This window comes from Bacillus arachidis, from assembly GCF_030285945.1.
In the GTDB taxonomy this organism is placed as follows: Bacteria; Bacillota; Bacilli; order Bacillales; family Bacillaceae_G; genus Bacillus_A; species Bacillus_A arachidis.
Map to the genome: position 1 here is coordinate 1,270,413 of NZ_CP127376.1, position 57,671 is coordinate 1,328,083.

At 35.4% G+C, this 57,671-nt stretch carries 58 protein-coding genes, 1 tRNA gene and 6 pseudogenes (2 of these 65 cut by a window edge); 44 read left to right on the forward strand and 21 right to left on the reverse strand.

The window, feature by feature from the left end:
- The 8 genes from QRY57_RS07895 to scfB form a co-directional block, all read left to right on the forward strand.
- A protein-coding gene (locus QRY57_RS07895; RefSeq protein WP_026591469.1) for an anthranilate synthase component II crosses the window boundary here: on the forward strand, positions 1–460 show its 3' portion. It extends 128 nt beyond the left edge of the window; only the last 460 of its 588 coding nucleotides appear in the window; its start codon lies beyond the left edge, outside the window; the stop codon is at positions 458–460.
- A complete protein-coding gene (trpD, locus tag QRY57_RS07900; protein ID WP_286017131.1) occupies positions 457–1,482 on the forward strand; it encodes an anthranilate phosphoribosyltransferase in 1,026 nt (341 codons plus the stop codon). Before QRY57_RS07895 ends, trpD begins: the two co-directional genes overlap by 4 nt.
- Positions 1,483–2,244, forward strand: a complete 762-nt coding sequence (gene trpC, locus QRY57_RS07905; RefSeq protein WP_286017132.1) for an indole-3-glycerol phosphate synthase TrpC — start codon at positions 1,483–1,485, stop codon at positions 2,242–2,244.
- Positions 2,241–2,849: a phosphoribosylanthranilate isomerase gene (locus tag QRY57_RS07910; protein ID WP_286017133.1), complete on the forward strand. Its 609-nt coding sequence runs from the start codon at positions 2,241–2,243 to the stop codon at positions 2,847–2,849. Before trpC ends, QRY57_RS07910 begins: the two co-directional genes overlap by 4 nt.
- Positions 2,850–2,851: 2 nt before the next feature.
- The gene (gene trpB, locus QRY57_RS07915; RefSeq protein ID WP_286017134.1) at positions 2,852–4,045 is read left to right on the forward strand and encodes a tryptophan synthase subunit beta; all 1,194 of its coding nucleotides are present in this window, start codon (positions 2,852–2,854) and stop codon (positions 4,043–4,045) included.
- Positions 4,046–4,048: 3 nt separating this feature from the next.
- On the forward strand, positions 4,049–4,810 hold the full coding sequence (gene trpA / locus QRY57_RS07920; protein ID WP_286017822.1) for a tryptophan synthase subunit alpha: 762 nt from the start codon (positions 4,049–4,051) through the stop codon (positions 4,808–4,810).
- 311 nt (positions 4,811–5,121) lie between these two features.
- Positions 5,122–5,271 carry a six-cysteine ranthipeptide SCIFF gene (gene scfA / locus QRY57_RS07925; RefSeq protein WP_079999468.1) on the forward strand — a complete coding sequence of 50 codons (150 nt, stop codon included), beginning with the start codon at positions 5,122–5,124 and terminating at the stop codon, positions 5,269–5,271.
- Between the two features lie 127 nt (positions 5,272–5,398).
- On the forward strand, positions 5,399–6,805 hold the full coding sequence (gene scfB / locus QRY57_RS07930; protein WP_286017135.1) for a thioether cross-link-forming SCIFF peptide maturase: 1,407 nt from the start codon (positions 5,399–5,401) through the stop codon (positions 6,803–6,805).
- A gap of 142 nt (positions 6,806–6,947) precedes the next feature.
- Here the strand turns inward: scfB and QRY57_RS07935 are convergent, their stop codons facing one another.
- Complete coding sequence (locus QRY57_RS07935) at positions 6,948–7,307, reverse strand: hypothetical protein (protein WP_286017136.1); 360 nt, start codon at positions 7,305–7,307, stop codon at positions 6,948–6,950.
- Positions 7,308–7,546: 239 nt separating this feature from the next.
- Between QRY57_RS07935 and QRY57_RS07940 the strand changes: the two genes are divergently transcribed.
- Both QRY57_RS07940 and QRY57_RS07945 read left to right on the forward strand, forming a co-directional pair.
- A complete protein-coding gene (locus QRY57_RS07940; RefSeq protein ID WP_286017137.1) occupies positions 7,547–9,043 on the forward strand; it encodes an L-lactate permease in 1,497 nt (498 codons plus the stop codon).
- A gap of 100 nt (positions 9,044–9,143) precedes the next feature.
- Positions 9,144–9,827, forward strand: coding sequence for a DUF2278 family protein (locus QRY57_RS07945; RefSeq protein ID WP_286017138.1), 684 nt, complete (start codon positions 9,144–9,146; stop codon positions 9,825–9,827).
- Between the two features lie 14 nt (positions 9,828–9,841).
- Here the strand turns inward: QRY57_RS07945 and QRY57_RS07950 are convergent, their stop codons facing one another.
- Positions 9,842–10,675, reverse strand: coding sequence for a hypothetical protein (locus QRY57_RS07950; RefSeq protein WP_286017139.1), 834 nt, complete (start codon positions 10,673–10,675; stop codon positions 9,842–9,844).
- A 276-nt stretch (positions 10,676–10,951) separates the two neighbouring features.
- Between QRY57_RS07950 and QRY57_RS07955 the strand changes: the two genes are divergently transcribed.
- Complete coding sequence (locus QRY57_RS07955; protein ID WP_286017140.1) at positions 10,952–12,211, forward strand: TcaA 3rd/4th domain-containing protein; 1,260 nt, start codon at positions 10,952–10,954, stop codon at positions 12,209–12,211.
- A gap of 179 nt (positions 12,212–12,390) precedes the next feature.
- Here the strand turns inward: QRY57_RS07955 and QRY57_RS07960 are convergent, their stop codons facing one another.
- A complete protein-coding gene (locus QRY57_RS07960; protein WP_286017823.1) occupies positions 12,391–12,822 on the reverse strand; it encodes a hypothetical protein in 432 nt (143 codons plus the stop codon).
- A gap of 359 nt (positions 12,823–13,181) precedes the next feature.
- Here QRY57_RS07960 and QRY57_RS07965 point away from each other — a divergent pair, with 359 nt between their 5' ends.
- Together QRY57_RS07965 and QRY57_RS07970 are read left to right on the forward strand one after the other, a co-directional pair.
- Entirely contained in the window at positions 13,182–14,516 is a 1,335-nt protein-coding gene (locus QRY57_RS07965; RefSeq protein ID WP_286017141.1) for an FAD-dependent oxidoreductase, read from the forward strand.
- A 183-nt stretch (positions 14,517–14,699) separates the two neighbouring features.
- On the forward strand, positions 14,700–15,110 hold the full coding sequence (locus QRY57_RS07970; protein ID WP_090693127.1) for a DUF3908 family protein: 411 nt from the start codon (positions 14,700–14,702) through the stop codon (positions 15,108–15,110).
- A gap of 33 nt (positions 15,111–15,143) precedes the next feature.
- Here the strand turns inward: QRY57_RS07970 and QRY57_RS07975 are convergent, their stop codons facing one another.
- The 6 genes from QRY57_RS07975 to QRY57_RS08000 all read right to left on the reverse strand — a co-directional run bounded on the left by QRY57_RS07975 (position 15,144) and on the right by QRY57_RS08000 (position 25,838).
- A complete protein-coding gene (locus QRY57_RS07975) occupies positions 15,144–15,737 on the reverse strand; it encodes a class I SAM-dependent methyltransferase (protein WP_286017142.1) in 594 nt (197 codons plus the stop codon).
- A gap of 116 nt (positions 15,738–15,853) precedes the next feature.
- Positions 15,854–17,419, reverse strand: a complete 1,566-nt coding sequence (locus QRY57_RS07980; RefSeq protein WP_286017143.1) for a SagB family peptide dehydrogenase — start codon at positions 17,417–17,419, stop codon at positions 15,854–15,856.
- Positions 17,420–17,532: 113 nt separating this feature from the next.
- Complete coding sequence (locus QRY57_RS07985; protein ID WP_026591451.1) at positions 17,533–19,482, reverse strand: TOMM precursor leader peptide-binding protein; 1,950 nt, start codon at positions 19,480–19,482, stop codon at positions 17,533–17,535.
- Complete coding sequence (locus QRY57_RS07990; RefSeq protein ID WP_286017144.1) at positions 19,482–21,401, reverse strand: putative thiazole-containing bacteriocin maturation protein; 1,920 nt, start codon at positions 21,399–21,401, stop codon at positions 19,482–19,484. The genes QRY57_RS07985 and QRY57_RS07990 overlap by 1 nt, the downstream gene beginning before the upstream one ends.
- A 155-nt stretch (positions 21,402–21,556) precedes the next feature.
- A complete protein-coding gene (odhB, locus tag QRY57_RS07995; protein WP_286017145.1) occupies positions 21,557–22,816 on the reverse strand; it encodes a 2-oxoglutarate dehydrogenase complex dihydrolipoyllysine-residue succinyltransferase in 1,260 nt (419 codons plus the stop codon).
- 154 nt (positions 22,817–22,970) lie between these two features.
- Entirely contained in the window at positions 22,971–25,838 is a 2,868-nt protein-coding gene (locus tag QRY57_RS08000; RefSeq protein WP_286017146.1) for a 2-oxoglutarate dehydrogenase E1 component, read from the reverse strand.
- Positions 25,839–26,966: 1,128 nt separating this feature from the next.
- Between QRY57_RS08000 and QRY57_RS08005 the strand changes: the two genes are divergently transcribed.
- The 4 genes and pseudogenes from QRY57_RS08005 to QRY57_RS08020 all read left to right on the forward strand — a co-directional run.
- Complete coding sequence (locus QRY57_RS08005) at positions 26,967–27,170, forward strand: helix-turn-helix transcriptional regulator (protein ID WP_026591447.1); 204 nt, start codon at positions 26,967–26,969, stop codon at positions 27,168–27,170.
- Positions 27,171–27,193: 23 nt separating this feature from the next.
- Positions 27,194–27,571 carry a hypothetical protein gene (locus QRY57_RS08010; RefSeq protein ID WP_026591446.1) on the forward strand — a complete coding sequence of 126 codons (378 nt, stop codon included), beginning with the start codon at positions 27,194–27,196 and terminating at the stop codon, positions 27,569–27,571.
- Positions 27,572–27,600: 29 nt separating this feature from the next.
- Complete coding sequence (locus tag QRY57_RS08015; protein ID WP_286017147.1) at positions 27,601–27,783, forward strand: DUF3976 domain-containing protein; 183 nt, start codon at positions 27,601–27,603, stop codon at positions 27,781–27,783.
- A 540-nt stretch (positions 27,784–28,323) separates the two neighbouring features.
- Positions 28,324–28,885: pseudogene (locus tag QRY57_RS08020) on the forward strand (glycoside hydrolase family 25 protein); the annotation flags it as partial.
- Positions 28,886–29,415: 530 nt separating this feature from the next.
- Here QRY57_RS08020 and QRY57_RS08025 read toward each other — a convergent pair.
- Complete coding sequence (locus QRY57_RS08025) at positions 29,416–29,856, reverse strand: hypothetical protein (protein ID WP_208017875.1); 441 nt, start codon at positions 29,854–29,856, stop codon at positions 29,416–29,418.
- A 341-nt stretch (positions 29,857–30,197) separates the two neighbouring features.
- Here QRY57_RS08025 and QRY57_RS08030 point away from each other — a divergent pair.
- The 8 genes and pseudogenes from QRY57_RS08030 (at position 30,198) to QRY57_RS08065 (ending at position 33,309) form a co-directional block, all read left to right on the forward strand.
- Positions 30,198–31,081, forward strand: a pseudogene (locus QRY57_RS08030) (WXG100 family type VII secretion target).
- Between the two features lie 2 nt (positions 31,082–31,083).
- Positions 31,084–31,278, forward strand: coding sequence for a hypothetical protein (locus tag QRY57_RS08035; protein WP_286017148.1), 195 nt, complete (start codon positions 31,084–31,086; stop codon positions 31,276–31,278).
- Between the two features lie 188 nt (positions 31,279–31,466).
- The gene (locus QRY57_RS08040; RefSeq protein ID WP_078184777.1) at positions 31,467–31,715 is read left to right on the forward strand and encodes a DUF4176 domain-containing protein; all 249 of its coding nucleotides are present in this window, start codon (positions 31,467–31,469) and stop codon (positions 31,713–31,715) included.
- Between the two features lie 50 nt (positions 31,716–31,765).
- Positions 31,766–31,954, forward strand: a complete 189-nt coding sequence (locus tag QRY57_RS08045) for a hypothetical protein (protein ID WP_286017149.1) — start codon at positions 31,766–31,768, stop codon at positions 31,952–31,954.
- 332 nt (positions 31,955–32,286) lie between these two features.
- Positions 32,287–32,478: a hypothetical protein gene (locus tag QRY57_RS08050; RefSeq protein ID WP_286017150.1), complete on the forward strand. Its 192-nt coding sequence runs from the start codon at positions 32,287–32,289 to the stop codon at positions 32,476–32,478.
- Positions 32,479–32,726 (forward strand): annotated as a pseudogene (locus tag QRY57_RS08055) (DUF4176 domain-containing protein). It abuts the gene before it with no gap.
- A 113-nt stretch (positions 32,727–32,839) separates the two neighbouring features.
- The gene (locus tag QRY57_RS08060) at positions 32,840–33,040 is read left to right on the forward strand and encodes a hypothetical protein (RefSeq protein ID WP_286017151.1); all 201 of its coding nucleotides are present in this window, start codon (positions 32,840–32,842) and stop codon (positions 33,038–33,040) included.
- A 77-nt stretch (positions 33,041–33,117) separates the two neighbouring features.
- Complete coding sequence (locus QRY57_RS08065) at positions 33,118–33,309, forward strand: hypothetical protein (protein WP_286017152.1); 192 nt, start codon at positions 33,118–33,120, stop codon at positions 33,307–33,309.
- A gap of 685 nt (positions 33,310–33,994) precedes the next feature.
- On the opposite strand, the gene QRY57_RS08070 is transcribed toward QRY57_RS08065, so the two are convergent.
- Together QRY57_RS08070 and QRY57_RS08075 are read right to left on the reverse strand one after the other, a co-directional pair.
- Complete coding sequence (locus QRY57_RS08070; RefSeq protein ID WP_286017153.1) at positions 33,995–34,255, reverse strand: hypothetical protein; 261 nt, start codon at positions 34,253–34,255, stop codon at positions 33,995–33,997.
- A 262-nt stretch (positions 34,256–34,517) separates the two neighbouring features.
- Positions 34,518–34,775, reverse strand: coding sequence for a hypothetical protein (locus tag QRY57_RS08075; protein ID WP_286017154.1), 258 nt, complete (start codon positions 34,773–34,775; stop codon positions 34,518–34,520).
- A gap of 535 nt (positions 34,776–35,310) precedes the next feature.
- On the opposite strand from QRY57_RS08075, the gene QRY57_RS08080 reads away from it, so the two are divergent.
- Both QRY57_RS08080 and QRY57_RS08085 read left to right on the forward strand, forming a co-directional pair.
- Positions 35,311–35,811, forward strand: coding sequence for a hypothetical protein (locus QRY57_RS08080; RefSeq protein WP_208017878.1), 501 nt, complete (start codon positions 35,311–35,313; stop codon positions 35,809–35,811).
- A 429-nt stretch (positions 35,812–36,240) separates the two neighbouring features.
- Positions 36,241–36,591 carry a hypothetical protein gene (locus QRY57_RS08085; RefSeq protein ID WP_286017155.1) on the forward strand — a complete coding sequence of 117 codons (351 nt, stop codon included), beginning with the start codon at positions 36,241–36,243 and terminating at the stop codon, positions 36,589–36,591.
- Positions 36,592–36,694: 103 nt separating this feature from the next.
- Here the strand turns inward: QRY57_RS08085 and QRY57_RS08090 are convergent, their stop codons facing one another.
- Positions 36,695–37,063, reverse strand: a complete 369-nt coding sequence (locus tag QRY57_RS08090) for a hypothetical protein (protein WP_286017156.1) — start codon at positions 37,061–37,063, stop codon at positions 36,695–36,697.
- A 190-nt stretch (positions 37,064–37,253) separates the two neighbouring features.
- Between QRY57_RS08090 and QRY57_RS08100 the strand changes: the two are divergent.
- Positions 37,254–37,421 (forward strand): annotated as a pseudogene (locus QRY57_RS08100) (pre-toxin TG domain-containing protein); the annotation flags it as partial.
- A gap of 489 nt (positions 37,422–37,910) precedes the next feature.
- Entirely contained in the window at positions 37,911–38,294 is a 384-nt protein-coding gene (locus tag QRY57_RS08105) for a hypothetical protein (protein WP_286017157.1), read from the forward strand.
- A 90-nt stretch (positions 38,295–38,384) separates the two neighbouring features.
- Here the strand turns inward: QRY57_RS08105 and QRY57_RS08110 are convergent, their stop codons facing one another.
- Both QRY57_RS08110 and QRY57_RS08115 read right to left on the reverse strand, forming a co-directional pair.
- The gene (locus QRY57_RS08110) at positions 38,385–38,606 is read right to left on the reverse strand and encodes a hypothetical protein (protein ID WP_286017158.1); all 222 of its coding nucleotides are present in this window, start codon (positions 38,604–38,606) and stop codon (positions 38,385–38,387) included.
- A 423-nt stretch (positions 38,607–39,029) separates the two neighbouring features.
- Positions 39,030–40,802 (reverse strand): VaFE repeat-containing surface-anchored protein, encoded by a 1,773-nt coding sequence (locus tag QRY57_RS08115; protein ID WP_286017159.1) that lies wholly within the window; start codon positions 40,800–40,802, stop codon positions 39,030–39,032.
- Between the two features lie 495 nt (positions 40,803–41,297).
- Here QRY57_RS08115 and QRY57_RS08120 point away from each other — a divergent pair, with 495 nt between their 5' ends.
- The 3 genes from QRY57_RS08120 to QRY57_RS08130 all read left to right on the forward strand — a co-directional run bounded on the left by QRY57_RS08120 (position 41,298) and on the right by QRY57_RS08130 (position 43,349).
- Complete coding sequence (locus tag QRY57_RS08120) at positions 41,298–41,435, forward strand: hypothetical protein (protein WP_286017160.1); 138 nt, start codon at positions 41,298–41,300, stop codon at positions 41,433–41,435.
- A 3-nt stretch (positions 41,436–41,438) separates the two neighbouring features.
- The gene (locus QRY57_RS08125) at positions 41,439–41,696 is read left to right on the forward strand and encodes a hypothetical protein (protein ID WP_208016708.1); all 258 of its coding nucleotides are present in this window, start codon (positions 41,439–41,441) and stop codon (positions 41,694–41,696) included.
- A gap of 594 nt (positions 41,697–42,290) precedes the next feature.
- Positions 42,291–43,349 (forward strand): N-acetylmuramoyl-L-alanine amidase, encoded by a 1,059-nt coding sequence (locus QRY57_RS08130; protein WP_286017161.1) that lies wholly within the window; start codon positions 42,291–42,293, stop codon positions 43,347–43,349.
- A 47-nt stretch (positions 43,350–43,396) separates the two neighbouring features.
- On the opposite strand, the gene QRY57_RS08135 is transcribed toward QRY57_RS08130, so the two are convergent.
- From QRY57_RS08135 to QRY57_RS08145, 4 genes and pseudogenes are all read right to left on the reverse strand, one after another.
- The gene (locus QRY57_RS08135) at positions 43,397–43,897 is read right to left on the reverse strand and encodes a YxiF family protein (protein WP_141528015.1); all 501 of its coding nucleotides are present in this window, start codon (positions 43,895–43,897) and stop codon (positions 43,397–43,399) included.
- 19 nt (positions 43,898–43,916) lie between these two features.
- Positions 43,917–44,789, reverse strand: coding sequence for a WXG100 family type VII secretion target (locus QRY57_RS08140; RefSeq protein ID WP_286017162.1), 873 nt, complete (start codon positions 44,787–44,789; stop codon positions 43,917–43,919).
- A gap of 82 nt (positions 44,790–44,871) precedes the next feature.
- A pseudogene (locus QRY57_RS27105) lies at positions 44,872–44,964 on the reverse strand (helix-turn-helix domain-containing protein); the annotation flags it as partial.
- Between the two features lie 240 nt (positions 44,965–45,204).
- Positions 45,205–45,277 (reverse strand) — tRNA-Val (locus tag QRY57_RS08145).
- Between the two features lie 302 nt (positions 45,278–45,579).
- Here QRY57_RS08145 and QRY57_RS08150 point away from each other — a divergent pair.
- The 9 genes and pseudogenes from QRY57_RS08150 (at position 45,580) to calY (ending at position 51,972) form a co-directional block, all read left to right on the forward strand.
- Positions 45,580–46,125 (forward strand): hypothetical protein, encoded by a 546-nt coding sequence (locus tag QRY57_RS08150; protein WP_286017163.1) that lies wholly within the window; start codon positions 45,580–45,582, stop codon positions 46,123–46,125.
- A gap of 118 nt (positions 46,126–46,243) precedes the next feature.
- Positions 46,244–46,471 (forward strand): hypothetical protein, encoded by a 228-nt coding sequence (locus tag QRY57_RS08155; protein ID WP_026591414.1) that lies wholly within the window; start codon positions 46,244–46,246, stop codon positions 46,469–46,471.
- Positions 46,472–46,625: 154 nt separating this feature from the next.
- Positions 46,626–47,906, forward strand: coding sequence for a D-alanyl-D-alanine carboxypeptidase family protein (locus QRY57_RS08160; RefSeq protein ID WP_286017164.1), 1,281 nt, complete (start codon positions 46,626–46,628; stop codon positions 47,904–47,906).
- 135 nt (positions 47,907–48,041) lie between these two features.
- Complete coding sequence (gene sipW, locus QRY57_RS08165) at positions 48,042–48,617, forward strand: signal peptidase I SipW (protein WP_026591412.1); 576 nt, start codon at positions 48,042–48,044, stop codon at positions 48,615–48,617.
- 61 nt (positions 48,618–48,678) lie between these two features.
- Entirely contained in the window at positions 48,679–49,266 is a 588-nt protein-coding gene (locus QRY57_RS08170) for a TasA family protein (protein WP_208016720.1), read from the forward strand.
- Positions 49,267–49,447: 181 nt separating this feature from the next.
- Positions 49,448–50,224, forward strand: coding sequence for a DUF4047 domain-containing protein (locus QRY57_RS08175; protein ID WP_286017165.1), 777 nt, complete (start codon positions 49,448–49,450; stop codon positions 50,222–50,224).
- A 102-nt stretch (positions 50,225–50,326) separates the two neighbouring features.
- A pseudogene (locus QRY57_RS08180) lies at positions 50,327–50,395 on the forward strand (cell division protein FtsN); the annotation flags it as partial.
- 112 nt (positions 50,396–50,507) lie between these two features.
- Complete coding sequence (locus QRY57_RS08185; protein ID WP_286017166.1) at positions 50,508–51,164, forward strand: TasA family protein; 657 nt, start codon at positions 50,508–50,510, stop codon at positions 51,162–51,164.
- A 214-nt stretch (positions 51,165–51,378) separates the two neighbouring features.
- Positions 51,379–51,972, forward strand: a complete 594-nt coding sequence (gene calY / locus QRY57_RS08190) for a biofilm matrix protein CalY (RefSeq protein WP_026591409.1) — start codon at positions 51,379–51,381, stop codon at positions 51,970–51,972.
- 97 nt (positions 51,973–52,069) lie between these two features.
- Here the strand turns inward: calY and QRY57_RS08195 are convergent, their stop codons facing one another.
- Together QRY57_RS08195 and QRY57_RS08200 are read right to left on the reverse strand one after the other, a co-directional pair.
- Complete coding sequence (locus QRY57_RS08195) at positions 52,070–52,393, reverse strand: helix-turn-helix domain-containing protein (protein ID WP_026591408.1); 324 nt, start codon at positions 52,391–52,393, stop codon at positions 52,070–52,072.
- A gap of 90 nt (positions 52,394–52,483) precedes the next feature.
- Positions 52,484–52,615, reverse strand: a complete 132-nt coding sequence (locus tag QRY57_RS08200) for an anti-repressor SinI family protein (RefSeq protein ID WP_026591407.1) — start codon at positions 52,613–52,615, stop codon at positions 52,484–52,486.
- Positions 52,616–52,980: 365 nt separating this feature from the next.
- Between QRY57_RS08200 and QRY57_RS08205 the strand changes: the two genes are divergently transcribed.
- From QRY57_RS08205 to potA, 3 genes are all read left to right on the forward strand, one after another.
- The gene (locus QRY57_RS08205; protein ID WP_286017167.1) at positions 52,981–55,368 is read left to right on the forward strand and encodes an immune inhibitor A domain-containing protein; all 2,388 of its coding nucleotides are present in this window, start codon (positions 52,981–52,983) and stop codon (positions 55,366–55,368) included.
- A gap of 224 nt (positions 55,369–55,592) precedes the next feature.
- On the forward strand, positions 55,593–56,960 hold the full coding sequence (locus tag QRY57_RS08210; RefSeq protein ID WP_286017168.1) for an aldehyde dehydrogenase: 1,368 nt from the start codon (positions 55,593–55,595) through the stop codon (positions 56,958–56,960).
- Positions 56,961–57,195: 235 nt separating this feature from the next.
- Positions 57,196–57,671, forward strand: the start of a protein-coding gene (potA, locus tag QRY57_RS08215) for a spermidine/putrescine ABC transporter ATP-binding protein PotA (RefSeq protein WP_098302167.1). It continues 508 nt past the right edge of the window; the window shows 476 of its 984 coding nt (coding positions 1–476); it begins with the start codon at positions 57,196–57,198; its stop codon lies off the right edge, out of view.

Here is a 57,671-nt window from a genome sequence, read left to right on the forward strand (position 1 = left end):
ACCAAAAGCAATTATTCTTTCACCAGGACCTGGAAAACCAGAAGATGCAGGGATTTGCATCGAAGTAATTAGGCATTTTTATAAACAAATTCCGATTCTTGGCATTTGTCTTGGACACCAAGCAATTATTTCGGCATTTGGTGGGGAAATTGTAAGGGCAGAACATATAAAACATGGGAAAACATCACGGGTAAAACATAATGGCACATCGATATTTTCATATGTTGCGCAGCCGTTAACTGCGATGCGCTATCATTCACTCGTGGCAGCGAAGCATACGATTCCAAAGTGTTTCGATGTACTAGCAACAGCGATGGATGATGGGGAAGTCATGGCAGTTTGCCATAACTATTATCCACTCTTTGGATTACAGTTTCACCCAGAATCAATTGCGACGGAAGAGGGCGGGAAATTAATGCGTGCATTTTTATCTAATGTGAAAGAGGAGGAGCGAGTATGAACAGTTATCTGCGAAAATTAGTAGAAAGACAGAACTTAACGGAACAGGAAATGTATGAAGCAGGCCTTGCACTCTTAAGTGAAGATATATTAGAAAGTGAAATTGCTGCTTTTTTAGCATTGTTAAAGGCAAAGGGTGAAACAGCGGATGAAATATATGGTCTCGTTCGTGCTCTTCGGGAAAAGGCATTACCATTTGCAAGTCATATAAAAGGAGCAATGGATAATTGCGGAACAGGCGGGGACGGTGCACAAACATTCAACATTAGTACAACATCTGCTTTCGTACTTGCTGGTGCTGGTGTAAAGGTGGCAAAGCATGGGAATCGCGCTGTTTCTAGTAAAACAGGGAGTGCGGATCTATTAGAAGAACTCGGTGTCAATATTGCATGTACGCCAAGAGAAATTGACTATTTATTAGAAAAAGTAGGCATAGCTTTTCTATTTGCACCAGCGATGCATCCAGCACTTAAGCGCATTATGAAAATAAGAAAAGAGCTAAATGTACCGACCGTTTTTAATTTAATCGGTCCGCTTACAAATCCGATTGATTTAGAAACACAGTTTGTTGGCATATACAAACGAGATATGCTCATGCCTGTAGCAGAGGTATTGCAAAAGCTCGGTAGAAAACAAGCGCTTGTTGTAAATGGGAGCGGATTTTTAGATGAAGCATCTCTGCAAGGAGAAAATCATGTGGTGATTTTAAAAGATAATAAGATTATAGAAGCAAGTATTACGCCAGAAGAATATGGGTTTTCTCGTGTGAAAAATGAAGAGATTAGAGGCGGAGATGCAAAAGAAAATGCCAATATTACACTCGGGGTACTACAAGGAAAAAAGAGTGTATATCGTGATACGGTGTTATTAAATGCAGGTCTAGCCCTTTTTGCAAATGGAAAAGCAGGGACAATTGAAGAAGGAATTCATATGGCGGCTCAAAGTATAGATTCGGGAAAAGCACTAGCGAAATTAAATGTATTAATTGCAGCTAGTAATAAAAGATTAGAGAAGGTGAACTAAATGGAAACAATTTTAGATAAGATTGTTGAGCAGAAGAAAAAAGAAGTAGGAGTGCTGCGCGAAACATATACGCCGGTGAAGAAAAAACGGAAGTCACACTCCCTTGTAGAAGCGTTGCAGAAATTCACAGTCATTGCTGAAGTGAAGCGAGCTTCACCATCTAAAGGGGATATTAATTTACATGTAGACGTAACGAAACAAGTAAAAACGTATGAAGAGTGCGGTGCCGGAGCTGTCTCTGTTTTAACGGATGGTCAGTTTTTTAAAGGATCTTTTCACGATTTAGAAACGGCACGATCAAATAGTAATATTCCGCTTCTATGTAAAGACTTTATCATCGATACGATTCAAATTGATCGGGCGTATGATGCTGGAGCGGATCTCATTTTACTTATCGTTGCTGCCTTGCCGAAGCAAAAGTTACAAGAATTATATGCATATGTACAAGAGCTCGGATTAGAAGTAATTGTAGAAGTACACAATGAGGCGGAATTAGAGATAGCGCTAGAACTAAGCCCTCATGTGATTGGAATAAACAATCGTAATTTGAAAACATTTGAAGTAGATCTCAGCACAACTGAAAATCTAGGAAAACGGCTAAATGAGGAAAATATACTTTGGATTAGTGAGAGTGGAATTCATACGGAAGAAGATATCATGCGTGTGAAGAAGGCCGGGGCAAAGGGTATTCTTGTTGGGGAAGCGCTGATGGCTGCACCTTCCGTCGGAGACTTTTTCCAATCGCTGAAGGTGATAACATGAAAGTGAAGATTTGCGGCATTACCGATGTAGAAACAGCAAAAGTAGCTTGTGAATACGGCGCAGATGCTATTGGATTTGTATTTGCGAAAAGCAAAAGGGAAATTATACCTGAAAGAGCAAAACAGATTATTGATGAGCTTCCAGTTGATGTAATGAAAGTGGGTGTGTTTGTAAATGAATCGGTAGAAGTCATCCAGGAAATCGCAAATGATTGTGGCTTAACGCATGTACAACTACATGGGGATGAAGGGAATCATCATGTTAGAAGATTGAATATTCCGTCTATAAAAGCAGTTGGTGTACGTTCGAGTGAAGATATAGAGCAATCACCAGACTATGAAGCTGATTTTCTCTTATTTGATAGTCCGAAAGAAAAGTTTCATGGTGGAAATGGCAAAACATTTTCTTGGCAGTTACTAGATGATATGCCAGATGAAATTCGCAAAAAGTGCATTCTAGCTGGTGGATTACACATTGAAAACATTAAAGAAGCGATTGAAATTGTTAAGCCGTATATGGTAGATGTCAGCAGCGGAGTAGAAACAGATGGCAGGAAAGATCGTGAGAAAATAAAACAATTTATTAGAAAAGCGAAGGAGTGTTAGGAATGAAATATGCATATCCAGATGAAAAAGGTCATTACGGTATATATGGAGGACGTTACGTTCCAGAAACGCTCATGCAGTCCGTTTTAGAATTAGAAGAAGCGTATAAAGAAGCGATGCAAGATGAAGCCTTTCAGAAAGAATTGGAGCATTATTTACAAACGTACGTTGGAAGGGAAACACCGCTTTATTTTGCAGAGAACCTGACAAAGTATTGCGGCGGGGCGAAAATTTATTTAAAGCGTGAAGATTTAAATCATACAGGAGCTCACAAAATTAACAATACAATTGGGCAAGCGCTTCTTGCAGTACGAATGGGTAAGAAAAAGGTTGTAGCTGAGACAGGAGCTGGACAACACGGAGTTGCAACGGCGACGGTATGCGCATTACTCGGTTTAGAGTGCGTCATTTTCATGGGAGAAGAAGATGTAAAACGCCAAAAGTTAAACGTCTTCAGAATGGAACTATTAGGAGCAAAAGTTGAAAGTGTTGCAGCGGGTAGTGGAACGCTAAAAGATGCAGTAAACGAAGCGCTTCGCTACTGGGTTGCACACGTGCACGATACGCACTACGTAATGGGATCTGTTCTTGGACCGCATCCGTTCCCGCAAATTGTACGTGATTTTCAAAGTGTAATTGGGAAAGAAACGAAGAAGCAATATGCAGCGCTTGAAGGGAAATTACCAGAAGCAGTTGTGGCTTGCATTGGCGGGGGAAGTAATGCGATGGGGATGTTCTATCCATTTGTACACGATGAAGAAGTTGCTCTTTACGGCGTAGAAGCAGCAGGGAAAGGCGTTCATACAGAAAAGCATGCAGCAACACTAACGAAAGGAAGCGTTGGCGTCCTTCATGGTTCAATGATGTATCTCCTACAAAATGAAGAAGGACAAATTCAGGAAGCACATTCTATTTCAGCAGGGCTAGATTATCCAGGAGTTGGGCCAGAACATAGTCTGCTAAAAGATATTGGCCGTGTCTCTTACAACTCAATTACAGATGAAGAAGCGCTGGCTGCATTCCAGTTACTAACGAAAAAAGAAGGAATTATTCCTGCGTTAGAAAGCTCACATGCTGTAGCGTACGCACTTAAACTGGCGCCTACGATGAAGCAAGGTGAAGGACTTGTCATTTGTTTATCGGGCCGTGGTGATAAAGATGTTGAAAGTATAAAACGTTATATGGAAGAGGTGTAAATGATGGGAGTAGAAAGAATTACGGCAGCGTTTCAAAATGGAAAAAAAGCATTCATCCCATATGTAATGGGGGGAGATGGTGGCTTAGAAACATTAAAGGAACAAATTCGCTTCTTAGATGAAGCAGGAGCGAGTATTGTTGAAATTGGTATCCCTTTTTCTGATCCAGTTGCAGATGGACCAACAATTCAAAGAGCAGGAAAACGAGCATTAGATAATGGCACAACGCTCGGTGGAATCTTTCAGGCATTAGCGGAAGTAAGGCAAGAAGTAAATATTCCATTTGTACTTATGACCTATCTAAACCCGATTTTAGCATTTGGAAAAGAACGGTTTATCGGAAGTTGTCTTGAAGCTGGGGTAGATGGAATTATCGTTCCAGACCTGCCATATGAAGAACAAGATATTATTGCACCACTTCTTCGTGATGCGAATATTGCTTTAATTCCACTTGTTACAGTAACGAGTCCAGTTGAACGGATTGAAAAGATTACGAGGGAATCGCAAGGGTTTGTTTATGCGGTAACGGTAGCGGGGGTCACTGGGGTTAGACGTGACTTTAAGCAAGAAATTCATAGTTACCTAGAAAAAGTAAAAGCGCATGTACATCTTCCAGTAGTTGCTGGATTTGGCATATCGAAGGCTGAGCACATAGAGGAAATGATTACTGTATGTGATGGAGTTGTTGTTGGGAGTAAGGTAATTGAGTTATTAGAAACAGGAAAGCAGAATGAAATTTGTGAGTTAATCGCTACAGTGAAATAATAAGAAGAGGCTACCTGTTAAGGGGCCTCTATTTTATTAGAAAATAAAGGTGTTTGTTATGTATGAAAACACATGAATCAAACAGTTGAATAATGAGGGACTTTCATTAGAAGCAGACAATCTTTATCAAAATATACGCACAATCTAGTGGAATTTCCGTAACACGAATGATTGACGTAAACCAAAGGTGTTGTTAAAATTATTTCTGGGATTAATGTGAATTTATTCACAAATTATAATTTTGAATGTGAAAACATTCACAAACATTAAAAGTGTTTCTTAAAAATATTCTTTAAAAGGAGTGATACGTTATGAAAAGAATCGTAACACTAAGTACTCGTAAACTGACAGATACAGTAAAACATGGCGGATGTGGTGCGTGCCAAACATCTTGTCAATCAGCTTGCAAGACGTCTTGCGGAGTTGCAAATCAAAAATGTGAAAACACAATGAACAGATAGAAAAGAAGAAAGATACCGCCCAACTGCTTTCCGGATGGGCGGTCATTTTTATCCCGTATGAACAAGAAGTAAAGGCTCCATTAACGGAAGTGTTACTTTATAGATAAAAGGAGTTTGATTATTAATCATGATTCATCAATATAAACTAAACGGGTACAACATTGTACTCGATACTTACAGTGGATCAGTACATGTTGTTGACGACCTCGCTTATGAAATCATCGCGCTGTATGAGACTACTGCTGCAGAAGAAATCATAACAATGATGTTAGAAAAATACGTACATGATTCCGATATCTCTGAGAAGGACATTCGGGAAACCATTGCAGATATCGAAGAGCTAAAAAATGATGGGCAACTCTTTACTGAGGATGAATATAAGAGCCTCTCAATTGATTTAACAAATCGCCAAACTTATGTAAAGGCTCTTTGTCTCAATGTTGCACATACATGTAACTTATCATGCGAATATTGCTTCGCCAGCCAAGGGAAATACAATGGAAGTAGAGCGATTATGAGTTATGAGGTTGGTAAAAGAGCTATCGATTACCTATTGGAAAACTCCGGTCACCACAGAAACCTCGACATCGACTTCTTTGGCGGAGAGCCGCTTATGGCCTGGAAAGTTGTAAAACAGATTGTCGCTTACGCAAGAAGTAAAGAAAAAGAGTACAAAAAAACGATTCGCTTCACCTTTACTACAAATGGTATGTTGCTAAACGATGAAGTCACTGATTTTTTGAATAAAGAAATGTACAACGTCGTATTGAGTCTTGATGGAAGAAAAGAAGTCCATGATCACCTTCGTAAAACAGTAACTGGAAAGGGAAGTTACGATTATATCGTTCCGAAATTCCAGGAATTCGTTAAAAAACGTGGAGATAAAGAATACTATGTGCGTGGAACCTATACTCACAACAACGTTGACTTCACCAATGACATTTTTCATATCGCAGATCTTGGTTTCGACAAGCTCTCGATGGAACCGGTTATCTGTAATCCTGGGGAACCATATGCACTCACCGAAGAGGACCTTCCAGATATTTATAACCAGTACGAAATTCTTGCTAAGGAAATGATAAAGCGTGAGGAAGAAGGTAATGGATTCACTTTCTATCATTACATGCTTGACCTTTCAGAAGGCCCTTGCATCCAAAAGAGAATTTCAGGCTGCGGCTCAGGAACTGAATATCTCGCTGTTACGCCATGGGGTGAGCTTTTCCCTTGCCACCAGTTCATTGGGGATAACGAATACAGCATGGGAAACATCTGGGATGGGATTACAAAACAAGAGATGCAATGTCAATTTAAAGAGAGCAATTGCTACTCGAAGCCAGAATGTCAGGACTGCTGGGCAAAACTTTACTGCAGTGGCGGTTGCCCTGCCAACGCACTGCACGCGACCGGCTCCATCAATGGAATCTACGATTTCAGCTGTGACATCTTCCGTAAGAGAGTAGAATGTTCCATGATGGTTAAAGTAGACGAATCCATGAGAGCTATGGAAAGAAACAAACAAGCCGTGGCTCAATAAGCATAAAGATATGATAAGGCTGAGAGATAAGTCGAAAATTTGATTTATGCTCAGCCTCTCTAAAGGTGGAAAGCTTCTTCACTTTTTTAAACATCGCGACTTTAGTTCAAATCTACATTCCCTTACATAATTACAATTCTAATCAATCTCTTATCCGTTTTCTAATCTCAGCAGCTAGGTTAGTAGGATTATCAATTTCAAAAAAGACATATTTGTATTTTTCATGACCATCTAGTTCGATCATTACAAGAGGTACTCTGTTTTCATAAGAGAGAAAATGCCATTCATCAGCATATTTAAAACTACCTTCAAAAATGTTAAGTGCTGAAATGGAAGTTCCAGGCATTCGGAGCATCCATTGTGGAGCATCAAAATAGTCAACATATACATTTTGAATCGTATTATAAGGGATTTTCAATTTCAATTTTAGGGCAAAGAACCCTGTTACTCCATTTAATTTTAGCGTCATACTATCGTTATCAAACTGTATTTCTCTTCCCATATGCCCCCTCCTCATTTTTGTGAAATGGAACACTGTTATCTAAATTATACCATTTAGATAATAACAACGAGGGTATTTCTTGACTTAGATTGTATATACGCCAAGGTAACATAGGAGTATTATGTGTCTACTACTGCATCGCATAAAGGAATTTGAAGAACTGTTACAAATGAATTGAATATTCTGCCAACTGTTATATAATAGTTACAATTGTATTTTATAAGAAATGAGATGATGGTATGGCTGTTTTGTTGGCTCTTATTCCAATTATGATGATCTTTATTTGTTTATTTGTATTTAAGCAAACATCGCTTAAAGCTTCATTAATTTCCTATGCTGTATGCGGTGGAATCGTTTTACTAACGCCAATGTTTCGACTGCAAATGGGAGAAATTGTACATGCAACGGTTAAAGGCAGTTTAATTTGTTTTATCGTCGGATATGTTTTGTTTTTTGGTATTCTTTTATTTCATCTCATGAACAAAATGGGTTACATTGACCAAGTTGCACGCTTTATAGAGCATGTTACACGGGATCGATTATTACAAATGCTCTTAATGTGTTTTGGGATTTGTCCACTTATTGAATCAGTAAGTGGATTTGGAATTGGTTTTATGGTGTCAGCTCCTATTTTTCTTTCACTTGGCTATAAACCGTTTCAAGCAGTTTTGTTATCCTTTATCGGTTTACTAGCAAGTTCATGGGGAGCGATGGCAACGGGAACAATTATCGGATCGCAGCTTATCAATATGCCATTAGTAGACTTAGGATCTAGTACAGCACTACTTAGCATTCCGATATTCGCGTACTTTATTATATTTTCTTTGTATGTAGTAGGTGGGTGGTCTGCGGTAAGACAGAAATGGAAGGAAGCAGTAGGGTTTTTTCTCTTATTTTCTGTAGCTATCTACCTTTCTAATGCATATGTTAGCGTTGAACTAGCTGGGATCTTAAGTTCAATTGTAACAATTACATTTGGCTTCCTTATCATTAAAATATCAGCAAGGCAGGAAAAGGAATTGTTATCGGAGCATGCTGCAACGACGCAGCGAGAAGTTTCTATTTTAAAAATTATAAGTCCTTATTTATTTTTAACAGTTTGTATTTTGCTTTCTCGTCTCATTCCGTCATTACATAATATATTGCAATCTTATGCTATTCTTGATTTACCAACGTACTCTTATAAACTAGCATTATTATATTCACCTGGATTTTGGCTTGGGGTTACATGCTTATTTACCATTGTGTCCTTCCGTATTCCTTCTACTATTCTAAAACAATCTTTATTGCAAACAGTAAAGCAGTGGATACCGTTTGCGATTACAACGACAATGTTCATTGCCATTTCAGAATTAATGGGTGCGGCGGGTATGCACACATTGTTAGCAGAGGCAGCAGGGCAAACATTTGGAACGATATTTGTTTTTGTTGCCCCGTTCATTGGTGCGATTGGTGGTTTTTTAACAGGAAGTAACGCAGGATCGAATGCGATGTTTATAAAACTACAAATGCAAACAGCGCAAAACGTAGGGCTTCCGTGGCAATATGTTACGACGCTGCAAAATACAGCATCATCTGTAGCGACGATTGCTTGTCCATCAAGGATTACACTTGGGGCCTATTTATGTAATATCCCGCACTGTGAGAATGAATTATTAAAGAAGACGACTCTTATGATTTTTGGAGCGGTGTTGATTGTGGTGGTAGAGGTTGCCGGGTGGTATGCATTGCAATAAAATATTTGATGAAATCCTCTGCTTTAGGAGGATTTTTGCTTGTTGGTGGATAATTTATAAAAGAACAAGTGTTTCTATTTTGTGAAGAGGAGATGATCCCATGCCACTAAAAAACTACGGCGTTCTAAAAGGTATAGCGCGACAATCTATGATTGGAAAAGGGAAAACACCTCATTATCAAGTTCATTTGCAAGATGAATTGGGAGTAGACTACCGCGTAGCGATGAATGTGAAATCGCAGAGTTATCCATCAGAAGTACTATATTATGCAAGTGAAAATATAAAATCGAAAGCTATTAAGATTTTACTGACATTACCATTTGGATTTACAGAAATTAAAAATAATGAACCAAAGGTGGCTTTAGATTATGTGCGGGGAAATTTATTTGATTCAAAACAGATGATTCCTTTGCCGCCAGAAAAATCGGGAACTGACAATGATTTAAATGAAAAAATAGAACATTATATAAAACGAGCAATAGAAGAAAAGGCAATTATTTATGCATTTGGAGAACGATGGGGTCCGGAAAATAATGTGCCTGATCGATATTTTCATTTTAAACCTGGTAATGGGATACATGATATTCATATGAATCAAGGGAATGTAGAGAAGTGGCAAGGGGATGATGGCACATGGCAAGATGGCGGCCTATTCATTCACTTTGAGAAAAAGCAGCAATGGGTTGGGATTTTCCTTGCGTTTCAGTCGCAGTCTTGGTGCACAGACGAAGAAGGGCATGCTCGGGTTCCAGTGGAGCAGTGTAATTATATAACTAAAAATTAATGAAAACAGCTAGTTCATTTTGAACTAGCTGTTTTCATTTTGTAGAACATAAAGCTGATACATACAGCGATACATGAAAATAGTATGGCAATACTAGAAAAAGCAAGTACATACATATTGTATTTCACTACATTCCCTATTAGTTGATTACTATCATAATGAAACAGCCCTGCTATTGTATTGAAGAGGAAAAGAACGATAAATATAGTAATTACACCATCTAACGAACCTTCTATATCCGGTTTGCTTAAGGCGATGTGTGCAGAGATACAAATCGCGATAAAAAGAAAAAGCCAAAACAAAGGATTAAATAAGTTGCTAACTGTAAAGAGACTTTTTAATAAGAGAATGGATGATAATAAAATATTTTGTAGCATATTGATATTGATAGAAGCGGTTTGAGTATTTGTTTCAAGAGCATGCATAAATACTGAATAAGATTGTGGTACGAAATAATACATCAAAAGTATCAAGGCGACCATCCCTGAAAAAATAGGAGCAATTCCGATGAAAAAGTTCCCTATTCTTTGATATATGCTTCTTTGATTATATTGATGCTTCACATACCCCAAAAAACCGTTATTTGTATTCGTAGGGAACAACTGAATGGCTACAATTTGATGCCGGAATAAGATACACATAACAGCATGTCCTAATTCATGAATAGGAACGCCAATCCAAGCTGATAAAAGGAATCCTTTTCTACCAAAAGCTTTCGTCCAATATGTTCGTGTAAGAGATTCTAAATATCCTAATAAAAAACCAACCAAAATGATGATACCGATTAAAGAAAATAGTTGTACCAAACTAGTAATGAATATTTGAAAAAGTGTGTGTGCGAGTTCCATAGTTTCTGTCCAATCTATTATTTTTTTATGGTGTATAAACTTTTACATATTGTATATAGATAGAAAGGGTTTTGTCAAAATGTTGCTAGACAGAAGCATGGGGTTCTTGTAGTCATGTTTTGTCTCCTCGTACATATATTAAAGTTAGATCGTAGCGGAATGGATCCTGTGTGTACATGGATCATCGCATATATATTGATTGGTCTTATATCAAAACATTAGTCGATACCTTAAATAGAGGGATAACGAACTTCTAACGAAAAGGTGGCTGAATGGATGAAGGTTTGTGCAAAATGTGGTTCACAATTAATGGATGGCGTGCAATTTTGTCAAAGTTGTGGAACGAGAATAGTTGAGCACGAGCGGAGAGGAAGTGAGAAGGAACCACAGATACGAAAGAAAATGAGCCGAGGAAAGATAATATGGATTGGGGTTATCGTTCTTTTTATTGTTAGTTTTGGCGGAGCATATATGTATGGAGCAAAGTATTATTCTGCAGAAGCACAAATCGATAGAATAATTACGATGTTACAAGAAAGGGATGCGGAAAAACTAATTGATATGGTTACAACAGATGACCCGCAATTTGTAGTAGATAAAGAGAGTGTAGCTCCGTTGTTTTCGTATATAAAAGAATATCCTTCCTATGTTCATGATTTAAAAGCTTCTATACAACAGCAAAAGAAGAAGGAAAATAATGTAGAAAAAGTAGATTTTGTATTAACGAAGGATGGAAAATACCTCTTTCTATTTGATCGATATAAATTGAAAGCAAAAACGTATTATGCAACGCTCCTTACGAATGAAAAGGATGCATTGTTAAAGGTAAATGGGAAAGAGTTAGATAAGACAACTGATAAAATGTTTGAAAAGCAATATGGACCATTTTTTCCTGGGATTCAAACGTTCCAATCAGAGTTTAAAAATGATTATGTGAAGCTAGCGCGTGAAGAAAAAGTTTTGCTTATGAAACAAAATCAAAATAATGTAACGGTTGATCTATCGTTACAAGGTCATTACATTACCATTCAAACAAATGTAACAAGAGCAACATTATATGTAAACCAGAAACCGATTACGACTCTCACAGGGGAAGAATTTAAATGGGGACCGGTAGCTACTGATGGGAGCGTTTCTATTTATTTAGAAAAAGAGGGCGCAAGCGGAAAAGAACAAACAAAGGTGGAACATATATCAACAAACCAATACTATACATTATCGTTTCAAAAAAAATCTGAAGAACAACAGTCACCTTCCTCTTCGCCACCAGTAACAACAAAGTATGTATATAACGGATTTTTCTTTCCTGATAGTCATATTCGTAAGTTAACAAGTGCAGAGCTAAACGCTTTAACAAAAGATCAATTGCGGATTGCGAGAAATGAAATATACGCTCGGCATGGCCATATTTTTCAAACGAAAGATATGCAGGACTACTTTTTAAAACAGTCATGGTATCGAGAAAATCCATATTATTCAGGAGGGCTGAATGATATCGAGACGTATAATGTTGAACTTATAAAGTCAAAGGAGTAGGCAAATGAAATTCATTTCCCTGTTATAGAAATGAAAGGTACATCAAGGATCATGGTGATGTACCTTTATTATTTATATGGTTGCATTTCATGTAACAAATCCTTTTATGTTTCATGGTAACGATGACATGATTCCGGTTGAAAAATATAGAAGAATTTAAAGGTGAAATTCCCTTTTTATTATTTCTGTAATGGTATGAGAGGAGCTCTAGCTGGTTCGCGAGAAAAAAAGATATGAAAGAGAAAATTGACTCTACTTGCTCTGCCAGTTGTGCTAGCTTGGACATTGGCTAAAGAACTGGAAGAAAGCATGGCTTCAGAGTTCGGTGGAACAGTAATCTCGAGTTTACTGCTTAATTCTTCTGATGTGACAACTGTTATTGTGTCGTAAGAGAGGTTGATAATTTTAAGGATACCAAGTGGATAGACAGCCTCGTCAGGCTGTGATGTGGATGCAAATAGGGTAGATTTCCAAATTTCTTGAAAAAAGGTACTGCTATCAGCTGACCAAGCTTGTGCACCGTAGAGTGTTGCGCTAATGCTGAATTCCTGTTCAAGTGATTGAGCAACTTTTGGTTCAACAGGAGTAGAGATAAGAAAATTACTACACACCGTTTTTTTCACCTACTTTCCATTACGATTGTTATAGCATATTAATAATCGAGTTTATGAGACACGACATTTTACCTATAGCCGTTCAAAGGAGAGGAAAAATAATAAAAAACCACTCTTTTTTGGGGAGAGCGTCCACCTGTGCGTAGACGTGGTAAGAGTCTTGTTGTTTTCAAAGTATAAGTCAAAGGGATCTATATACAAAGATGTACGTTGTTATGTTTGGAGGGAAGGGGGTTATTTGTAAACAAAGGGAAGGAAGTATTATACTTTGTATAAGATACTTATAGAGAAAAAGGATTTATTTATGATCGATTTGGAAAATATAAACAATAGAGACTGTACAAAGGAGTGATTTGGTGAACTATGTAATCATTGGTGGAGACGCTGCTGGCATGAGTGCGGCCATGCAAATTGTTAGAAATGATAAAGATGCAAAAGTCATAACGTTAGAAAAAGGTGAAATATACTCCTATGCGCAGTGTGGACTTCCATACGTGATTAGTGGTGCGATTGCTTCCACTGAAAAATTAATTGCACGGGATATTAAGACATTTCGTGATAAGTATGGAATTGATGCTAAAACACATCATGAAGTAACGAACATTGATACTGAAAACAAAATTGTACATGGTATACATACAAAGGAAAAAGTGAAATTTCAATATAAATATGATCGATTATTGATTGCAACAGGAGTTAGACCTGTTATGCCGGATTGGGAAGGAAAAAATCTGCAAGGTGTTCATCTTTTAAAAACAATTCCGGATGCCCATAAAATATTGGAGACGTTACAGGAACAGAATGTTGAGGACGTAACAATTATCGGGGGCGGGGCAATTGGTCTTGAAATGGCTGAAACATTTGTGGAACTTGGAAAAAATGTGCGAATGATTGAAAGAAATAATCATATCGGAACGGTTTATGATGCTGACATGGCAACGTATATACATGAAGAAGCAGCAAAGCATAATATTGAAATTGTAACAAATGAAAATGTAAAGGTATTTAGGGGAAATGAGAAAGTTGAATTTGTCGAAACAGATAAAGGAATGTATAAGACGGATCTCGTTCTAGTATCAGTTGGTGTGCAGCCAAACACGGAGTTTCTTACAGGAACAGAAATTCGCAAGAACAAAAAAGGGGCGATAGAAGTAAATGCATATATGCAAACGAATGTGGAAGACATCTATGCAGCAGGAGATTGTGCAACGCATTATCACATCATAAAAGAAACGCATGATCATATTCCACTCGGTACTACTGCGAATAAACAAGGGCGCCTTGCTGGACTAAATATGATTGATACACGAAGAGCGTTTAAAGGAACGCTTGGTACGGGCATTATTAAATTTATGGGACTCACATTAGCAAGAACAGGTTTAAATGAAAAAGAAGCAAGTGGGTTGAACATACCGTATAAAACGGTGAAGGTAGAGGCAACAAGTATGGCTGGCTATTATCCAAATGCAACGCCGCTTTATGTAAAATTGGTGTATCGCTCTGATACAAAGCAACTATTAGGTGGACAAGTAATTGGAGAAGAGGGTGTAGATAAACGAATTGATGTCATTGCGATGGCACTCTTTCATAAAATGAGTATTCATGATTTAGAAGATGTTGATTTAAGTTATGCACCGCCATATAACAGTGTTTGGGATCCGATTCAACAAGCAGCACGGCGAGCGGAATAGTACTTCTTATAGAAGTACTATTTTTTTTTGAAAACAGCCAATTATACAAAAGAGACATGAAAGCATATTTTTCCTTGAAAAATGTAGTACTTATCTATTATATTTTCATATAGTATTTATTTTTTACATACATAAAAATACGATAGAAACAAGTTAGCACTGAATGATGCAGGAGGATAAGGAATGTCGATCAATATGAGAACAGTAGAAGAGTGGATTGCGGAATCAAATGCAAGACATGAGGAGGACTTTGGAGAAATTGTCCAAGAAATAAAGGAATTATGTGTTGCGGTTGATAACGCTACATTAATTTACCCGAAACATGTATTTTGTTTTGGAAAAAAAGCGGAAGTCTTCTTCTTTTTCCAAGATCATGTTGTCGTTGGTCAAGCGAAAGAAGAGTACATTGAAGTTAAAAAATTAAAATATGAAGACATTACAGATATAAGTCTAAAAACAAATGATAAAAATACAACGTTACAGTTGAAATTCTCAAATGGGAATTCTATCATGCTGGATAGTTTAAATGATAACTGTGGAGCGAAAAATTGGTTGTTTGCAAGACAGATTAAAAGTATTTTTAAAGTAATTTAATAGAAAAGGCAGGCCTTAGAAGGTCTGCTTTTTCTATGATTTGCTCCCCACTATACAAAGGCATCCTTTTTCTTCGTAACATTTCACATGTTGAAAACCAGTTTTACTGAAAAGGTCTACTAATTCTTCTGTTGTCTTAAATTTTTGCATATGATAATTGATTTTGAAGGTTTCAGCGACAATCATAAAGGAACCATTCGGTTTTAAAACTCGAAACACTTCTTTTATATCATTCTCTAAATCAGGCCAAAAATAATGTGTTTGAAAGGCCGTGATGAGATTGAAAAACTCATTATGATAAGGAATAGAAGATACGCTTGCTTTACGAATAATGACCTTTTCATTTTTCACATCTTTTATATTGGATTTTATTGAACTTTCTACTGCTTTTTCTGAATAATCAATGCCGTATATTTTTCCTGAGGTATTTATTTTAGACAGTGTATGTATGGTTCGGCCGCCTCCGCAACCAATATCGAGTATGATTGAATCTTTGGGGATATTTATTTTCTGTAATGCCCAATTTGTTAATCTAACGTGCGCTGTATTCATAATACAAAGCATGGAAGAACCGATAGAACCTCTAGGGTTTTTAGCTTGTTCAATTAACTTTTGTAATACACTCAATCTGACCTCTCCTTTTATATAAATCACCTAAATTTGTATATTCGCTTTGAGCAATTCTAATCCCTTTAAAAAACACGCCCTTTGCTAGCACATTGTACTGAGCGAAGGGCGTGTTTTTAGCTATGCAAATATCCTTTTAACCAAGTGCGATGGCGATAAGGACCAACTGGAATTTGAATAAGGGTCGTTTCTCTTTTTGTATCAAATTCATACAGTTTGTCACATAAGTTTGCATCAAATCCTAAGAGCGGATGTCCTCCCATATCCATAGCTGAGGCTGCTAAGACGAGCTTTTGAACGAGCATTCCAGCTTCCATTTGTTGAATTCGATATCCTCTGTAACCTAAATCGTTTTTTAAATAATCTTTAGTTCCTATTACATGTAAACAGAGTGGTACTTGAAAGAGATTTACATTGTCCATTGTCATACCGGATTGTAAAGGGTGACGTAGATCTCCAGTTTGAATTTGTTCTAATGCATGAGCATTACTGTCATAGGAATAGGCACCATTTGGCACACCTTCTACGTTATAAAAGCATCCGTACAGTGATAGTCGCGATTTTGTTTTTATATGTTCTCCGTCTAAATCATTTTGATAAGGAAAGGAAAGGGTTGCTTCATGAAGCAAAGTAGCTAGTTGTGTAGCGCTTATTTTCCTTAAGACAAAATCGATATCAGGTGAATAACGTTTTTGACAAACAGTTGCGAAATCATATGATAATGGCTCTACCATGGGGAGTTTCAAAGTTTGTGTGTAATGTGGAACGATTGTCTCTTCAGTTATAGTTCGAAATAGGTCTGTTGAATCCAACATAGATGCTGCATTCATTCTTGTTATGAGAGAGTAATCAGTAAAGTTCTTTGATCGAACAAAGTGTTCATGCTCTAAAACGGGAAGCTGTTGTAAGAGTTCATCAGAAGTGAAATTTGTACTTGTATTACTTTGATAAAACCATTCTTCTGTAGGCTGGGTAGATAACGGAATAACTGCATACACACTTTCTTCTTGTTCAGATAGTCCAAGTAAATGATTGATAGCCCGATCTAGAAATTGAAAATATACACCCGATGTATAGCCAAATTGCTTAGAGACTTCTAGTAATTGACCGATGAGGACACCAGTATCGAGACCTTGGAGGCGATACGAAAAATTATTATATTTAAAGAAGTTTTTCCAAAACATTGTTGATACGAAAGCGGTGCCGAAACAAGAAGAGAGGTTGCAGCGATTTCCAAGTGCTTCTGTGAGATAAGAGTCAAAATTCCCTTCACGTAGTAATACGAGACGATGATGCGCTACGTCATAATGGTAAATTCCATGCGGATAATGAATTGTTTTTAAATACAAATATAATTCATTTGGATATAAGGCTCCTCCAGAAGGAATAAATCTTCGGTATATATTTGTTGTTGATTGTTCTTCTAAGCCGAGGGAAGGCTGGCAAAATTGAGTTAGGCCAAATGTATACCAAAGGCAATGCCCAATTTGTTCTATGGTAGGTTCATTAGATAGCTTTTGATCTCGTAATGTTAGAGGTACCTCTAGAGAAAGAGGAATGACAGGTAGATTACGGTATAGCTTATAGGGAAGGGGGGCATCAGCCCAGTTGATGTCCTTGTCCTCGGGCATGACTTCATCAATTGAAAAATGTAAATGGTGTAGAAATGTTTCTAGTTGCATCAACAAGCCTCCTTATCAAGCAATAATCCCCCACATTAAATATCAGCAAAAGCAAAGAAGAGAGGTGGGGGAGGAAGAAAAACTACTGATTCAAGCGCTACTTTACTGTTTCTTTATGGAAATGGATGCGGATGTGGATTTAGTTGTTCTAATGTAAGTGGTTCACTTGTATATCCAAGTTGCATTGGTACGGTAAGTGCTCTTTGGAGTCCTGTTGTACGAGTAAGTTGATGACCAAATGTCATTGGCAACATACCAGGAATTAATACTTTCACACAAGATAATCCGTTTTTCTGTATGAGAGGAACAGTTTGGTCAATGACAATTACCTCAAGCCCTGAGTGATGTAGTAGATCTAGAAGATGGCGAAGGTCTGAAGTTATATCCCGATCAATCGCTTTTAGCTGATCCATTTCTTTAAATGTTCGCACAGCTCGATTGTCATTTAGTAAAAATTGAAGGCGTTCTTCAGCTTCTGGTAAGCCATATACCATACTATGATCTTCCATTTGGGTAACGAGATAGGGATCGCGTAAACATTGTTCATATTTTTGTTTGTTTGCTTCAAGTTTTTCATCTAATATAAGCAACATACCTGCTAATTCATGAATAGCACTTTTAACAGCTCGCAGCGGTTCTATATGAGCACCACCTGCACAGACGAGGTTCATTCCACCCTTTTTTGTATTTTTTGCAATTGCCCATATACTTGGAATACCATGCTCCATCGTTGCATCAAAAACGTGTAAATCATAACCTGTAATGGTCCGCATTCGTTCAATCATCAATTGTAATTCCACATCGCCTGCGGAAGCTAGATCAAGGCGGGGGAGTGGCAATTGTGCATACCACGTTAGCAAGAAAGCGTCGCGTTCGACTATTTCTAAAATGCCATGGAAAATCGCTTCTTCTAAACTACCTCCAATTGCACAGCCGTTTGAAGTTTCATAAACAAAAGCGTCCCTGTGCCCTAGGCTATAATATGCAATTGATTCCGGAACTAAGATGGGACGGTTTTGTGATAAAGAATAACCCCATACCCAATCTTGAGAATAATCGGGATCAAATGGTCTGAATGGAAAATTCTCTTTTTCATAGTGTTCATCTGTATGTACACCAATTGTAAGAGGATTGATGGCTTTATCTTCTAATTCTCGGTAGCTGCCATGAACATTTGTCCGCTTCCCGCGAGGGGCCATTCCGCAGTATCGCTCTAGTCCTTCTAAAATTGCAGTTGCCTCGCTTATCCTGAATGAATGTGTTCGACCTGCAACTCCTTCGTTACCAAAAAGTAATGGCATATTTACAATAACATCAGCGAATGGTAATAAGGAATGCTGCATCTTTCCATTCAAAAGTCCTGTTCGATAATCTAAATAATCTTTCGTTAAAAACGTATTTAAATCTTCAATAGAACGACATCGGTAGCTTTCAGTACTCGTTTTAAAGCTCGGTTGCAGAGATAGATAAGCAGAAGCTTCAGTGTCATCAGGTATTGTGCTACACACCGGACATACAGGATCAGGAAGAAACGAATGACGTGAACATTGAAGAGTTTGCATGTTAAGTAAAATCACTTCTTCAGCTAAAGAAGTACCCCCTTTTGTTACTATCTTTTCTGTTTCAGCATGAATAAGGTGACACATTTGTAGTAATGCACTTTGCGTTGCGCATATATCTCGTTGCACGGCAGCATCCTTTTTTAAGGAGTATTGCCGCTGTAACTCCCACATTTCTTTTTGATCAAAACCAGCTATAAACCGTCTTGCATCAGCACAATGAGAACATCCTGCTGCATGTGGCTGAACATAAGGGCCAATGATTCCTTCGCCAAATGAAGTAAAACCTCGTAGCCAAGGAATGTTAGCGGATCGAAACATTTCTTCAGCTTTATGATGGATAGAGGAAGGAGAACCATCATGTAGTACGAGAGCAAGTTTAATGTTTTCAGGAAGGGGTTCTTCAAGTGTGTTTTGATGAATGATAGAGTAGTGACCAGATAATTGCTGATTTACATAGCTTGCAAGTAGGCCGTCTCCTACAATTAATATTTGACGCTCCATCAATCCACCTCCTCTTTTATTACCACACCAACTACACCACCTAATCCTTCTTTTAAAAATGGTTCAATTGCTAGGTCGAGGACGTAGGGATAAAGATTATGTTCCTTTAAATTCTGTAAAGCGAGTTGTAAGGATTCTAATGGTGGAATTTCTTCTTCTTTTTGTACTTCAATATTAAACGACTCAGCATCGTGTAAAAGAACAGATGATTCCGATAATATATTAGAGTTATAGGGGATTTCGTAGTTTTGTGTATGAAGAAGTGCTTGTTGTAATGCGTCTCTTAGAGCTAGTGTTATATTTAGATTCGCGCTACCATACCACTGATTGTGTATACGGGCCCAAACAACCGGAAAACCTAGTACATTTTCACCAATCCCTATCTTTGGTTCCCCGTGTATCACGGAGAGTGCACGTAAATAAAATTGGCAGTGGTTGTCATGAATTTCTGTTACTTGTAGTGGCACAATTTCTTCTGTTTGACTTAACTTCCTCGCTTGTAATGTGTGGGTTAAATGGTTTTGTAGCGCACGATACACACCTTCTAACATCGTTTCCCCAGCTCCGATTCCAATGAATTCATCTTGGTCAGGAATAAGGAAATTAACCATTTGAGTTACATATGTTTCAATTCCAGTTAGACCTGCCACGCGGCGTGCTTCATCATGAGTTAATCCGCCGCAAATAATAGTAGGGAGGAGGGAAGTAGGTCCTTCTGATAATGGATTGGCAACTTGAACATAGCACTGGGACAACGGTAATTGGTTGAGATCTTGTTCATCCCATATGTGAAAAACTCCAGCTTTATTTGAGGTTAACTGGTCAAAAAAACGAAAAAGCTCATTTGAATGTTTTTGATCTGCATGTCGTTTTAAAGTGTCATCAAGGTCTTGTATTAATTCTATCGTAAAATTTTCAGGGGCTATAAGCGGGTGCTTCATAAATGAATGCCAATTTCCTTCGAGCGTTTCAAAATCTAATAGAAAGAAGTGCTTCTTTGTCTTCCTATTTGAGGAATCTGTAACATGTTTGAATAACTCAAAAACAATTGTATTGGCTAACATAGCACAAGCAATTGGAGAGACGGGATCTGGTGTTTGATCTTTTTGAATAGCAGTTTCATGTATACGGTGCCATGCGGATTCCCAGCATTCTTCAGAGTCAGAAGTAATGATAGGACCAGCTAAGCCTACATGCTGTAAACATAAAGCAGGAAGAAAGTTTTTCTTCTCTTCTCTACAAATCGCATGTATGGCCCTAAGTTTTTCAATATTGCCATTTTGAGATACATATAGAATCCAATCAAATGGATGAAAAACTTCCTGTAAAGAATAATTTCTCGTTGTATCTATTTCTTGAACAAGTACATCGGCATCAGTAGCATGTGCTTGTTGTACAAGTTCATTTAGCCGCGAGAGATTTGTTGCATCAGGATCGGTAATTAGGTAATGAAATTCAGGTAGACCAGATTCAAGTAAAGAAGAAATTAATGAAGTGAAAATAGGTCCAGAGCCAATCGCTAACACTTTAGATTGGCGATACATTTGAAACTTTAGAGGACCTGAGTGAGAGTAAGCCTCTAAAAATTCAATTTGCGGTTCGTACCTCTCAAGTAATGCATCTTCTAATTGGTGAGGGGCATCTTGATTCAGATCTCGAACAAAACCATTTTTGTGCAAAAGTTCTCCAATTTCAAACACTCTATTTTGATAAGGGAGGGGAAGCCCATTTGTTAGCTCTTCTAAAGTGTGTTCTCCATTAAACATAGGCATTAATTTTTCAATCCATTCATAGATTCCATTACCTTGTATCCGGAACGAACTGGAGTTATTTCGAAAATAAACACCCCCATTGGAATCGGGGAGAAAAAAGGTATCCTTGTTCATTTTTAGCTTTGTGGAAGCTTGCAGCGTACTCATTCTATTCCTCCTTATCAGTAAATTCTAAACACACATTATCAGTGTATGTACCGTGATTTGTCCCTTATGAGTATATAAATCACTGTTATATAAAAAAGGCTACACGAAAGAATACATTGATTCTTTCGTGTAGCCAGTATGATTTAGAAAGTCTATCAACCTTCTAATAATAATGATTTTGGATCTTCAAGCATTTCTTTAACAGCAACTAGGAAGCTAACTGCTTCTTTACCATCGACGATACGGTGGTCGTAAGATAGTGCAATGTACATCATTGGACGGTTTTCCATGCGTTCTGCATCGATTGCAACTGGTCTTACCTGAATTTTATGCATTCCAAGAATACCTACTTGTGGGCTGTTTAGGATTGGTGTTGACATAAGGGAGCCAAACACACCACCGTTTGTAATTGTAAATGTACCACCTTGTAGTTCTTTTAATGTAAGTTTGTTATCGCGTGCTTTTTTACCTAGTTCACGAATTTCACTTTCAATTTCAGCGAAGTTCAATTGGTTTGCATCGCGTACAACTGGAACAACTAATCCATCTGGAGCTGCTACAGCGATTCCGATGTCATAGAATTTTTTAATGATAAGCTCGTCGCCTTGAATTTCAGCATTTAACAATGGGAATTGTTTTAATGCTGCCACAACAGCTTTTGTGAAGAATGACATAAAGCCAAGACGAACATCATGTTTTTTCTCGAACGCGTCTTTACGTTCTTTACGTAATTCCATAACTGCAGTCATATCAACTTCGTTAAATGTTGTTAACATTGCAGATGTTTGTTGAACTTCTACAAGACGTTTTGCAATTGTTTGACGGCGGCGGGACATTTTTACGCGCTCAACTGGCTTTTCAAATTCAGTAGTTACTGCTGGTTTTGGACTTGTTTTTTCTTGTTTTGGCTCTGCTTTTGGTGCAGCAGCATGTGCTTGTACATCATGTGGTCTCACGCGGCCAAGTGGATCAGTGCTGCGTACTTCATTTAAGTCGATTCCTAATTCACGCGCCATTTTTCTAGCAGCAGGTGATGCGATAGGGCGATCTGTATTTGGAAGACCTTGTAAAGCTGTTTTAGTTGGTGCAGCACTTGGATCCTCAGCTTTAGGTGCTTCAGTAACTTCTTGTTTTGGTTGTTCTGCTGCTGGAGCAGGTGCTGATGTACTTACTGCAACGCCGTTTGCATCTAAAATTGCAATTACGTCACCAACTTCAACTGTATCTCCAGGCTCTCCTAGTAGTTGTGATACAATACCTGAATCTTCTGCAATGATTTCTACATTGACTTTATCTGTCTCAAGCTCAACAACGCTGCCACCTTTCTCAACTTTGTCGCCTACATTGATAAGCCATTGTGAGATAGTTCCTTCTGAAATAGATTCTGCAAGCTCAGGTACTTTAATTTCGATCATTTTAAATGTCCTCCCCTTATTTGCCTAACGGTGTGTTTTGTCTTCTTTTCTCTTCGGTAATCTCAATGCTTCAAGCCTGATTGGGCAGAAATTCTTTACAACTTAGTAGGTAAGGAACTCTGCCCAAATGAGCTTGAGTAAATCACTTTCGTTTTTAGTTGCTATAAACTTCTATTTCTTGTTTGTCTTGACGGAAGTTGTACTTTGTGTCTAATGCATGTGCAACGATAAGTTCTTGTTCCGCTCTGTGTGCATGTGGATCGCCGCCTGATGGACTTGAGCGATCTGGACGTCCAATGTAGCCTGTTTTTATTTTATCGCCAGCAAGTTCAAACAGAATTGGAGCCATGTAATGCCATGCACCCATGTTTCGTGGTTCTTCTTGTACCCAAATAATTTCTTCTAAGTTTTTAAAGCGTTTCATGATAGATTGGACTTTTTCAGCAGGGAATGGGTACAATTGCTCAATGCGAACAATATGAACTTCATCTAAATTGTACTCATGTTTACCTGATTCAACCTCTGCTGCTATATCAATTGCCATCTTACCAGTTGTTAAAACAAGACGCTTTACTTTATTTGGTTTTGTGCCAAGGTTTTCTTGCTCTAGAGCCATTTGGAAACGACCTTCGCTTAATTCTTTTCCAGATGAAGTAGTAAGCGGATGACGTAATAAGCTCTTTGGCGTCATAATGACTAATGGTCGAACAGCTTCTGTACCAAGGATTGATGCTTGACGGCGTAAAATATGGAAGTATTGTGCCGCACTTGTTAAGTTTGCAACAGTCCAGTTGTTTTCAGCAGCTAGTTGCAAGAAACGTTCTGGACGTGCACTAGAGTGCTCTGGTCCTTGACCTTCATAGCCATGAGGCAGAAGAAGAATTAGACCTGATTTTTGTCCCCATTTCGCTCTTCCTGCTGAAACATATTGATCAAATAATGCTTGCGCAGTATTTGAGAAATCACCATATTGTGCTTCCCACATAACTAAAGTTTCTGGAGCGAACACATTATAACCGTATTCATAACCGACAACAGCAGCCTCAGATAACGGACTGTTATGAACAGAGAATGATGCATTAATATTCGGTAAACGATGAAGTGGTGAATATGTTTCGTTTGTTTCTGTATCATGTAATACGATATGACGGTGTGCGAACGTACCACGTTGTGAATCTTGACCAGTTAAACGAATTGGCGTACCTTCTTGTAAAATGGTAGCGAATGCTAACGATTCAGCAAGAGCCCATTCCACTTTACCGCCATCTTCAAGAGCATCTTTACGACGTTCAAGAATTTTCTTTACTTTAGGATATACATTAAAGCCTTCTGGCCATTGTAATAGTCCTTCGTTTAATGCACGTAAAGTTTCAATTGGAAGACCTGTATCAATTGGTTGAATACCTCTTGCAACTACGTCTGGAACTTTAACGTGTATTGCTGCATCACTAGTATCAGCAGGTGGTACTTCTGCATACTCAGCTTTCAATTGTTCTTGCACAAACTGTGTAATTGTTTCAACTTCATCAGCATTTAAAACACCATCAGTTTGCAGTTGCTCTGCATAGATTGCTCTAACTGTCGGATGATTTTTAATTTTTTTATAAACTTGTGGTTGTGTAACTGCTGGGTCATCCATTTCGTTATGACCGTAACGACGGTAACCGATTAAATCGATTAAGAAGTCTTTTTTGAACAGCATACGATATTGAATTGCAAGGTCAGCAGCTGCAAGACAAGCTTCTGGATCGTCAGCATTTACATGGACGATTGGAATATCGAAACCTTTTGCAAGGTCGCTTGAATATTTTGTAGAACGAGAATCATAGCTATCTGTTGTAAAGCCAACTGAGTTATTTGCAATAATATGAATTGTTCCACCAGTTTGGTATGCGTTTAGTCTGCTTAAGTTTAATGTTTCAGATACGATACCTTGACCAGGGAATGCAGCGTCACCATGAACTAAAATTACAAATGATTTCGAAGTATCTTGTTCAGGATGACCAGCTTTTTTACGATTTTCTTGAGCTGCACGTGCATAACCTTCCACAACAGGGTTAACAAATTCAAGATGGCTTGGGTTGTTCGCTAACGTTACACGTGTTTGAGCATCTTCAGCCCCAACAACTTGCTCTCTACCTAAATGGTATTTCACGTCGCCAGTCCAGCCAGCATTACTATTTACACCTTCTATAGTTGCATGTTTGAATTCTGCAAACATGTGACTATATGGTTTTTCTAGTACGTGAGCGAGTACGCTAAGGCGCCCGCGGTGAGCCATACCAATCATAACGTCATTTACGCCGCCCTTAGCACCTTCAGAAATAATTTCATCTAGTACAGGTACAAGCATATCAACGCCTTCAATAGAGAAGCGTTTTTGACCTACAAATGTTTTATGCAAGAATTGCTCAAAACCTTCAACAGCTGTTAAACGTTTTAAAAGAGCAGTTCGTTTTTTATTTGGTAGTGGTTGACGCAAGGAATTTGATTCCACCATTTGATGCAACCACGCACGTTCTTCACTATCTTGTATATGAGAAAATTCATAGGCTAAAGATTTTGTATAAACATCTTTTAATCTATTAATTACATCAAGAGCTGTGTGAATACCAATTGGTGCATCTGGCCATACTGTTTTTGCTGGAATCGCTTTCAAATCTGCATCGCTTAATTCGCTCATTACTTTCTCGATGAGAGATTGTCCATTTGCTTGCTCTTCCATTGGATTAATATGAGCCAATGTATGACCGAATGAACGGATATTCTCAACAAGTTGAACGACTTTAAGAATCTTTTCAATGTTTCCTGTGTTTTGAGGAGAAAAATTTATTTCTGTGTTGTCCCCTGTTACGACATCTGCTTGGAATGTAGGAGCCCCAAAAGTTTCAAAAAGCTCTTGTAATTCCGGATCAACTGAACCTTCATTAGTCACGTAACGATCATACTGTTCAATAACATAGCCAAGGTTCGGACCATGGAATTTGGCCCAAGGGTTTGTCGATGTATTCTTCCTCGTCATTTGTTTAAACCTCCCAATGCATGTAATCCTTTTTTCATAATGTGAAAGAATGCATTTTGCTCTTTTCATAATTGATGAACCAGTAATGAATGTAAATGTTATCTTTACTCTTATGTTATTACAATAATTTACATAATACCAAACATTATTACTTATCCGTTTTGTAAAAAAACATTCACAATTACTTATCACCCAAGTTAATCTTTCATGTTATAAATTAATTTTAAGGAAAAAATAGGTGATTTCATCTGGTACATCAGTATTTAAAACAAAATCTTCCAGATAAAAGTATAGGGTAAATTGAAAGAATGTTTCGACAAAAACGATTTGATTTATGTATATTAAAATAATAAGCGCTTTCAAGAATATTATACAACAATATAATGGAATATAGTATAAAAAATAAAAAATTATGAATTTATCGTAAACTTTGTTTCGATAGTGTTAAATATTGAAAGGAAAAAAGAAGTATTTGCTTATAATTGGTGATTGTCATTTGAAAATGGTTCATAAATCGTTAGTTTTTGCAAATATAACTGAAAATTGCTCGAAAATGATAGCCGGCTTCATTTCTATAGGAGAAGAAGTGTAATATTTTAAAAAGATAAAGTGCTTATAACGATATTAATTTTTCCTAATGATAGCCGATTGATATAGCAAATTTCTTTATGTAGATTAAGTAATGAGGAAATGAGATATTATAACAGAATCGTTTAGAGTGTTCTTATTTGTTATGACTCTCCATTTTTATACTATTCAACAATTATTCAAAATGAAAAGTGGATAAAAATGGGCAGAAAAGAAATAAGGGATCAATATGAGAACTAGATGAAGGGGATTTACGAAAGTATGAATGCTGTGTTCCTTTTACATAGAGATACATAGGAGCTGTGAAATGAAAAGGGAAACAGATAATGGGGATTTTGGTGTTCATGTCATTTGGCTGATAGTATTTTCAATGGTTCTATCGATAGTTGGTTTAGTTCTATTTATGCATTCGTTATAAAAATCATCTTGATTAAAAATAAAAGATGGGAGTAGGGAGCTTTGAGGAGTTTATGTAAAGGAAACTTGACGTAAAGGTCGCTTTACATTTATACTCTGTGTAAGGAGGAGGGGAATATTTCCTTGGAAAACAAAATGGTAGAATACAGAAAAAAATTTGGCCTGTCACAAGAGAAGTTAGCTGAAAAACTTGGCGTTTCTAGACAAACTATTATTTCAATTGAAAAAGGAAAATATGATCCATCACTTCCTTTAGCATTTGAAATTGCGAACACATTTCAGACAACGATAGAAAATGTATTTATTTATGAAGGGAAAGAGAACTAAATCTACATAGGGGGGAAAGAAAGATGAACTACTCACAAAAATATTTTTTGATTATGGGGATTATCTTTTCTGTTATGAGTGGATTTATGCTATTTATAGGTATAATGGCGCATTCTTCACCACCGTCACAAACGTACACATTACTAGCGATGACAGTCATGTGCTTTTGCTTAAGTTATCTCCATCCACAATTTAAGGAGAAAGACGAAAGGATGAAGTTAATTCGGCAAAAAGGAATGTTCTATTCTTATTTTGCGTTGTTAGCGTATTATATTCTATTTTCGATCGGATTAAATTTAAAGATCATTACATTGTCTGCTGCAGAACTGCTTAACATTTTAGCAGCATTAACAATTTGTACGGTCTTTATTTCATTCGTTATTTTGTCTAAAAAATATTAAAGCTGAAATAAGAAAGGTGAATGAGATAGATGCAAAGTATATTTGCTTTTGGGATCGGGCTGCTTTTATTTTTAGCAGTGTACTTATTTATTCGTAAGGATATACAAGGAAATACATTGACGAAGAGAGGTTTCTATAAGCTGATGGGGTGTTTAGTAGTCATGCTTATAGCAATTATCGTAATGATTGTCTCGGTGAGTAAACAATTATAAAAAAGTATAGAATAAAGCCCTGTTTTTGTTTAAATGTCAAAAGTAGGGTTTTTATTTTTCTTTAACATGAGGAGTACATACTTTGATAGATAAGAAACAAACTACTACCATAGTGAACGAGATGGTAGATGGAGATACTGGTGGTTGATCTCTTGAATGGAAAAACAAATGGGAACAAGGAAAAATCCTTGTTTTATTTTTTTGGATAGAATTATTAAGTAGGATATTAATAAATGAAGATGTTTGAAGGTGGTACTAAATTCTTTTCTTCCTTATTAGTCTATGCGATAGAGATAAGTATGCTTGGACAACGAGAAAAAGGCGCTTGATTTGATAAAGTTTGTATGAGTTCGCAACCGAAAAATATAGGTTGCGTTTTTTTATTACTATGATTTTTAGTTGGAAAATTAGATTAATAGAAAAGGAAAGCCCATTAGATCAATTTCCACTTTATATATTATTTGTTGGTACTGCAATAGGCATTTGGTCTGACCATGAGACAAGCTCTGAATATGATAATAATAAAGGAGATGTTGAATAATGGGGTATATCGTCGATATTTCGAAATGGAATGGTGATATTAATTGGGGAGTAGCAGCCCCGCAGCTTGACTTAGTGATTGCTAGAGTACAAGATGGATCAAACTATATAGACCCAATGTATCAATCATATGTGTCTTCAATGAAAGCTTATAATGTTCCGTTCGGAAACTACGCTTTTTGTAGATTTGTTTCCGAAAATGATGCAAGAGTAGAAGCAAGAGATTTTTGGAATCGTGGTGACAAAAATGCATTGTTTTGGGTAGCTGATGTTGAAGTGAAAACAATGGAAGATATGAGTGCTGGAACACAAGCTTTCATTGATGAGTTACGCATACTCGGTGCTCAAAAAGTAGGGTTATATGCGGGACATCATGTGTACAGCCCATTTGGTATGGAAAAAGTAAATGTTGATTTCGTATGGATCCCGCGTTATGGGGATATCAAACCAGCGTATCCATGTGATATGTGGCAATATACTGACGCAGGGAATATATCTGGTATTGGCAAATGTGATTTAAATCGTTTAATTGGAGATAAGCCTTTATCATGGTTTTTCGGAGATAATGAGCCTGCACCAGGGTTTCTTCCTCCTGATTGGAAAACGAATAATTTAGGTTCTATCACTGTAATAGTAGCTATAGCAAACATTCGTGAGACGCCATCCTTACAAGCAAAAGTTGTACGTCAAGCGACAAAAGATTCTGGACATGTATACCTAGATTGGTTTTATGATGGTTCTCATTTTTGGTATAAAGTAGCTGAAAAAAACTGGATGCGCGATGACGTATGTAAAATCAATAAAGATGGCAAAACAAAAGGAGTTGTTTGGATTTCAGGAACGAACATCAATCTTCGTAAAGGAGCGTCCAGAAATGACCAAGTTGTAGGAAAAGCGAATAGTGGAGCTTGGGACGTTCATTTTAGATACGAAGATTGGATTTACGTATACAAAGATGGCATTGAAGGATGGATGTATTTTGATGAATCTTATGTGAAATGGATTAGATAGAGTGAAACTTTAATCAGTGGAGGGCTTCATCCTCCACTGATTATTATTTGAACCACTTTGTTCTGCTGCACAAATACATTTTTACAAGTTAAGCTTCTCGATAGTTAATGATGCAGCATTAATTGTGTGCCCGTTTAGAATGGGTAGTAACACATCTGTAGTTGATCCTATATTTCGAAGTTGTAGTGTTGAGCATTTGGGAATATGGATAATAGCTTGTCCAGAAAGCATCAGACTCGCTCCAGTCACTTGTCTTTGTATACCATAATTAGTAAGTCGCCCACTTACTAAAGAATCATTTAAAATTAAACCATATATTGAAGTGGAAGCAGGACCATCAATTAATAATAGATATTCGACTTTATAGTCGCCTGATTTAGGTATTATTAGGGTGTCACTAGGTGGGGTAAACTCTATACGATTTAATGGACCGTTTCTATTAAATTCTATGTTTGCACCTGGTTTAATTTCTATAGGATTGTTACCTACAAGTGTAACGTAACCATAAGCCGGTTTCGACATTATTATGCATCTCCTTATTTATTATTCTTATCATTGTATGCGATCAAGTTAAAAATGATTGAATGTTAGTCTAGTAAAAATGAATTATGTATCCCCTATCTATGAGTGAGCATTATAAATAGACGTATAAATCATTCAAAGTACAGTGAGTAATACGCGTTTGTTTCAGACTTGTTCCTTTTAAACGATTTGAAGACAAACAAAAAACGCCTGTAACGAAGCAGTCTGCTAACTGCGAACTCTTTTTTTGTAAAATTTCTATAAGTATGGAAAATGTTGTTCTGTGTAATTACTTCCTCATGGTAAAATATTCTATATAAATATTTAAAAGCGGAATCATTATGGGGAATATTAAAGTTACTCCTGAAGAGTTGCACAAGGTTGCAGGGTCTATTCGATCAACAATCATCAATGTAGCGGCAACACAAGGGCGGCTAAAGAAAGATATTGATATACTTTGTAATGCTTGGGTGGGTGCAACCTATATGAAATTTAATACAGATTTTCGAGATTACTCTTTAAGAATGGCTCGATTTACACTCATATTAGAACCGCTTGAGAAGTTTCTTCTTGATTCTGCTAATAAATTTGAACAGGTAGATAACATGGATGTTGCTATTGCGATGGCTTCTGGTATTTTAACAGGAAAACCATTTAAAGGGGATGTTGAAACCCTTACAGGTTCCACAAAAGTAAATACAGAGGATCGCTATCGTATTAAATCAGAAGGATCGTTGTTAGAGGGAAATATGAACTTTCTGAGAATAGTAAGCTGGGATTCAAAGCTGGGCATGCAGAAATAGAGGTAGGAGCTCCTTACAAATTCAATACGATAAAAGAAGATTTATTAACGGGAAAGATTATTGGAGCAAAAGGTGGAATTACAGCATTTGAAGATGGTCTTTCTTTTAAAAATCCTTATGTTTCAGAAATATCAGTAACACAAAAATTCATAGATGCTTCAGTCGCATATGGAATTGAGGAGTATAGGTTTAAACAAGATGCAGAGGTGACAATACAAAAATATGAAGCAAAGCTAGACAGAATTGACCTACCTGAGTTTATTCAATTTTTTAAGGATTACGATCTTGAAGTTTGTGCTGAATTTGGACTAGGTACATTCGGTGGTAAATTCCATGGGGGTCAAGAAGTTGGTGTGTATATTGGTGGTAGAAAAGTCGGTGGTGGTTTATTTGCTAAATTTGTTAAGCAAGGAGAAGAATAATTGTGTTTAAACAAGCAAGAATTATAAAGATTTTTGGTTTTTCGGCCTTACTTATATTTAGTTTGTTTGCTCCTTATGGGTGGGGAAAAAAATTGGCACTTATTGCTTTTGTACTTATACTAGCCTTTTTCTCTTTTGGTACAACAAACTTATTAGAATACATAACTAATAAATTCAAAAAGAATCGAGATAAGTAGTTTACTTAAAGAAGAAAGGATTTTAATTATTTTAGGTATACTCCTACTTATTGTTGTGACATGGATGATACACTCACAAACACAGAAAAATTACTTATAACCTTTGTTACACTTTTTGTAGGAGTTTTAACTTTTGGTGCTTTAATGTTATTTGAGCGGTTTAAAAAAATAAAAAGGAGAATAAATAAATGAAACTTTTACCAATTGGAACAGTAGTTAAACTAGAAGAGGTAGAGCCAATCATTATGATTATTGGAAGAATGGTTGTCTCAGCGGATAAACGTGATTTTGATTATGTAGGAGTTCCTTATCCAGTAGGCTATCTAGGTGATGAAAAAGTATTATGTTTTAATCACGATAAGATTGTAGAGGAAATGCATAGAGGGTATATGACTGAGAGTGAATTAGTTCTACGTGAGAAGTTAGTAGAATTGTAAATCAGCTGAAAAAGAAATATAGATTTGAAAAATGTGATAGGGGAAACTAAATGGGAAAGATAATGAGAATCTTTGTAATTATTGGCATACTTGTTCCTCCTGTACTACTGTGGAGGGCACCTGACATTCCTCTAAATGATAAACTTGTGTTTACAGGTTTACAGCTATCTGTAGGGTTCATCTCAGTAGTGGCGTTAGAGATTATATTTAGAAATCGTAAAAAGAAGAGGGCAAAATAAATATGGATCTTCTGCACATGAAACTTATATGAGAAGCTATCGGAAATATAAATAAAGCTATGTTTATAATAGTTCCTTTGAGAGGAAAACTCCTAGTGTATAGCTGGGAGTTTTTTATATATACTTAGCAGCCGATAAGTATGAAATAGCTCTTAATAAAATTGAGATTCCGCATTATATCCCTTTCTTAGGTGACTATTACACTAAAAGGTGAATATGGATATGGTTACAAATTCTATTTAGGAAAAGAGATTGGAGGGGATGCGACAGTACCTAATGGTCATGGAGAGGATTCTTTTTAAAATTTGATAAAGACAAAAAGGAGTAAAAGTATGTTCAAACAAGGAAGGTTTATGATTATTATTGGAACCATGGTACTTGTTATTGCAGGGTGGTTTTTCCCTTTTAATTTATGGCAGAAGTTATTCTTCAGTATTGCTATGATTAGCATTGGAATTTTGGCATATGGAAGTTCAGTATTATTTGACCGTTTATCTAAAAAAATCACAAATAGAGGAGAATAAATGAAGCTTTTACCGATTGGAACAGTAGCTAAACTAGAAGATATAGAACAATTTGCTATGATTATTGGAAGAATGGTTGTGTCAGCAGGTAAACGTGATTTTGATTATGTAGGAGTTCCTTACAAGTGGGCTATCTAGGTGATGAAAAAGTATTAGGTTTTAATCATGATAAGATTGTAGAAGGAATGCATAGAGGGTATATGACTAAGAGTGAATTAGTTCTACATGAGAAATTAGTAGAAATGTAAATAAAGAGATACCTATAATTTCCTCTTTGGGGTGTGTACTCGCACTTTCTTTATTATGGAACTCGTTTGTTATAAACCTTATGGAAAAATTCAATGAAAGAAGGAATAAATAAATGCGTCCTTTCAAACATATGAGAACTATATATTTAATAACAGTACCTATTATTGCTTTACTTTCATTGTTTTTTCCACAGTCATTAGGAGATCGTATTCTTACTTTCTTTTTTATACTTGTTTTTGGTGAATTAGCAATTGGATTTACGTATTTAATGGACTTTATCGAGAAAAAGTTAAAAATAAATAAGAGTAAATAATAATGAAACTTTTCCTAATTGGAACAGTTGTAAAAGTGGCCCCATTAAATTAGAGGATTAAAAGAGGGAATAATAATATGCAACCATTTAAAGCAGGAAAGATTATTACATATATTGCAATTGCTATATTACTTGTAGTTGCTTTTATATCTCCTTATGAATTACCTAAAAAGATTGGCTTTATTATAGGTGTTCTTATTTTAGGGGGATGTGCACTTGGTACTAATAAATTTTATGAATGGAAGTTTAGCAAACTTAAAAATAAATAAGATCTAAATATAAGAAACGAGAATGATCATGGAGATTTTACCAATTGGAACAGTAGTCAAGCTAGCAGAGGTAGAACAAGTTATTATGATTATATGAAGTTTTGCTTAAAAAATTGATTTTCCAAATAGTATCCGGTTTTTTGAAGACCGTGACTTAACCGTTCACCTAGAGTATGGATTTGGTACAGGCGGAGCGAAAATACGAGAGGTTTTTTGCTAAATTTGTTAAGCAAGGAGAAAAATAGTTGTGTTTAAACAAGCGTGAATTATAAAAAAAATTGTTTTTTCAGCCTTGCCTATATTTCGTTTGTTTGCTCCTTATGAGTGAGGGGAAAATTAGCACTTATTGCTTTTGTACTTATACTAACTGTTTTAGCTTTTCGTACAACAAACTTATTGGAATCTATAACTCATAAATTTAAAAAGGATCGAGATAAGTATTTTAATTGTTTGAGGATATTTTCATCCTATGCCTAAAGGCGGACTAAAGTTCTGTATGGGCTTTCCCGTATCGCGAAATCTGTTACTGTGATATCGATATTTTCTTGTTCTTTAAAATATTGGATGGCTACTTTTTTAGCTTTAGACGCTATTTGTTCTTTTTCTTGATTATCTTTGTAATAGTATGACTGAAATAATAAGGATAATTACTATCGATTTTCTATTCAAGCAAAGTCCTCTATACTTATTTGTTTTTTTCTTGATTCTTATCGTAACCTATACTTTCTACTTTATAATTATCTCTATAGTTTCTATCTGCAGATACTCTACGTGTTTTATTACTAGCAACATACCCATATACAAAAACTACTCCAAAGTCTGAAGGAGCAAATTGAAAATCTGTTACTGTAATTTCCAGATTTTTATCCTCTTTAAAATATTGAATTGCAATCTGTTTAGCTTTTTCTTTTATTACTTCTTCATCATCATTTTTCTTATAATCCATATATTTATATCCCTCTATAACAATTGAAATTATTATAATTGCAATAATCGGAATTTTTTCTTCAAGATATCCCCTCCGGAATAAACTATATAATTAGAATAAACTATTTAGGAGTGAGAGAATAGGGAAAACGTAAGATACCAGGGTTAATGTGTAATTTCGAAAGGAAATATGTATGGTAAGTGATGTTAACTCAATAGCATAATGAAAAAGAAACCAGCTCTTTATTTGAGTTGGCTTTTTAATATGCTCGTTTGTTTGACTATACTCCGTACGTCATCTCTTCCAAGAATTCTCCACCACTCTTGATACATTTCATTATTCTGCTACATGCACAATGAAAGTAATGTTCACTTGTTGCAGCTGATTTTACCGGAACTGAATCTATTTGATGAAACATTTGATCTTTTTTATGAAAATACATTTTTCCAACTTTTTCTGGTGATTCTGATGGATAATATTGATATACAACTATTTCCTCATCTTCAAATTCTTTATTCATTGTTATATGGATTGCCATAGTTTATTTCCTCCATTTCAATTCTTCATCTATATTGAGTACTTTCCAAGGGCAATCTGATCTTAAAGTTGCATTGTGTGCTGTTTTATAATCTGTTTTAAAAATCCCTTCAAATCGAGATTCAAAATATTCCTGTTCTAAAATTATGTAGGAAAGGGAAGAGGTAGTAAATATGAAAATACAAAAATATAAAAATGGAACTACTAGTTACGTTTTATAGAGATAATGATTTAGCAAAAAAGGGGGCTAAAGAGGTAATGATGAGCAGGCAAAATATTTCTTAAATAACAGAGGAAGTAATGCAGAGATAGTTGAGTTTGATATACCTAAATGGTTAGATGATTTTATAAATGAATATCCAATACCTCAAAAAGGATATAAATCAAATTCACTAAATCAAGGAGGTACTGCACCGAAAATAGTTGACGCAGCAATGCCAGAAAATTCTTATGAATTGCCAGTGCCTCGGATTGAATGAATAGAATAATACGCCCAAAATGGTAGGATTACAAAGTAATAATAAAAGGAGGATATTATGATATTAGAACCACTTTATGCAGAAAATATTGTAGTAGCAGTCATCTATAATAGTGAATTTAAATGGTATGTAACAGATAAAGAATTATGGTTTTTAGATTATAATAAGCTAAATAATGCATATAAAAATTTAGGCGTAAGCATTGAAGATAATGACGAAGCTGAAGAAAGAAATGGAATGAAAGTATTAGATAATGAAAATGTAGAAGTGTTTTTACCAAGGATTAATAAATATATAACAACTAAAGAGGAATTAAATTATTTATTACTTGAAAATATTAAAAGTAAAATTGAAGGAGAAGATTTATTAGATTTTAGTCCGGTATTATTAATTAACTTTGATGATAAAAAACTATATTCAATGTTTCCAGAGCCAGCATCATATGAAGAATATGTACCAAAAGATTGGAATGGTAAATATAAAGATTTTACTGAGTTAATACCTAAATTAGAGAAATATTGGATAGATGAGTTTAATAATAATCTATTATTACTATAATTTAAAAGAGATAAGGATAGTGGGAGAATGAGTAATGAAAATGTAATAACTATATTAAATGAGGAATTTGAAAATGATAAAACTGGTGAAAAGGTTCATGTGAATTGATATGAGATAGAGGGTATAATTGTTTATTTTGATTGTAAAGCAATTGAAAGAACAGGAGATTATAGAATGTAAGGCCCAGACGAAGTTTATCTATATTCTTTATCTGGGTTTTGTCTATGTATTTGATATTATAGAGGGTGAAAATGTTATTAGAGAAAAAAGTCAATTTGCAATATTAATAACTTATATGACCAACTGTATAATCATTACCGTAATCTATACTTGTAGAAACCTCCTTCTTTTTGTCATCAGATACATAAATTCTACTACTAGAGATATCTGGAGAAAATTTTATTTTTAGTATAAAGGAGTACAATAGTAATGAAATATTCATATAGTTTTGAAGTACTTAAAAATAGAAAATTAGTTATGAGGCTTCCTCAAGAAATTAAACTTGTTGAAACTTTTTTAGGCGTTGAAGTTTCTGCGTTTGGAGATTGGATTTTAGAGGAAATACATAGTGTTTTAAACGGGGAAAAAGATTGCATAGTAGTAAATGGCAACATTTGCGGTATAGAAATTCGAAAAGATACAACTACTGTCCTAGACAATTTGGCCGAAGATGGTAAGGGAGAATTTTGTGAGATAGAAACGATTGAATTAGTAGACTTAATTCATATTTGGCTAGATAAACAAAAAGAATATAAAAAAGGGAAAAATAAAGAATTGTAATAATTTAAGTGGCTGACTTCTACATGAAGTCGGCTTTATCTATTATTTCACATACCTCCCATTATCTTACGTTTTAAAGTCGTTTTCTCTAGGGAAAACGACTTTAAAATACGAAATAATAAGTTTTCTTTTCCGCTTCTATATCTTTTCCCTCTGTTACCACTTTATCTCTCCACAATACAAGTAGTTTTCTAAATTCAGAGGTCTCAATTTTACACTGGTTATTTGGGGGACTCATAAAAAAGTTAATAGCACTTGTATAATTAGGTTCGATGTAGACAGCTGCCACGTTTCCCTCAATTTTATATTGCAGGAATTTTTTGTCTACTACATCATCTAAAATCTGTATATATTCATCCGCCTCATCATCTAAAATATCTTCTAAAAAATGAGAAATAATAGAAATCTCTTTTGGCAAACGTATTCTTAAACCGCCAAGTCCATCACGATAAAATTGATATGTATATTTCATTTTTTCCCTCCTTGTATAAACCGGATACGCGGTTATTATCTCATTGTCTTCTATAATCATTTCTACTTGCTACCTTAACAACTTTACTTACTCCTTTATCTCCTAGGACACCCAAAGCTAATTGAGTCAATCCGTATGTAAAGAATTTTGTACGGCTTTCTGCATCGCTAGCATTTGAAAGTGGGCCACACGTCGTGCCTGGGATGGTGTTGATCCATCTAATGGAGAAAAGCTATCAACTTGGGAAAGATTTTTAGCTGGAGGAATGGTAGTAGCTGGTCTTACCCCTTTTGGAAAGATAGCGAAAGTCGATAAGGGCGTGAAAATGACTGCAAAAGCGGCTGAGGTGGCTGATACAGCTACAAAGGCAGAAAAAATAGGCACGGGGCAAAAAATTAATCAAAGCTTGACAAGAGAAATGATTATTGAACAGTTAGATGGAGTTACTAATCAGTCTACAAAAATTGCAGAAGGTTTACGAAATGGAGATATTAAATTAAATGTTCTTGGCGATGAATTATTTGATATGTATACTGGTGCTACAGATGCTAAGGCACTTCAAGTTGGAAATCAAATGTATGTAAGAAGTAGTTCACAATCCATTGTAAGTGATATAGTTCATGTTCATGAAGGCACACACATTATAGACTATAACAACAAATTTGGGATGTCCGGTGTTTCATCCTGATCTTGGGAAAAGAGAGCGTATTACTATGAGCGGCAATTTCAAATAAACTCAGGATTAAAACCAGATTTTAATAATTTAAATGACATGCAAGTACACATTTGGAGTAATTACAAAAATCAAATATATGATCCTTATTAATAAAATAAGAGGAGGTTTGTAATGGATAATTTTATCAAAGATATAGTAACATACACTAAAACAGGAGATTCAAATATTCTTTTAACCAATTATTCATCAGAAATTGTGAATACATTAAGTTTTAATACTGCAATTATTGATGTATTGAGCTGGTTAAAGCTAGGTTATAAGAGAGAACAGTGGATGAAAGATAAAAAGTATATGAAACATAAACCATTAAAAATAAATATGGACCATACTTGGTGTGAAATTTTAAAAGAACTAGTAGAAAACGATGACCGATTTTCTAATTATTTCACAATTACTGATACAGCTTTTGATTTTAAGGAAACCATATCAGAAGAAATTCGATTAGAATCTAGAAAAACAGCTTTTAATTTGTACAATCCTCAAATGAGAAAATAAATTGATGTTTTGCTAGATTCTGAAGACAAGGAAAAGATATTTTAAAACACAAGATAAAGTGTTGACCGCCAGAAAACATATAGAAGTAGATTAAAATAAAGCCGACTTATATTGCTTAAATTCTTGTTTATCCACATGAAATTTTTCACCAGTTGCAACGTTTTGTACTAAATATGTTTTACTGAAAATTGATTTTATCCCAGAATAAACAGCGTAGAGTATAAGAGACCATCCCAATGTAGGAAGTAATAAAATAAATGCAATAACAATAAACCATATTTCAGCAGTTAAAGTTAGAAGAAACTTAATCATTATATCACTTCTTTATTTATTTTTACTATTAAATATTTTTTCGATTAAGAAATAGGTTGCTTTAAGTTGATGAGTGCCTAAAGAAATTATTGCAACTGTGTAAGGTTAAATTTATGTAATGTTAATCGACAGGAAATCAAGATAATTGAGTGTATCTTAAATAGGTGTAACTTTGGAATAAAGTTGGATTAAAAACCTCTTACAAATCCATATTCTGTGTTACACAAAAAGACTCCATTTTGAAAAAAAAGATTGATCAAAATAGAGTCTTTCTTTGTGACTGGATGTTCAATTTTTATAAAAAAGTCTGATCAAAACACATTTAGAATTCTTTAATTGAAAAGATATAGCATCGCATCTTTCTTATAAACATCGTGACTTTATTTCACATCCATACCTTCTGCGTAAAAAACTATTTAGTTATTATGCATTTCTACGTTTAATAACTAATATAGCTCCAAGGGTTAGTAACAAAAGACCAGCACTCACTGAGAACCACATAGAGGACATATTTGCACCTGTGGCTGGTAATGTTCCTGCTTTTGCTGTTTTTTCTGTTTTAGGTTGCTCTGTTTTAGGTTGCTCTGGCTGTGATTTTTCTGTTTTTTTCTCTTTGAACTTCACTGTATGATCCATATCGTCAAGGGACATGTTAATTCCGACTAATTCATCATCTTGATATAGTTTTTCAAACACTACTACTTCCTTCCCTTGTAGTTCAGAAGCATTAAATGTGAAGTCAAGTGTAATAGAACCATTTTTCTCTTTTGCAGTAAACTTAGATTCTGCGGTTACTTCTTTACCATCAACTAATAATGGTTTGTGTGTTGCTTTATCCATTAGTTTACTTTTTGCTACATATTCTTTACCTACGATTAAGTCAGTGTATTCAATTTTATCTTGGATAGTTACAGATTTTGTAGCGTCTAACTCTTTAGAGCCATCGGCTTTGTTAGTAGCAGTTGTTTTAATTAAAGGTTCCACGAATCGAACTGTATGATCCATATCGTCAAGGGACATGTTAATTCCCACTAACTCACCATCTTGATATAGTTCTTCAAATACAACTACGTTCATTCCTTGTAATTCAGCACCAACGAAAGGAATGTCTAATGTTACAAACCCATTCTTTTCTTTTGCAGTAAACTTAGTCTCAGCTGTTACTTCTTTCCCCTCAATTATTAATGGTTTTTTAGTAGCTTTGCTCATTAGTTTACTTTTTACCACGTATTCTTTGCCCACGATTAGGTCAGTGTATTCGACTCTATCTTGGATGGTGATATCCATTTTTGAATGAATCTCTTTTCCACCATCGGCTTTGTTAGTAGCAGTTGTTTTAATTAAAGGTTCCACGAATCGAACTGTATGATCCATATCGTCAAGGGACATGTTAATTCCCACTAATTCACCATCTTGATATAGTTCTTCAAACACAACTACGTTCATTCCTTGTAATTCAGCACCAACGAAAGGAATGTCTAATGTTACAAACCCATTCTTTTCTTTTGCAGTAAACTTAGTCTCAGCTGTTACTTCTTTCCCCTCAATTATTAATGTTTTTTTAGTAGCTTTGCTCATTAGTTTACTTTTTACCACGTATTCTTTGCCTACGATTAGGTCAGTGTATTCGATTTTATCTTGGATGGTGATATCCATTTTTGAATGAATCTCTTTTCCACCATCGGCTTTGTTAGTAGCAGTTGTTTTAATTAAAGGTTCCACGAATCGAACTGTATGTCCTACATCGTTAATGTCAGTGTTATTTGCCACTAAGACACCATCTTGATATAGTTCTTCAAACACAACTACGTTCATTCCTTGTAATTCAGCACCAACGAAAGGAATGTCTAATGTTACAAACCCACTCTTTTCTTTTGCAGTAAACTTAGTCTCAGCTGTTACTTCTTTCCCCTCAATTATTAATGGTTTTTTAGTAGCTTTGCTCATTAGTTTAGCTTTTAAAGTGTACTCTTTACCAACAACTAAGTTAGTATATTCTATCTTGTCTTGGATAGTGATATCCACTTTTGAATGAATCTCTTTTCCACCATCAGCTTTGTTAGTAGCAGTTGTTTTTATTGATGGAATCTTTTCGTTTTCCATAACCTCTGCGTTAGCCTTCGATAACATTAAGTTAAAGAAAAGAGCTACTACCGAGAGTAAAGCTAGAATCCTAATTACATATTTTCCCCCCATATTTCCAACCTCCTGTTTGATTTAGATTACAAATATTTTAATATCTAAAATATTTGTAATGAACTGCAGTTCCATTATAAACCAAAAAATATATACTTTAACATTTTATTTAGTTTTTTTGAAATTTAAATTATAGGGATTTATCAATGACCTGTTGTGACATGAAGCATATCAAATATTTGATGGTTGTTGGTTTGGAATAAAGTTTAATCCAATTTAGTAATTTAGGAGGGTTCATGTGGTAGATGGGAAGGAATGACAAGGATGCTAATTTATAGTTACTCATTTTTATTGTGTTGTGTAACTCAAAAAGGAAAGTATTATGAAGCTATGAATATTGAGGATTCTAGCGTTTGGGTTAGTTACACAAAATATAAGATATGGGTAATTAAATTTGATTAATGATGACTAGTAAACTATTATGTTATAAACCGTTGGTTATATATGGTAATTTAATAGGGGTAACAAAATAGAAAAAGAGCAAGGGGTATAGAAATGAAGTTTGAAATTTCTGAATTGAGATTCGAAGGTGTTTTTAAAACAGATTACAAAACAGCACATAACGCAACTGTAAGATCAGGTCACCCTTGGAAAGTACTCAATATAGATGAAGAATTGAAATGGAGGAGATAAATTATGGCAATTCATATTACAATGAATAAAGAATTTGAAAACGAGGAAATAGTTGTATATCAATTTTATCCCTCAGAATATCCAGATAAAGTTGGAAAAATGTATTTTCATAAAAAAGATCAAATGTTTCATGAAATAGATCCAGTTCCAGTAAAATCAGCTGCAACAAGTGAGCATTACTTTCATTGTGCATGTAGCAGAATAATGAAATGTATCAAGAGTGGTGGAGAATTCTTGGAAGAGATGACGTACGGAGTATAGTCAAACAAACGAACGAACATATTAAAAAGCCAGGTCAAATAAAGAGCCGGTTTCTTTTCATTATGTTATTGAGTTGACATCACTTACCATAATACCGTACATATTCCCTTTCAAATTTACTCTTTAAAGTTCATTTCCCTAGATAATTATCAGCCAAATTAAGTACGTATATTCGTGGCAATGTAAATACACAGAAGAGAATTATAACGTAAGAAACACAACGAATACACTGGCGATTTCCGAAAACCTCCCCCTCGATAGATTCACTTTTGTGTATAACGAATCAGGCCTGTATCTTAAACAAGAAAAGCAAATTAGAATACCTTTAGATCACTTATGTAGTGACCTAGAAGGTATTCTAATTTGCTTTTTATTACTCGTAGGTTGCACACATTCGTAGGTAATGCTCGAAGGTGTGCTAAATAGGTAAACCCCGACCTCGATGCGGTCTTTTTTAGTTAAACTTATATCAGAACTATATGGAGTAGTAGTAGCCACGTGTTGTCTCAATCCGAGATATCCTAGCTCTGTAGCATACGCATAGTCATTCCTTAGAGCCTACTCCAAGATTACATAAAACGATGCTGATGTAAAATGAAACAAACATTAAAGGGGATCTCTTCAGTTTTATTAGCTGTTATTTTAGTATTGTCAATTGCAACGAGTGCATTTGCTGACAGAACGCTTATTATTCCTGATTTACCTAAGCAGCCGTATAGATATGGTGTTGGTGCATATGAGGGTGTTGTGGCACATAGTACAGCAACTCCAGAAGCACCAGCTATTAATATCCAAAAGTATGAATCTCGTACATGGCATTCAGCTTTCGTACATTATGCAGTAGATTGGAATGAAACAATCCAAATTGCTGATACAAAATACATTGCCTATGGTGCAGGACCAGGTGCAAATAAACGTTTTGTACATGTAGAGCTTTGCGAAACAGCGGATTATGATAAATTTAAACGCAGCTATGATAAATACGTGAAGTTACTTGCTAAAATCTTGAAAGATAACAATCTATCTGTAGAAAAAGGATTGTGGACTCACTATGATGTAACGAAATATCTTGGTGGAACAGACCATGAAGATCCACTTGATTATTTACGTAGTCATGGTGTATCAGAAGGTCAATTTCGTGCTGATGTGCAACGCGCATACAATAATTCTAGTGTTGAAGTTTCTGTTCCAAAGCAACCATCTAAACCAGGTGAACCTGTCGCAAATGTGGAAGGCATTGCATACATCAATGGATACAATGTGAACCTTCGTAAAGGACCAGATGCAAGTTATTCTGTTATTCGTCAGTTGAATAAACCAGAATCCTATAAAGTATGGGGCGAAAAAGATGGATGGCTAAATCTTGGTGGGAATCAATGGGTTTATAACAATCCTTCTTACATCAAATTTGAGAAGAAAGCGTCAGTTAATCCGATTGCCGGAAAACGTGTTGTTTCAAAAGTGGACAACCTACGTTTCTATGATTCTCCATCATGGCAGGATAAAGATGTTGCTGGTTCTGTAGATGTAGGATTAGGATTTACAATCGATGCAAAGGTTACTGTCAGTGGTTCACCACAATACAAAGTACACAATAGTCGAGGGAAAACTTTCTATATTACAGCTAATAATGCATTGGTATATGTGAAGTAACAAATAAGACCGCTCTCAATAGAGGCGGTCTTATTTACTTTCGTACTTTAAACTATTGCTATTCCCCACATACTGAACTCGTTATGATATTCAGTTCTTTCAATACATACTCCAAATTCTAAATCATCACCTACTAATATAAAATCTGCAGACCCAGTTAGAAATCTTGATATAGTTGATAGCGCTTCTAAATTATCAAATACTTCAGTAATGTTCAGCTTAACTGCTTCAAGTTTGCCTCCTCTAGAGAAAAATAGTCTTCCTTGATTAACTGGAAATTTAATAGTTTTAATTGTTTCTTTTAACAGCGCTATTGATAATTTTCTATTTTCCTTATAATCTGTGTCACCAAAAATTTTTATGTCTGAATTTTTTTCTAGCTTACTATATAATTCTTTACAAAATAAATCATTAGATTCTGCATCCATAAATGATTCCATAGAAATCGTAACAATACTAGAAAGTTCGTTTATAAGTTCTTTTCTATTAGCGTTTCTTTTAGCTTTTCTTTTAAGAATCTCCATTCGACTTTTATCCACATTACTCAAAATTTTTCACACCTTTTTTTTATTTTTTACCTGTTTTCTTGTAACCCTCAAAATCCTCAGGATAATGTCCATCTTCCTGACCGTATCTCCCTTTCTCCCAAGGACTTCCACTTGTATTATCTGCAGTATGGAAATGGGGCCCTCTTCCCATTTTATCTTCTTTATGTTCGATAATATACTTTGTTTCACCTTTAAAATTAGTGTACTCCTCTACCCATCTATGTTCAGTAGTCCCATCAAATACTTGAACAGGTTTTTTGCGCGGAGTAGAGTTAGGAATTCCAGCGGCTCGTCTTGCTTTCCGATATGCACCATTATTAGTTAATAATTTATCTTGTCTCTCAAGATGATCCTTATAATTTTCAGTGGCTTTAGCAGCTTTTTTAGCTTCGTTTGCCTTATCCGCAACTTCAGCAACTTTCCCTAGTTTCCCAAGCTTTCCAACTTGAAAAATACTACCTACTACCATGACACCAGCAACAGTTCTATCAAATAGACCTACTTTTTCACCAGTGGAAGGGTCTATGCCGTCAACTGCACGGGAAGCGTCATAAGCCCCTGAAAGTTCGCCGCCTATATCAGCCCACATTTTAGCATTAATGCGTTCTTCCATTGCTTTTTGCTCTTCTTCATCAGCTTTACGGAATTTTTTAGCCGCTTTTTCAAGTTCTTCAGCAACGTCATAAAATGCCGTTAAAACAGTGAACATTTTTGGCTTTGCGTCATTAAAATCTTGATAAAAACGTTGACTCGTTGCACCACTCCACTTTGAAGATATGTATTCAGTTTGGTTATATAAATCTTTATGCATTTGTTCTAAGTAGAGCTTTACATCCCTAAAGTTTTTCGCCACTTCTTCTAATTCTTCAGGTGTTACTTTTATTTGTGCCATCTCATCCCTCCTCCACCTAATATTTTACAAGGAAATTATACCATATAGGTATTTTTCTGTAAGAGGGATTTTGTATGTTGGCTTATGCCGGACACATGAATTCACTATCAAAATAAAACTTATCCATTAGGTTATTTACAATACCGTTGAAATAGGCGAATTTACTATTTTCTATATACAAAAGTATATATGGTAGAAAATTAAACCAGTTTAGTTTTCTACCCTATACACATGAGTAACCTATGCCATAAAAGGAAATGATATATAATATAGAAGAAACATAAAAAACACCAATTAATAATTGATGTCTTTTATGTTGGAGTGAATGTGGTCAAAATGTGGTCAATTAAGATTAGGAATGGAAAAATGCGATTCTTTATGTTTAAAGAATCGCATTTTAACAAGGTTTTTAGTATGACCCCGGAGAGGCTCGAACTCACGACCTCCACCCTGTCAAGGTGGCGCTCTCCCTGCTGAGCTACGGGATCATGATGAAAAAGTTTCTTTTTGATATATCTGATAATTCTGTTAGGTTGATTATACAAAATTAAGTGGCACCTTACAATAGTTTTTAACTACAATATTAAAAATGGAATTTGATAGAATACCACGCCTATATTTTATTGAAGGCACATTTTCATGTAGTTTAATAGTAAATAAGCGAATGATTTACTCATAAAGTTGAAGGGATTTTTCGCCTTTTATCAGATTGAGTAGTAGCTTTATCCTATAATGTGATTTGAAATTGATATAATTTAAAATAGGGGATAATTTGAAGGGGGGTGTTACTTTGTTTAGAAGGAGTGGAAAAAGGACTGTTTTTGTTATGGGTGGGCTTGTTTTAAGTGGATTGATATTTGGTAGCATTATGTTTTTTACTAAAACAGATAAGGCAGAAATAAAAGCTGAGGAAACTGAGCAAATCGAAGAGGTAGATAAATCAAAAGATATTGGAATGAAGATAAGAGAAATGCATAGTGATTTAAATTCGATTACAGGTTGGGAAAGACATGAGAATTTTGAGAAGACGGATGCTCCAGCTTGGGAAGAGAATGAATCGGGATTCAAGTTAATTGATACCACTTTAATAGAAGCTGCTTCATTGTCTAAAGGCAATTTAAAGGAAGATTTAGAACGAGCTAGAATATTGCTTCGTATTTCAATTCAAAATCATGATACAACAGCTTTAGTATATGTTCACCGTATTTTACACGATCTTGATATCGGACAGAACAGATTGCAATCGAGAGATGTGTTTAACAGTGCGAAAGCTGGTGCTGGTGATGCTAGTGCGATACCTGCATATGATGATTATATTAAGCAACATAGCAAGTAAATATAAAATTTATATTTGTTTTGGTAGGATCTTCTTTTTACAATTTCGTGGAAATAGGGTATAACAGAAATAGAAAATAGATTTATAAATACATTATAGATTAAAGAGGTATATACAAATGGTAAGAAAATCTTTCAAGATGCGTGTACCCAGAAATAGAACGATTTCAATCAATGGTGCGATTCTTGATGTTGATGTCTCTCATGATGAGTTTTTAGATGAGTTTATTGAATGGATAGATTCAAAAGGGTGGTCTTTTATGGGAATGACCGATGAGATTACAGAAGAGGAAGCCGGGAATAATTTAATAGATTTATTGGCCGATGAGAAGGATAAGAAAGAATGAGTCCTTCTTATTTTTATTCGTATGATTATGTCTTTCTATGTAAAATTATGATATAGTGAACAATGGTAATTGAGTTTCCATTTTAATACCAATTTCATGTTGGATTGGTAGAATTAGTATATAAGGCAAAAGAAAATAGAAGAGGGAGAGTCATATGGTAAATTGTAAGAAAATTATGGTTTTTGTGGTGGTGATGTGTGTCTTCTTTTTAACACCTATGACATTGTACGCCGAAACTGGTACTGGGGCGGTGCCGACACCAACACCGACACCTGGCCCGGGTCCGAATGTATTTGGTCAATTTGCAGTTTCAATTGATGCGAAAACAGGAGATGTTTTGTACGACAAAAATGCATATCAACGTGCATTTCCGGCAAGTATGACGAAAGTGTTGACGGCTATTTTATTAATGGAGCATGCGAAGCCAGAGGATCAATTTACGTTTTCACAACTTGCATTAGATCAGGAAAAGAGTAATTATCAACTTGAATTTCAAGTAGGTGAAACAATCGATCGTAATACAGCGCTAACAGTTTTAATGGTATTAAGTGCAAATGATGTTGCGTATGCGATTGGTGAACGGATTGGCGGAAGCATAGAAAACTTTTCGAAGATGATGAATGAGAAAGCGAAGCAGTTAGGGGCAAAGGATAGTCATTTTATAACGCCGAATGGCTTACATGATCCGAATCATTATACGACGGCATATGATATGGCAATGATCACAAGAGGGGCTCAGCAATATCCTGAAATTTTACAAGCTATGAATACGAAACGGACAACGGTTACTACACCTAGACAAACGGTTTCTATTTTTAATAAAGCGAATTATTTTGAAAATCCATATAGTATTGGCGGAAAAACAGGTTTTACAAATGAAGCTCGCAATACGCTTGTATTATTAAATGAGAAAGATGGTAACCGTATTGTTAATGTTGTGATGGCATCACAAAAACCAGAAATTTACGAAGATATGCGTCAAATTGCGGATCATTCCTTTTCGCAATTTGCGAAGCAAATGGTGATAGATAAAAATAATTGGCATCAGAAGGCAACGTATTTAGATAAAGACATAGATTGTGAACTAGAACAAAGTGCGGAGTTTATGTTAAAGAAAGATGAAGGGAAAAATGTTAAAACTGTTTTTCGAACTACTCCTATTGAGAAAAGCACATTGTATCAAAATGGAATTCACCGTGGTGAAGTAGTTGGAACAGTTGATGTTACAAAAAATAATCAAACAATAGGCAGTATTAATGTTCTTTCTAAAGAAGATGTTACATTTGCAATGCCGAAAACAAATATAAAACCAGCTGAACCTACGTATCCTTTTGGATGGATGATAGGTATTGGAGCTGGAATTATTAGTTTAATGATAATCGGTTTATATGTGGTAAGACGGGCTAAAAAGAAAGCGGCTTCAGAAGTGAAATAGGCAATGATCAATTGCCTATTTTTTATTGTGTTTTTTGTTCGTTCATTATAGTATTAATTTAAGTTCTCTGTTAAGAACAGATTAGGATATCCTAGTTTTTACGTACATATACATAATAAAGAGGAGGAGATACGGGTGAAACTAGTTTGGAAGATTATTAGTAACGTCATCTCATTTGTTTTATTTGCGTTGATGGTTTGCTTGGCGTTTGTTGTTATTTCATCCAAAGCAAGCGGCGGGGATCCGACTGTAATGGGATATCAATTTAAAACGGTACTATCTGGATCAATGGAACCAACATTTTTAACAGGATCAATTATTGCGATTGAACCAACGAAAGATGGATCTAAATATAAAAAAGGTGATGTAATTACTTTTAAAGAAGATGAGAAAAAAATTGTAACTCACCGTATTATTGGTGTGAAAAACGCAAATGGGAAAGTCATGTATGAAACAAAAGGTGACAATAATAATGGGCCAGATTTAAAACCAGTCTTAGCGGAAAATGTTATTGGAAAATATGCAGATATTACAGTTCCATATGTAGGATACTTGTTAAGTTATGCAAGTTCAAAAGCAGGAGCTGCCTTACTATTAATTATTCCAGGTGTATGTTTACTCATGTATTCTGTCATTACTATTTTCAGTGCAATTCGCAGCATTGATAATGAAAAGAAAAACAAATCTACAGATGTTGGACAATCCGTGTAATTCCGTTATTTTCTCTATTATAGAGATTATAAATATATAGGTATCATTGGGGGATATGGACATGACCTTAAAGAAGAAATTAGGAATGGGAATTACATCGGCAATTATGGGAGCTACCTTAATTGGAGTAGGAACATTTGCGTACTTTAGCGATAAAGAAGTCTCAAATAATACCTTTGCAGCTGGTACACTTGATTTAACTACAAATCCAACAGCAATTATTAATGTTAATAATCTTAAGCCTGGTGATACAATCGTACGTGATTTTGAATTGGTAAACAGCGGAACATTAGATATTGAAAAAGTCTTATTAAACTCGGAATATATTGTGAAAGATGCGAAAGGTGATAATACTGAAGATTTTGGTAATCATATTAAAGTAACAATCTTAAAGAATACCGATAAAGGTCATAATATTATAAAGGAAAAGAAACTATCTGAATTAGTTGGGAAACCATTAATAATAGTGAATAATGATGCCCTTGCTGAAAAATTAGATGAAAAAGGTATTAAAGCTGGGAACAAAGACAAGTTTAAAGTGAAATTTGAGTTTGTGGATAATAAGAAAAATCAAAATCAATTCCAAGGGGATACACTTGAATTGAAATGGACATTTGATGCACAGCAAACAGCTGGTATAGAGAAGTAATCATAGGAGCAGGCTATCAGATTGATAGCCTGCTCCTACTATAGGTATTATTTTTGAACGAGTATACAAAAGTTATATATAACAAAAACAGGAAAATTTTCTATGATTTTCGGATTCTATTATTTATAATGAAAGTATGTTCTTTATAAAGAATCAGATACGAGTAATGGGAGAGGTTGGAATGCTAAAATCATCAAAAAAATTAAAAACGATGCTTATGTTTCCTTGTATGTGTTCAATAGTCTTCTATATGGGATCACAAGTAGTTACGTATACGGAGGCTGCTTTTGTAAATGAGACAAAAATACATTCTACTGTTTCAACTGCAATTGTATTTCCAAAAACGATTGACACTTTGGTGAAAAAAGCAGAGCAGCATGAGAGTTTGATTTTAAAGGTAGATGAAGGAATGAATAAGGAAATACACGCTGATTCTATAGAAATACTTGAACCAAAAGTGAAAGAGTTGAGAGAACAGCTTGAACAAGTAAAAGTCGAACGTGAAACGTTGCAACACATATATGCAGAAATAGAAGATTATTATAACCAATCAATAGAAAATGTAAAAGTAAATAATAGCGACTCAAGTAAGGAAGTACTTCAATATGTACAAGTTGGTTTTACGAAAGTAAAAAGTATGAAGGATAATGTTGATAAGAAAATATCGGTACCAAAAATAGAAGAATTTATTCTAACTCTGCAAAAGAGAATTGAGGATGAAAAAGTGAAACAGGTTTCTAACACGCCTGAAAAAGTAGAGCAAGAACAAGTTATACCTCCTTCTGAGCAAAAAGAGTTAAAGAAACAAGAAGAAATAAAGCAACCATTAAAACCTAAACAAGAGCAGATCAATCAAATCGAGCAAACGGAAGAAACCAATCGAGTATTACAACAACCTGAGGAGAAGAAAGAAGAAGTACCGCAACAAGATTCAGACACTGTACATGAAAATCACTAATTTTTTGGTTATACCTTCTAGAAATATAGAGGTTAACATAAAAATTTAATTCACGAGAAATGCGGAAGGAGGCAACAGGAACAGTAGGATTAACTTTATGTACAATATGAATTCGTAGACAATAAACAAGATGAAAGTGAATTCCAAGGTGATCAACTTCAGCTGAAATAGACATTTGAAGCAGACAGAACAGAAGGGTCAGAAAAATAATCGAATTGATAGAAAAAAAGGTAGGTTTTTCCTGCCTTTTTCCATAGCAATTCGTGTTATATGAGGGATGCAGATGAATAAGAAGTGGATATTTATTATGAGTACATGTCTAATTTTAGTATTATTCATTGGTATTACAAAAAATATTGACCAAGTCTATGCGGAGGAGCGGCGAGAAATAGATATAAGCCTTGAACCAAAAGAAGTACTTTTTCATGTTTCGAATATGAAGCCAGGAGATTGGGCAAATCGAAGTATACGTATTAGTAATGATGGGACAAAGAAATTATCATATAGTATAAAGAGTGAGGTTTCGGAAGGGTCTACAAAACTGTATGAAGCTCTTAAGGTCACTGTAAAAGATAAGCAAGAGGTGTTATACGAGGGGAGTCTAAAAGAACTTCAAAGTATGGAAAATCGTACATTAGCAGCTGATAGAACTGACGAGCTTATCTATACGATACATGTTCCTAAAGAATTAGGAAATGAGTATCAAGGGTTACAAACAATAGTGAAGTTTATTTTCTATGCGGAAGGACCAGAGGGAAATGGTGTAGGTACAGAAAATGAAACGGGAAGCAATCAAGCACAACCACCTACTAATAGTAACTGGCAGCTGCCGCGTACAGGCGTACAACAAAGCAGTATGGTCTTAATAGGTATTGGCTTAGTAGGGTGTGCGTTTTATTTTTATAAAAGATATATGCAAATGAAGTATGGGAAAAATTAAGTTTTGTAGATAACAAAATTAATATTATTTTATAGTTGCAATTATACCCCTACGTTCTTTATAATGAACTTATGGTAGCTTTTTAAAGAACAAGAGAATTCAAGGGGTATTGTACATACATTGGATATAGAAAGATAACAGTCATTCTATTAGTTATACCTCTTATCCTTATCCTTAAGAGATAACAATAAAAAATAGCTAGGGGGAATTTAAAGTGAGTTTAAAGAAAAAATTAGGTATGGGAATCGCTTCTGCAGCATTAGGATTATCTTTAATCGGTGGAGGAACATTTGCTTACTTTAGTGACAAAGAAGTATCGAACAATACATTTGCAGCTGGTACGTTAGACCTTACTTTGGACCCTAAAACAATTGTAGATATCAAAGACCTTAAACCAGGGGATACTGTTAAAAAAGAGTTCTTATTAAAGAACAGTGGTACATTAGCAATTAAAGATGTTAAATTAGCAACGAAATATGCAGTTGTAGATGCAAAAGGCGATAACGCTGGTGAAGATTTCGGTAAACATATTAAAGTAAAATTCCTTTGGAACTGGGATAAGCAAAGTGAGCCTGTATATGAAACAACTTTAGCGGATTTACAGAACGTAGATCCAGATGTTTTAGCAAAAGATATCTTTGCTCCAGAGTGGGCTGAAAAAGGCGGCTTAGAAGCTGGAACAGAAGACTACCTATGGGTACAATTTGAGTTTGTAGATAATGGTCAAGATCAAAATAAATTCCAAGGCGATGCATTAAACTTAGAATGGACATTCAATGCAAATCAAACAGAAGGCGAAGAGAAATAATAAATAACACCAAAAAAGCGGGGATTCCCCGCTTTTTTTCGCTTTTTTTATAAATAAAAAAAGAGTGCTCCCCAGTTTGCACTCCTTCGCGTATATATTACTTCTGGTTTTTCTTCCATTTTGTAAACTCTAAAAATTCCCGGAATTGCTCTTTTGAGACACCGGAATTCATAGCTTCTTTGACGAGGTGTGTCCATTCCGAATCCAGTTGGTTTTCGGATGATGTTTCGTCATGAAGGAGTGTATCCATTGGTACTTGCAGAACATTTGCGATTTTTTCAAGAAATTGAATGGAAGGGTTCTTTTGCAAATTACGTTCAATGGAACTAATATAAGACTTTGCCACACCTGCTTTTTCAGCAAGTTCTGTTAAAGAAATCCCTCTTTGCAACCGAAGGCGTTTTATACGTTCTCCTATCATCTTTGCGCACCTTTCTGTAAGTATGTAGTCGGCTTATGATGTCATTATTATAACACAAATTTCGTTAAAAAGAACGTTTCTACTACTCTGCTAGTTTCTGGTAGATTGGTTCATACGTTGGAAAAAGTGTTCGATATCTTGAATAGCGATCCCCGCATCTAAAGCTTCAAGCATTAAATCAATCCAATCCTGATCTAGCGTATCTGCCATTTCTTTGTACAAAGTGTATTCCTCCCTAATGTGTAATGAAGCAAAAAATAAACAATCTTTTAAGTACATTATAATATTTCGAAAAGTTAATTTGGTGAAAATAATGTTAATTCATTGTATATTTTGCAGGTGAAATTAATAAAAAGCTACTATTTTGTTATTCTATAAAGAAATTGTAATAGTTTTATCAAAAATTATCAATATCTTCAGAAATAACTGATATATTGAGAAATTTTTGTATGGAAAATATATGATTTTTACAAAAATGTTACGAAAATTACAAAATAGAACAAAATTAAACAAAATATTGAAAAATTACTGAATTTTTATTATTATCTTAATATTGGTACATATTTTATTGGGGGAGGAAAATAGGGATGAAAAAGAAACCATTTAAAGTGTTATCGACACTTGCTGTAGCAGCTGTTCTTGGTTGCTCATTTGGAGCTAGTAGTCAATCTGTTTATGCAGAAACACCTGTAAAAACGGCAGCTACAAGTCCAATTGATGATCATCTAATTCCAGAAGAGCGTTTAGCTGATGCTCTTAAAAAACGTGGAGTAATTGATTCATCCGCTTCTAAAGAAGAGACAAAGAAAGCTGTCGAAAAGTATGTAGAGAAAAAGAAGGGTGACAAACCTGGAAAAGAAGTAACAACTGGGGATACTGTTACAAAAGAAGCATCTGATTTCCTGAAGAAAGTTAAAGATGCTAAGGCAGATACAAAAGAAAAGTTAGAAAATCCAGCAAATGGAAATGGTGCAGGGACAGGTCCAGTTAGAGGTACATTAAATGGTAAAGTACCAACGGCTCCTGCAAAAGCAAAAGAGTATAATGGGGAAGTTCGTAAGGATAAAGTACTTGTTTTGCTTGTAGAGTATGCTGATTTCAAACATAATAATATCGATAAAGAGCCTGGTTATATGTATTCTAGTGACTTTAACCAACAACATTATCAAAAAATGTTATTTGGTGACGAACCATTTAAATTAGAAGATGGGACAAGCATTGAAACATTTAAGAAATATTATGAGGAACAATCTGGCGGTAGTTATACAGTAGATGGAACAGTTACGAAATGGTTAACAGTTCCAGGTAAAGCGGCTGATTACGGTGCAGATGCTGGAGATGGTCATGATAATAAAGGACCATTAGGACCTCGTGACCTAATCAAAGATGCATTAAAAGCAGCGGTAGATAGCGGACTTGATTTATCAGAATTTGATCAATTTGATCAATATGATGTAAATGAAGACGGCAATAAAAATCAGCCAGATGGTTTGATTGACCACTTAATGGTTATCCACGCTGGTGTTGGACAAGAAGCTGGCGGCGGTAAATTAGGTGACGATGCAATTTGGTCACACCGCTGGACAGTTGGTCCAAAGCCATTCCAAATTGAGGGAACAAAAGCGAAAGTGCCGTACTGGGGCGGTAAAATGGCAGCATTTGACTACACAATTGAACCAGAAGATGGAGCAGTTGGTGTATTCGCGCATGAATATGGTCATGATTTAGGTCTTCCGGATGAATATGATACAAAATATTCTGGCGGGGGCGAGCCGATTCAATCATGGTCTATTATGAGTGGCGGTAGCTGGGCAGGTAACATTGCTGGAACAACGCCAACAAGTTTTTCTCCGCAAAACAAAGAGTTCTTCCAAAAAACAATTGGTGGAAACTGGGCGAATATTGTGGAATTAGATTATGATAAGTTAAACCGAGGAATTGGTTATGCAACATACTTAGATCAAAGTGTAACAAAAACGGATCGACCAGGCATGATTCGTGTTAATTTACCAGATAAAGATGTAAAAGGAATTGAGCCAGCATTTGGTAAGAAGTACTACTATAGTACAAAAGGTGATGATCTTCATACTACGTTAGAAACACCTTTATTTGATTTAACAAATGCAACAACTGCAAAGTTTGATTACAAATCATTATATGAAATCGAAACAGACTATGATTTCTTAGAAGTACATGCAGTAGCAGAAGATGGATCGAAAACATTAATCGATACAATTGGTAATAAAAATGTAAAAGGCGGAGCAGATACAACTCTTGGAAAATGGGTAGACAAATCTTATGATTTAAGCCAATTTAAAGGTAAGAAAGTGAAGCTTGTATTTGAATATGTTACTGATGGTGGTTTAGCATTAAATGGATTTACTCTTGATAATGCAAAATTAACAGTAGATGGTAATGTTGCATTCTCTGATGACGCAGAAGGCGATACTCAGTTTAAGTTAAATGGTTTTGTTGTTTCAAACGGAATTGAGAAGAAGGGCCATAACTATTATGTAGAGTGGAGAAACTACGCTGGTGCTGATGAAGCGTTAAAATATGCTCGTGGTCCAGTATATAACACAGGTATGGTTGTATGGTATGCAGATTCTAGCTATACAGATAACTGGGTTGGCGTGCATCCAGGATACGGATTCCTTGGTGTAGTTGACTCTCATCCTGAAGCAATTGCAGGAACTTTAAATGGTAAGCCAACATTTAAAGATAGCACACGTTATCAAATTGCTGATGCAGCGTTCTCTTTCGATCAAACACCAGCATGGAAAGTTGTATCACCAACTCGTGGAACATTTGAATACAATGGACTACCAGGTGTTGCAAAATTCGACGATTCTAAAGCTTATATTAATCAGCAAATTCCAGATGCAGGACGCATCTTACCAAAACTTGGCCTGAAATTTGAAGTAGTTGGCCAATCGGATGATAAATCTGCAGGTGCAGTTCGTTTATACCGTTAATTATGAAGAAGCTGTTGAAAGTTTTCCTTTCAACAGCTTTTTTCATGAGTAAATATGTTTTATATGAAATACAAACTCATATATAATGATACTTTAAGAAGTGTTTTTTAGGAGGCAGAGAGGCTACGGTCAAGCATAGAAGCGGTCAGTTCCTCTTTTATCCATGCTAAGTGAAAACAGAGAGAGAAAATGAGTGTATATAAACATAGAGGGAGGGATAGTAGATGGATATCACTTCTATTGTGAACGAGCAAAAGTCATATTTTTATAAAGGTCGCACAAGAAATATAGAAGAAAGAAAGAAACATTTACAAAAGTTATATGAAGGGATTCAACGTTTTGAGTCTGATATTTTTCAAGCGTTAAAATTGGATTTAAATAAATCAGATCATGAATCATTTACGACAGAGGTTGGATACGTATTAAAGGAGATTTCCTTTTTAATGAAACATCTTTCTTCATGGAGTAAGCCAAAGCGCGTGCGTACAGCACTTACACACGCTGGTTCGAAGGGGAAAGTCGTTCCAGAGCCCTACGGTGTTACCCTTGTAATGGCTCCGTGGAATTATCCATTTCAACTTGCAATTGCACCCCTTGTAGGAGCCTTAGCAGCTGGCAACACGGTTGTATTAAAGCCGTCAGAATTGACACCTAATGTTTCTAGTCTTCTTGCAAATATGTTACAAGAGTTATTTCCAGCTGAACTTGTTGCAGTTGTTGAAGGCGGTATTGAAGAGAGTACAGCACTGTTAAAAGAGCCGTTTGATTATATTTTCTTTACTGGTAGTGTAGGGGTTGGCAAGATTGTTATGGAAGCGGCAGCGAAAAGCTTGACACCTCTTACGTTAGAGCTTGGTGGGAAAAGCCCATGTATTGTGCATAATGATGCAAAATTAGAAATAGCAGCAAGGCGTATTGTTTGGGGGAAATTTTTGAATGCGGGACAAACATGTGTTGCGCCGGATTACATATATGTTCATTCTTCTATAAAAGAACAATTTATTGAAGCACTGCGAATGGAAATTAAAAATCAATATGGAGAAAAACCTCTACAAAATGAAAATTACGTTCGGATTGTCAGTAAACGTCATTTTGAAAGGCTATGTTCTTTTTTACAAGATGGCAGTGTTGAAATTGGCGGAAAATACAATGAAGAAACTCTACATATAGAGCCAAGTGTTGTAACGAATATTACGTGGCAGGATTCTATTATGGAAGATGAAATCTTTGGTCCAATTTTGCCGATTATGGAGTATGAAAATATAGAAGATATCATTGGAAAAATTCAACGACAACCTAAATCATTAGCTTTATATGTATTTTCAGAGAGTAAAGAAATTCAAAAACAAATTACGCGTAATATTTCATATGGCGGTGGGTGTATAAATGACGTTGTGTATCACCTTGCTACGCCATATTTACCCTTTGGTGGCGTTGGAAGCAGTGGATTAGGAAGTTATCATGGGGAGCAAAGTTTTCGAACATTTTCGCACTATAAAAGCATTTTGTCTCAATCTACAGTATTTGATATGAAAATTCGTTACTCTTCTACAAAAAGTGCTTTAAAATTTATACGAAAGTTGTTAAAATGATGATGGTGTTTATCAGTAGGCGTAGCCGTATGATAAAAACCCCTTCTCGCTTGAAGGGGTTTTTCTGTTCGACATGTGTATCATGCGAAAATGAATCAAACATACTACATAAAGAATAGAAGAGGACGCTGTTAAATAATTATTTTTGTTTGGATCGAAACAAAAAAATCTATAGAAAACTAATATTTATTCATGAATATAAAAATTAAAAATTTGAGATAGATAGGACGGGAAAATGAAAAAGATTATTAAAGTTGAAGCAGTAGAAAAACATTTTGGAGATCAAGTGATTATTCCACCTCTTTCTTTAGACATTAAAGAAGGAGAATTTTTAACAATTCTTGGACCGAGTGGTTGTGGAAAAACAACGTTACTTCGTATGATTGCAGGTTTTGAAACTCCTACAAAAGGTAACCTTTTACTTGATGAAGAAAGAATCAATGACTTGCCGCCTTATAAGCGTCATATGAACTTAGTGTTCCAGCATTATGCATTGTTTCCACATATGACGGTGGAGAAAAATATTTGTTTTGGTATGAAGATGCAAAAAGTATCAGCGGCAGAACAAAAAGAGCGTGCAGAAGAAGCAATGCGTTTAACGCAGTTACTTGAATTCCGTAATCGTAAGCCTGCTAAGCTTTCTGGTGGACAACAGCAGCGTGTTGCAATTGCAAGAGCAATCGTAAATAATCCGCGTGTATTATTACTAGA

What these genes read in the sequence shown, in the direction of transcription:
- QRY57_RS08065 (WP_286017152.1), top strand. Translation starts at nt 33,118, where the DNA reads ATGCAACCATTTAAAGCAGGAAAGATTATTACATATATTGCAATTGCT.
- QRY57_RS08120 (WP_286017160.1), top strand. Translation starts at nt 41,298, where the DNA reads ATGAAGTTTGAAATTTCTGAATTGAGATTCGAAGGTGTTTTTAAAACA.
- QRY57_RS08040 (WP_078184777.1), top strand. Translation starts at nt 31,467, where the DNA reads ATGAAACTTTTACCAATTGGAACAGTAGTTAAACTAGAAGAGGTAGAG.
- QRY57_RS08000 (WP_286017146.1), bottom strand. Translation starts at nt 25,838, where the DNA reads ATGACGAGGAAGAATACATCGACAAACCCTTGGGCCAAATTCCATGGT.
- QRY57_RS08015 (WP_286017147.1), top strand. Translation starts at nt 27,601, where the DNA reads ATGCAAAGTATATTTGCTTTTGGGATCGGGCTGCTTTTATTTTTAGCA.
- odhB (WP_286017145.1), bottom strand. Translation starts at nt 22,816, where the DNA reads ATGATCGAAATTAAAGTACCTGAGCTTGCAGAATCTATTTCAGAAGGA.
- QRY57_RS08130 (WP_286017161.1), top strand. Translation starts at nt 42,291, where the DNA reads ATGAAACAAACATTAAAGGGGATCTCTTCAGTTTTATTAGCTGTTATT.
- QRY57_RS08160 (WP_286017164.1), top strand. Translation starts at nt 46,626, where the DNA reads ATGGTAAATTGTAAGAAAATTATGGTTTTTGTGGTGGTGATGTGTGTC.
- QRY57_RS08140 (WP_286017162.1), bottom strand. Translation starts at nt 44,789, where the DNA reads ATGGCACAAATAAAAGTAACACCTGAAGAATTAGAAGAAGTGGCGAAA.
- QRY57_RS08070 (WP_286017153.1), bottom strand. Translation starts at nt 34,255, where the DNA reads ATGGATTATAAGAAAAATGATGATGAAGAAGTAATAAAAGAAAAAGCT.
- QRY57_RS07955 (WP_286017140.1), top strand. Translation starts at nt 10,952, where the DNA reads ATGAAGGTTTGTGCAAAATGTGGTTCACAATTAATGGATGGCGTGCAA.
- QRY57_RS08175 (WP_286017165.1), top strand. Translation starts at nt 49,448, where the DNA reads ATGCTAAAATCATCAAAAAAATTAAAAACGATGCTTATGTTTCCTTGT.
- trpA (WP_286017822.1), top strand. Translation starts at nt 4,049, where the DNA reads ATGGGAGTAGAAAGAATTACGGCAGCGTTTCAAAATGGAAAAAAAGCA.
- QRY57_RS08045 (WP_286017149.1), top strand. Translation starts at nt 31,766, where the DNA reads ATGGGAAAGATAATGAGAATCTTTGTAATTATTGGCATACTTGTTCCT.
- QRY57_RS08025 (WP_208017875.1), bottom strand. Translation starts at nt 29,856, where the DNA reads ATGTCGAAACCGGCTTATGGTTACGTTACACTTGTAGGTAACAATCCT.
- QRY57_RS07945 (WP_286017138.1), top strand. Translation starts at nt 9,144, where the DNA reads ATGCCACTAAAAAACTACGGCGTTCTAAAAGGTATAGCGCGACAATCT.
- scfB (WP_286017135.1), top strand. Translation starts at nt 5,399, where the DNA reads ATGATTCATCAATATAAACTAAACGGGTACAACATTGTACTCGATACT.
- QRY57_RS08210 (WP_286017168.1), top strand. Translation starts at nt 55,593, where the DNA reads ATGGATATCACTTCTATTGTGAACGAGCAAAAGTCATATTTTTATAAA.
- QRY57_RS07935 (WP_286017136.1), bottom strand. Translation starts at nt 7,307, where the DNA reads ATGGGAAGAGAAATACAGTTTGATAACGATAGTATGACGCTAAAATTA.
- QRY57_RS07940 (WP_286017137.1), top strand. Translation starts at nt 7,547, where the DNA reads ATGGCTGTTTTGTTGGCTCTTATTCCAATTATGATGATCTTTATTTGT.
- QRY57_RS08105 (WP_286017157.1), top strand. Translation starts at nt 37,911, where the DNA reads ATGGATAATTTTATCAAAGATATAGTAACATACACTAAAACAGGAGAT.
- QRY57_RS08185 (WP_286017166.1), top strand. Translation starts at nt 50,508, where the DNA reads ATGAATAAGAAGTGGATATTTATTATGAGTACATGTCTAATTTTAGTA.
- QRY57_RS08115 (WP_286017159.1), bottom strand. Translation starts at nt 40,802, where the DNA reads ATGGGGGGAAAATATGTAATTAGGATTCTAGCTTTACTCTCGGTAGTA.
- QRY57_RS07910 (WP_286017133.1), top strand. Translation starts at nt 2,241, where the DNA reads ATGAAAGTGAAGATTTGCGGCATTACCGATGTAGAAACAGCAAAAGTA.
- QRY57_RS07980 (WP_286017143.1), bottom strand. Translation starts at nt 17,419, where the DNA reads ATGCAACTAGAAACATTTCTACACCATTTACATTTTTCAATTGATGAA.
- QRY57_RS07985 (WP_026591451.1), bottom strand. Translation starts at nt 19,482, where the DNA reads ATGGAGCGTCAAATATTAATTGTAGGAGACGGCCTACTTGCAAGCTAT.
- QRY57_RS07990 (WP_286017144.1), bottom strand. Translation starts at nt 21,401, where the DNA reads ATGAGTACGCTGCAAGCTTCCACAAAGCTAAAAATGAACAAGGATACC.
- QRY57_RS08080 (WP_208017878.1), top strand. Translation starts at nt 35,311, where the DNA reads ATGATATTAGAACCACTTTATGCAGAAAATATTGTAGTAGCAGTCATC.
- QRY57_RS08050 (WP_286017150.1), top strand. Translation starts at nt 32,287, where the DNA reads ATGTTCAAACAAGGAAGGTTTATGATTATTATTGGAACCATGGTACTT.
- QRY57_RS08075 (WP_286017154.1), bottom strand. Translation starts at nt 34,775, where the DNA reads ATGGCAATCCATATAACAATGAATAAAGAATTTGAAGATGAGGAAATA.
- QRY57_RS08205 (WP_286017167.1), top strand. Translation starts at nt 52,981, where the DNA reads ATGAAAAAGAAACCATTTAAAGTGTTATCGACACTTGCTGTAGCAGCT.
- QRY57_RS08125 (WP_208016708.1), top strand. Translation starts at nt 41,439, where the DNA reads ATGGCAATTCATATTACAATGAATAAAGAATTTGAAAACGAGGAAATA.
- trpC (WP_286017132.1), top strand. Translation starts at nt 1,483, where the DNA reads ATGGAAACAATTTTAGATAAGATTGTTGAGCAGAAGAAAAAAGAAGTA.
- QRY57_RS08090 (WP_286017156.1), bottom strand. Translation starts at nt 37,063, where the DNA reads ATGAAATATACATATCAATTTTATCGTGATGGACTTGGCGGTTTAAGA.
- QRY57_RS08110 (WP_286017158.1), bottom strand. Translation starts at nt 38,606, where the DNA reads ATGATTAAGTTTCTTCTAACTTTAACTGCTGAAATATGGTTTATTGTT.
- QRY57_RS08010 (WP_026591446.1), top strand. Translation starts at nt 27,194, where the DNA reads ATGAACTACTCACAAAAATATTTTTTGATTATGGGGATTATCTTTTCT.
- QRY57_RS08085 (WP_286017155.1), top strand. Translation starts at nt 36,241, where the DNA reads ATGAAATATTCATATAGTTTTGAAGTACTTAAAAATAGAAAATTAGTT.
- QRY57_RS08195 (WP_026591408.1), bottom strand. Translation starts at nt 52,393, where the DNA reads ATGATAGGAGAACGTATAAAACGCCTTCGGTTGCAAAGAGGGATTTCT.
- QRY57_RS08170 (WP_208016720.1), top strand. Translation starts at nt 48,679, where the DNA reads ATGACCTTAAAGAAGAAATTAGGAATGGGAATTACATCGGCAATTATG.
- trpB (WP_286017134.1), top strand. Translation starts at nt 2,852, where the DNA reads ATGAAATATGCATATCCAGATGAAAAAGGTCATTACGGTATATATGGA.
- trpD (WP_286017131.1), top strand. Translation starts at nt 457, where the DNA reads ATGAACAGTTATCTGCGAAAATTAGTAGAAAGACAGAACTTAACGGAA.
- QRY57_RS07970 (WP_090693127.1), top strand. Translation starts at nt 14,700, where the DNA reads ATGTCGATCAATATGAGAACAGTAGAAGAGTGGATTGCGGAATCAAAT.
- QRY57_RS07950 (WP_286017139.1), bottom strand. Translation starts at nt 10,675, where the DNA reads ATGGAACTCGCACACACACTTTTTCAAATATTCATTACTAGTTTGGTA.
- QRY57_RS08155 (WP_026591414.1), top strand. Translation starts at nt 46,244, where the DNA reads ATGGTAAGAAAATCTTTCAAGATGCGTGTACCCAGAAATAGAACGATT.
- QRY57_RS08060 (WP_286017151.1), top strand. Translation starts at nt 32,840, where the DNA reads ATGCGTCCTTTCAAACATATGAGAACTATATATTTAATAACAGTACCT.
- scfA (WP_079999468.1), top strand. Translation starts at nt 5,122, where the DNA reads ATGAAAAGAATCGTAACACTAAGTACTCGTAAACTGACAGATACAGTA.